This window comes from Rhodopila sp. (assembly GCF_965277825.1).
Classification (GTDB): domain Bacteria; phylum Pseudomonadota; class Alphaproteobacteria; order Acetobacterales; family Acetobacteraceae; genus Rhodopila.
Map to the genome: position 1 here is coordinate 4,516,233 of NZ_OZ255846.1, position 54,555 is coordinate 4,570,787.

Genomic DNA, 54,555 nt, shown 5'->3' on the forward strand with positions numbered 1-54,555 from the left:
ACCGCATCATCGTTGCCGCCAGTGCCGTAGAGCGTGGTGCCGTCCGGCGACCAGACGAGGCCGACATGGGCATTCGGCTGCTTGATCACCTGGGCCAGAACCGGCGAGGTCTTGTTGGCGCCCGCGACGTTGTAGAGGAAGATATACTGGGTCGAGTTTGGCTTATCGACGGTGCCGGTGGTGTCGTACAGCGTATTGTAGCCGGCGCAAATTATTGCCAGCGTGGTGCCATCCGGACTCAGTTGTGATCGCACCGCCGCACCGGCGACGTATTTCGGGTAGGCGGGCAGGCCCGGATTGAGGTCCTGTTGAACCGCATTGGTCAGCGGTGCGACTGGTGTCACGTACTGGCCGGTGGGCAGTGGAAGCGTGCCGTTATTTCCATCGACAAGTGTATCGACCTGGGCGCGCGCAAAATGCGGCGCAGCCAACATGGTCGTAACGAGTAAGCCTGCCCTCAGCATCCGAGCATTCGCCAGCATCATCTCTTTCCCCATGTTGCAACACAATCTTCGCGCTGTGCATGACAGTCGCGGGCCAAGCTGTCCGTGGCGGAAAGAAGTCAGTTTAAAGAAATGTAATCTCGGACCCCGGTATCGCGCCTGAGATGGCGGACTTCCTGAATGTTCTCACAGAGTCTTGATTGTTATGATTACATCGGATGACGTCGGTAAAAGCAGCAGGTCACGACGAAGCGGGTCTTCCGCTGGTCAGCTCAGGTTCGCGCAGCCGGCCGCCGAACCACCGAGAGACGCCGCGGCAACTTTAGCGGCCTTGCAGCGGTCCGCCTGCTGACCCGCGGATTTGATTGTATCACGTCAGGCCCTCGGCCTGGTCGGCGGCGCGCGCGGCGGGGTCGCGCAGTGTTGGGTCGCCCCAGCCGCCGCCGCCGCCGGAGCGGACGTGGATCACGCTGCCTCCAGGCACCGGGACTTTGATCTGCTTGCTTTTCAGCTTTTGCGGCGCGGCGTCGGGCGCCAGCAGGGTGTAGTCGTGCGGGGCGCCGTCATGGCCGCCGCCGATGCCGCGGGCGCCGTGGACCACGCCCTCGCCGGCGGTATTGGCGTGGGTGATGCCCTTGGCCTCGACGCGCAGGCGCATGTCGCCGCCGGTGCCCCCTCGAAAGCGGCCGTCGCCGGCCGATCCGGGGCGGTATTCGTGGGTTTCGAACAGCAGCGGAAAGCGGGTTTCGGCGACCTCGATGCTGCCGAACTTGATGCCGCCGGCGGAGTGCCACTCGCCGATGGTGGAATAGCCGTCCCCAGCCGCCGATCCGCCGCCGCCAGGCCGAGCCTGGAACATGTGCCAGATGAAGCGCCGGCCGGTGCGCGGGTCGGTGCCGTTCAGCGCGATGCGCAGCCGCCGGCCCCAGCCGCCCATGGCTCTGTCTGGGCAAGCCTGCGCCAGGGCGACGATGATCGCCTCGATGATCTCGTTGGAGCAGTGGCTGGTGCACATGGTGACCGGGGCGCCTTCGTTGGCCCAGACGATGGTGCCTTGTTTCAGTATGACGCTGAGCGGGCGGAACGCGCCGGCGTTCTTGGCGATGTCGGGATCGAGCAGGAAGGCGAACGCCATCGCCACGGCGGACTGGGTGTTGGCGTGGGAGGAGTTGACGAAGCCGGTGACCTGCGGATCGGACGCGGTCAGGTCGACGACCACATCGCTGCCGGATTTGCGGACCCGGGCGCGGATGACGATGTCGGTGGCGTCGAAGCCGTCATCGTCCAGCACCGCTTCACCGAGATATTCGCCGTCTTGCCATTGCGCGACGATCTGGCGGGCATGGTGTTCGGCGGCGTCGAGCATGGCATCCACCGAATCGTGCAGGATGTCGGCGCCGAATTCCCCGATCACCTCGGCCAGGCGCCGGGCGCCAAGGCGGCCGGCGCCGATCTGGGCGGCGAGGTCGCCGCGGAAGTCGCGCGGGTGGCGGACGTTGAGCGCCAGCATCTCCAGCAGGTCTTCGCGCAGCACACCGTTTTCGGTGAGCCGCATTGGCGGCAAGCGCAGGCCCTCGTGCCAGATCTCGGTGGCGGCGGGGTTGTAGGCGCCGTGGGTGGCGCCGCCGATGTCGGAGTGATGGGCGCGGACCACCGACCAGAACATCAGCTTGCCGGCGGCGAATATCGGCACGAACACCGTAAGGTCGGGCAGGTGCGAGCCGCCTCGGTAGGGGTCGTTGAGCAGGTAGACGTCGTTCGGGGCAGGGTCGGGGAAGCGCTGCGACACCGCCTTGGCGGCCCAGGGCATGGCGCCGACATGGACCGGGATGTGGTCGGCCTGGGCCACCAGGCGGCACTCAGCGTCGATCAGCGCGATGGAGAAGTCGCGCGACGAGTTCAGGATCTGCGAGTAGGCGGTGCGCAGCATGGCCTCGCCCATCTCCTCGGCGATGGCGGCAAGGCGGTGCTGCAGCACAGCGATGGTGATCGGATCGGTCATGGCGCGATGGTGGCGCATGCTGGGCGGTGGCGCATCCCGGGCGTGCGGGGAAGCCGGTTGTGATGCCGGATTCGTGATCGCGCTTTGCGCGCAAAACGCCCATGATCATGTGTGATGGCCGCGACTTCGTTCGTTTGGCGATCGGTTAAGCGGCGCCCGACGGCGAGCGGCCTGAGAATGAAAATTCGAAGGAGGCGTCGCCATGATCAAGACACCGCCAGGCTGGGGTACGGATGTAGTCAGCCGAGCCTACCAGTCGATGACGAGGGTTGGTCCGGAATGGACCGAGACGGCACCGGGGATGCCCGCGGTGCGGCGGATCCACATCGCCGATCTGCGCTGGGCGCTGGCGCGGGGGCTGGAGGATTTTGGTTCCTCGCGCACCGATCTGATCTTTTTGTGCGTGATCTATCCCCTGCTTGGGCTGCTGCTGGCGCGGGTGGCGTCTGGGTATGGGCTGATGCCGCTGGTGTTTCCACTGGCGTCGGGCTTCGCGCTGATCGGCCCGCTGGCCGCGGTCGGACTGAACGAGATGAGCCGGCGGCGTGAGCAGGGATTGAGCGCCGGGCTGGCGGATGCGTTCAGCGTGTTCCGTTCACCGGCGATCGGCGGCGTGCTGATGCTGGGCGCAGTACTGATCGTGATGTTCCTGTGCTGGCTGGTGGCGTCGAGCGTGATCTACAATCTGACGCTTGGGCCGGAGGTGCCGGCCTCGGTGGGCGGTTTTGTGCATGATGTGGTGTTCACGCGGCCTGGGCGGTTGATGGCGGCGATGGGGATCGGCACCGGCTTCGTGCTGGCGGTGGTGGCGCTGACGATCAGTGTAGTGTCGTTTCCTCTGTTGCTGGACCGCAACGTATCGCTGGAGACGGCGGTGCGCACGTCGATGACGGTGGTCATGCGCAATCCGCTCACGATGGCGGCCTGGGGCGGGATCATCGCCGCCGGCCTGGTGATCGGGTCAATTCCGCTGCTGCTGGGGCTGGTGTTCGTGATGCCGGTGTTGGGACATGCCACATGGCATCTGTATAGACGCGCGGTCGCTCGGTAGCCTAGTTCCTGGCGCCGGCGGGGGCGCCCTACCCGCCGGCGGCCAACAACGCTTGCAGGTCTTGTTCGAGGACGGCGCGTGGCAGGTCGCGGGTGATGAACACCATCCGGCTGGTGCGCGGATCGGCCGCCGGCCAGGCGGGGAGTTCGACCGGCGGATGCATCAGATGCCGAATTGCGTGGACGGCGACCGGGCGGTGGTGAGCTTTCAGGTTCAGGATTGCTTTCAGCCGCAGCAGGTGCTGCCCGCGTGAGGCGATCAGCGTGTCCAGCCAGCTTGTCACGACGGCCCAGTCGAGCGGGTCGTGCAGGGTGACGCAGAAGGCGCTCATCCTGGCGTCATGGCGGTTGGGGTCGTGGTGGGGGTGAGGGTCGGGGGCGAGGTCGAAGGCGGCGGCGGCAACGTTGGCGTCGAACAGGCCGGCGTCTAGGATGAATGCGGCATCGACCCGGCCGTGTGCGGCCTCGGCGATCGGCGCGCCGGGGTTCAGCACCCGCAGTCTGTGGCGCAGTTCGGTGGCATCGGCCAGGTCGGCCTTGCTGATGACGATGCGGTCGGCAATGGCGACCTGGAGGACCGCCTCTTCGTGGCCGTCGAGATGGGTGGTGCCGTTGGCTGCGTCGATGACGGTGACGATGCCGTCCAGCCGATAGGCGGCGGCGGCGACCGGATCGGTCGTCAAGGTGGCCAGGATCGGCGCCGGGTCGGCCAGGCCGGTCGTTTCGATGACGATGCGGCCGATCTCGTCGCGGCGGGCGCGGGGCAGCATCTGGCGCAGCACGCGGGCGAGGTCGCCGCGCAGCGTGCAGCACAGGCAGCCGGCATTCAGCAGCACGATGGTGTCGTCGAGCTTTTCCACCAGCAGGTGGTCGAGGCCGATGTCGCCGAATTCATTCACCATCACGGCGGCGCGGGCCATTTGCGGCTGGCGCAGCAAGTGGTTCAGCAGGGTGGTCTTGCCGGCGCCGAGGAAGCCGGTCAGCACGGTGACCGGCGTGGTCTCAGCCATTTCCGTGGCCGTAGAGCGCAGCGGGGGAGACCGTAGGCGCGGCGATTTCAACCAGGGCGCCATCGCGGGCGGCGCGGAAGAAGCAGTTGCGCCGCCCGGTGTGGCAGGCGACGCCCACCTGGTGCACCAGCAGCAGCACGGTGTCGCCGTCGCAGTCGATGCGCAGTTGCTTCAGGTGCTGGGTCTGGCCCGAGCTTTCGCCCTTGCGCCACAGCCGGCCGCGGCTGCGGCTGAAGTAGCAGACCCGGCCGGTTGCCAGGGTCTCGCGCACCGCGTCGGCGTTCATCCAGGCCAGCATCAGCACTTCACCGCTGTCGTGCTGCTGGGCGATGGCGGGGACCAGGCCGGCGGGATCGAAACGGAGCGCGTCCAGCACGGCGTCGGCGGTGGCTGGTTGGGGAATGGCTTGGGTCATGGGGGTTATCTTGGGGCTGGGTGGGTCCGGCGCCAAGCGTCCTGATTGTGCAGGTGCTGATGGGTGGTTGCGGCGGGGAACGGGGGACATTCATGCTGGCGGGTGCCGGATGCGTCCGGGGAGACTGCGCCGGACATCGACTGTCGCCGCGTCAGCGCGGCTGCGGCGGAGTGAACTGAGCTACATGGGCGATTGCGAGAAGGCGCGTTCTAAGTCATTCTTATATTAAAATGATGGTGGCGATGTCTGGCGTGAGATACAGGCAAACGGAGCGGCTGGCACGGACAAAGCGCGGGCAGCCGAGTCGCGACCTGTCCGGCGATCTGGCCGCGCAGCTACTATCTTGGAATCAGATTTACTGAAACTGTAGCGCGACACCGGCACGGAGTAGGGTCGCATGACGATCGTAATCACAGTGGCCCAGCAGAAAGGCGGCACCGGCAAGACGACCCTGGCGGCAAACCTAGGCGTCGCACTCGTCGCTTCGCGAAAGGTCGCGCTACTGGATATTGACCCCCAGCATACCCTGACCCGCTGGCACGAACTAAGACCGAAAACTGCTCCGAAGCTGACGTTTTCAAACGTTTCGGGCTGGCGGGTAAGCGGTGAGCTGGATCGTCTCAAAGCGAACCACGATTTTGTGGTCATCGATAGCCCGCCGCAGGTTGATACCGATGCCCGCCTGGCGATACGCAGCGCCGACCTCGTGCTCATTCCTATGCAGCCAAGTCCGCCTGATGTTTGGGCGGCCGAGGGTACCTTGAAACTGGTCGCCGCTGAGAAACGCAAAGCCGCAATGGTTCTGAACCGCGTGCCGCCCTCCGGCAAGTTGCGGGAGACGGTGACCACGCTGCTGCAGCGCGGCGGCAAGCCACTACTGACGGCCACGATCGGCAACCGGACAGGTTTCGCCATCGCCTTCGCCAGTGGGCTGGCGGTCAGCGAGACCGCCCCTCGCTCGATCGCGGCAAATGAGCTAGGTGCGCTGCTGAGCGAGTTGCTGGAGATGCTGGAATGACGCTTTTTGCGGGTCTTAAAGTGCTGCATCTTTTGTGTGCAGTGTTTTGGGTGGGTGGACTGTTTTTTGTCCAGGTCGTGCTGCGACCTAATTTTGCAGCGATCGAGCTACCTCAGCGGATGCTCGTGGATACACAGGTGTTCAGAAAATTCTTCCTGATCGTGTGGCACGCCATGCCGGTGATCATTCTCACCGGATTCGCCATGCTCCCCTATGTCGGCGGGATGGCTCATGCGCCCTGGCAGGTCCACGCGATGCTGGCGCTGGGTCTGCTGATGGCTGCTGTCTTTCTGGCCATGTATTTTGGCCCATACCGCACGTTCCGCCGTACCACTGATCGTGCCAGGATGGCTTCCTGCCTGAGTCGCATCCGGACGCTGATCGGGGCCAATTTGATACTGGGCCTGATCGCTGTCGTGGTTGCGGGATTGCTCTAGAAACCCACTGTCAGAGGCCGTCCGACCGGATGCGGTTGCCTCGACGCAGAACGCATGCAGCGCCGGCGTCGTATCCGGCCCGACCATGTCGCGCCGCAGCCCGTCCAGCACCACCACGATGGCACGCCGAATCATTTCGCCCTCGTCTGCAAACTCACGTGCCGAACCATCGCCGTTCGAGCGCCACCCCCTTCTCCTGCCCACCCGAGATCAGGATCGCATCAGGATGCCGGGGATTGACCACCACGTTCGTATCGCGTCCGCCGGTGACCACGGACGGCACCACCAATAAACCCGACCGTCTAGCCTCGTTCCAGCATCGACCGAACGCCTGCGCGATCGAAGTATTGCGGATCGTCCCAACCCGGCAGCAAGGCGGGATCGAACCCACGCCGACCCGCCGCTTCGGCTTGCGGGCGGTACCCTCTGCCGGGCGCATCGGCTACACCCCAACGGCCGCCCTACCTCAGACAATCTCCATCGCGATCTTCGGCGGCGCCTTCAACGTCTGCAGGATAACGCAATACCGCTCCGTGGTCTGGATCATCCGTTCCAGCTTCGCCGCATCCGCGTCGCAGTCCACTTCGAACCGCACGGTGACCTCGCTCAAACCCACCGGCGTCGCACGATCCACGCCCAGCGTGCCCCTGGCATCCCACACCCCCTCGGCAATCACCTTGCCGCTATGGACGGTGACGCCCATCGCCGTCGCCACCGCCCGCAGCGTCACCCCGGCACAGCCCACCAATGCCTCCAGCAACATGTCCGCCGAACAAGCCAACTCCCCCGACCCACCGCCCGCCTTGTGCAGCCCCGCAACCACCGTGCCATGCCAGGCATCGACACTCACCGCGATGTCGTTCGCATCCAGACTGCCCTCCGCCCGCGACACCACCCGACCCGTCTCCGGCCGGTCACGATAAGCTTGCTTCAACGGCGCCTGAATGGCGCGCAGTTCGTCAGCGTTCATGATGGCTCCTTATTGCGCTGGCGGCACGTCCAGCCGGACTACAATGCCGTCAAGCTCGGGTGAGGGCGGCGGGTAACGCCGCATCACCAGCGGATCATGACCCGGAACGATCAACTCCGCCGAAGCGGCATGCGCGCGCAGCGTATCGAACGCCTCCAGCATGTCGCCGACATGCAGCGCCACCGTGAACGGCCGATAGGATTCCATGTTCTCATAGAAATGCGTCACGTCGGACGCCAGCACCACGACCCCGCGCCTCGTATTCACCGTGACGAACTGCAGCCCGGCCGAGTGCCCGCCGGTCGGCACCACGCCGATGCCATCAACAACCTCCGCGGCGCCGTTGTGATACACCACCCGGCCGTCGAAGTTCAGCCGCACCATGCCGCAGACATCGTCCGGCTCGAAGCTCTTCGCCAGTTGCCGATGGCGCATGTAGCGGCCGACCGCGAAGTGCATCTCCGGCTCCTGCAGATGGAACCGAGCCACCGGAAACTTGTCGAAATTACCGACATGGTCATAGTGCATGTGAGTCAGGATGACGTCTTGCACCGTCGCCGGATCCACCCCCAGCAGCGCCAGCGAATCGATCGGACAGCGCTCCAGCCTGCGGCCCCGCTTGCCACCGCTTTCGGCGGTGAAGCCGATATCGATCACCACCGCGCGGTCGGCGTTGCGCGCCACCCACACGAAGTAGTCCATCGGCATCGGCCCGTCATGCGGATCGCCGCCGATGAAGTGCTCGCCCCGACGCGCCTCACGCGTGGCGTAACGCAAGGCGAACAATTCGTATTCCGCCGTCATCGCCTACACCGCCTCCTGGTGCGCGTTGATGTCGGGCATCACCCGCCGGGTGAACAGATCGATCGAGTTCAACGCCTCGTCGCCGGTGATGTCGCCGAACGCGAAGCGGCACAGCAGGTAGTTCAGCCCGGCCTCGTCCACCGTCCGTTGCAGGAAATCGCGCACCTTGTCCGGCGTCCCCGCCACCGCCCGCCCCTGCGCCTCGGCATCCTCGAAACGTTCGGGAAGTATCGCATGCGCCGACGGCATCATGTCGTGCGCGATCCACAGCTTCAGGAAGCTGGCCCGCCACTTGTCATAGCCCCGCCGAGCAATCTCCAATGCCTCCCGCTCGGTCTCGGCCACCACCACATGCCGCCCCACGCCCATCAGCGGCAGGTCGGCCGGATCGTTGCCCAGCGCATCCCATTCGGCTCTGTAACGATCGGTCAGCGCCCGCATCCCCGCCCCCGGCAGGTTGCCGACGATATTGACCTTGTTGGCCGCCGCCCACGGCACCGCCTCGGCTCGGCCCAGCCCATACCACAGCGGCGGATACGGAAGCTGGAACGGCGTCATCTCCATCGGCACGTCACAAAAATTGTAGTACCGGCCTTCGAAATTAAGCACCGGACTGGTCATCCCGCGCAACAGCACATCCAGCGCCTCGGCATACATCGCCGGCGTCTGTTCCGGGTCCAGACCATAATACCGCAGCTCGATCGGAGAGATGCCGCGGCCGACCCCCAGCAGCAGCCGCCCGCCGCTGATCTGATCCAGCATGCAGATCTCTTCCAGCAGCTTGATCGGATGATACAGCGGCAGCAGATACACCAGCGGCCCGAACCGCAGCCGCCTTGTGCGCTGCGCCACCGCCGCCAGCCACACGCCGGGGGCCGGCGCCACGCCCAGCGGCGTGGCATGGTGTTCGGCGACATGATAGCCATGAAACCCGGCGCGATCATACGCCTCGACCAGCTTCAGCCGCTCTTCATAGAATCGGTCCAGCGGCACCTGGCCGCGATCCATGTGGTCGAACACACCCAGCTTCATGACCCCCTCGGTCTTTGTCCCGCCGGCGCGCGCGCCCGAGGCTGACGCTCCGACCCACCGCCACGCACGATCGTCGGCATAACGAGGTTTCTCCCCACAATCGCCGAGTCGTACTCGCCGGTCGGCGGCTTGTCCAGCCGACACGCCAGCCGACACGAGGCATTTGCATTTGCCTCGAACGCGCGATGCCGGAACCCCGGATGCGGAAGGGATATGCAAGGTGTTCGAACCCCAGTTTTCAGCGTAACTCCTATCGGCCTGCATCAGTGTGCATCGGCGGTGGCAAACCGCTTCTCGCGGTCTACGCCGCGTCCGGCGAAGAGCGCCGACAGAAAATCCAAGTGCGATGACCCTGCCAGCCGGCAGGTATGCGCATCCGATCTCAGATCATATCAACCGCAACTGCGCTGAACGTCCTTGAAGCGGACGCGGAGCTTTGACCGCGAGCGCAAACTCATCAAATCAGCGCCAATCCGAGATACCAAAGTGGTAAGGTCACGAATGACAATGCGATTCCTACGCCTACCATCAGGGTCACGACTGGTTGGCTCAACCCATATTGCATCGCAACGATTGCCCCACCGATCATCGGCCCCATCGCCGCTTCGAAGATCGTGACCCGCGGAATTTCGCCGCGCCATGACAGCAAGCCAAAATACAGCAGGGCAAGCAGCATGGGGGCGACAATCAACTTGAAGCCCAGGCCCGTAACGAGCGCGAACCGATATCCCTTCAGTTGATCAAGCCGTAGTTGCAACCCGACCGAAACCAATGCCAATGGGGCAAGCGTATCACCGAGCCGAAGAAATAGCCCATCCAACCATGACGGATACTTTACGGCAGACAGAGCCAATGCCAAGACAAGCGCGATAAATGGCGGGAATGTCACGATCTTCTTGCCCATTACTCGCCACGATGTCACGCCAGTGGAGTAGAACGAGGCCACGGCGATCCCCGCCGTGGCAAGCACCAAATACGAGCCGAGCTGGTCGATCAGAATTCCAGTCGGTAAGTCCTGCTTGCCATAGAAGGTCTCGATCATCGGCAGGCCAACGAATGAAGTGTTGGCCAATCCCGCCGTCATGATCAAAGCACCGACCACGCTATTCGGAAAGATAACCGCGCGCCCCAATAGAGTGAATACCGGCACGCTCAGCCCAAACAGCAGCCAGGGCATCGAGATGGGAAAAAGCAAGTCAGGCGCGAGCGGTAGCCCGTGTATCTGGCGAAGTATCATCGCCGGCAATGCAACGTGTATGATGAAGACGTTGAGCGAAACATGAGCGTCGACCGGCGCCCGGCCGGTAAGGCGCAAGATTAGACCAGCCAACATGCACACTGCGAGAACAGCAATATTGGTCATGAACGTCCCCCCATCGCCAAGCTCACATCCGGGGCGGATGACATGTCCCACCAACCGTGAGCAAAACGTGAAGCTCATGACTAGATTTTTTCGAAGGATATTCCCGCGGTCGGCATCACGCCATGGTGATGCCGGTATCTGCTTAAGCCAATCCTCCTCGTGGCGTGGCGACCGAACGCGCATGGCTAGACATTTCTTGGTCGCGCGATCCCGGCGCTCCCCGCATCGTTCAGGTCGAGGACTTGGTTAAGCGACTCGCGAGGCGCCTGGCGAGAGCCCGTCACAGGCAGTTAGCGGCGGCCTCTCTCCACCTGCCGCTGCGGACCTAGACTTCAGCCGATACCGAAAATCGAACCTCGGAAGGCGCGGTCATCGCCCAATCCGCCGTGTCGAGCGGGCGCGTTATCCGTGGCTTAGCATAGGGTCAACCGGAAACGCCTGCTTCCACGCATCGATCCCGCCCTGAATATGACTGGCCTGCTCCAACCCGGCCTCATGCGCCGCCCGCACCGCCATCGCCGAGCGTTCACCGAACGCACAGTAAAACAACAGCCGCCGCTCGGTCGCCACCGCCAGCTCGTAAAGCATCCCACCCGGCTGGATGTTCTGCTCCAGGTCCGAATAAGCCGCATGCAGCGACCCCGGAATCGAGCCATGCTTCAGCCGCTCGGTTTTCTCCCGCAGATCGATCAGCACAGTCTCCTTGCAACCGACCATCGCCCGCGCCTGAGCCGCGCTGCACGCCCAGCCAAGCCGCGCGATCTCCTCCTGCGCCAGCCCTTGCCGCTGGTTGGCCGGCACCGCCACATCCATCATCTTCGGATTGGACAGCTTCAGCCCGTTCATCAGCGCGGCATATTCATCCACCGACTTCACCTGCAGCCGAGGATTGCAGCGCTTCTCCTCGCCGATCGTGCTGACCGTATCGCCTTTGTAATCATGTGCCGGAAACACCATCGTCTCCTCCGGCAGCCGCAACAGCCGGTCGAAGATCGAATGATACTGCGCCCGCGGACAGCCGTTCTGGAAATCGGTCCGCCCGGTGCCGCGGATCAGCAGCGTATCGCCGGTGAACACCCGGTCCCGCATCTGGAAACTATACGAATCGTCGGTATGGCCCGGCGTATAGATCGCCTCCAACTCCACCCCTTCGATCCGCAACCGATCGCCATCCGCCACCCGCATCGACACCACATCGACGCTGGACTGCTCACCCATCACGGTAATGCACCGCGTGCTGTCACGCAGAGCCCCCAGACCGGTGATGTGATCGGCATGCAGATGCGTATCGACCGCCTTGACCAGCCGCAGGTCCAGTTCCCGGATCAGCGACAAATAGCGGTCCACCTTCTCCAGCACCGGATCGACGATCAACGCCTCCCCACCCCGGCGCGAGGCCAGCAAGTAGGTGTAAGTGCCCGAACCCGCATCGAAAAGCTGACGGAAGATCACTGCAACCTCCGTAATGAAACCAACCCGGTGCCGGCGACAACCGGCAAACCCAGTCAGCCCGCGAGACAAATTCCTCTCGCAACCCTCAACGTAGGAGATAACCATGCCACGGCAAAGCGGTTCCGCGAGATAAACTTCTTGCAATCAACGCCCCTACACCATCGCAACCCCCAATCACGCACCCCACCGCCGCCAAATCTCCGCGCCGCCGCAAGCAGGCCCCGCCGCAACCCGCCGCCGCACCAACGGCGCCCCCACCACGCGCGCCGCCCAGATCCCGTCGATTCAGCTCTCGTTAACCATTCTGGCGGCAACATCGCCGCATGCCCGCGGTCCTCGACGACGCCCCCACCCAACCGCCGATCGCCGCGGCGCCGATCGACCATGACCGCGCGCTCTACGTCCAAGCCCTGCTGGCACTGCGCGACGGCAACGCCGACGACGCCGCCTCGCTGCTGACCCGGGCGCTGCGCCGCCAGCCCCACCACACCGGCATGCGCCGCAACCTGGTGCGCGCCCTGCTGGTCGCCCAGCGCTTCGACCAGGTGGTGATCCACGCCAACGCCGCACTCTCGGCCACACCCGACGACGCCGAACTGCACTTCGCCCGCGCCACCGCGCTCAACGCGCTCGGAGACCACACCCGCGCCTGCGCCGCGTTCACCCGGGCGTTGGCGCTAAAGCCCGACCACGCCGCCTGCTACCTGAACCTGGGCAACGCCTCCGCCGACCTCGACGACCTCACCACGGCCGAGACCCAATACCGAACCGCGATCCGCCTCGACCCGACACTGGCCGAAGCCCACGCCAGCCTAGGCCACATCCTGACCCTGCAGGGCCAACCGGACCACGCGATCGAGGCCTGCCAGACCGCCATCCGCCTGCGTCCCGACTTCGCCCAGGCGCACTGGAACCTGGCGATCGCCGCCCTGCTGGCCGGCGACCTGACCCGCGGCTTCACCGAGTATGAATGGCGCCGACGCCACCCGCGCTATCGAGACCGCCTGCACGACCTTCCCGAACGCCGCTGGGACGGCAAAAACGCCGCCGGAGAGACCATCCTGGTGCGCGCCGAACAAGGCTACGGCGACGTCATCCAGTTCGCCCGCTACCTGCCGCTGATCCGCGACGCCGGCGCCCACCCGGTGCTCGCCTGCGCCCCGTCCCTGATACCCCTGATGCAGTCGATCCCCGGGGTCCAGGCGGTGTCCGCATCGGACCCACTGCCGCCCTACGACGCCTGGATCGACCAGATCAGCCTGCCGCTGCTGTTCGCCACCACCCTGGACACCATCCCAAGCGCCGCCCGCTACCTCCACGCCGACCCGATCCGCACCGCAGCCTGGCAAACCCGCCTGGCCGCCAACCAGGCGGGGTCGGACCACCAGCCGAAAATCGGCCTCGCATTCGCCGGCAATCCCCGCCACCCGGCCGACCGCGCACGCTCGATCCCGCCGCATTTCGCCGCGAAACTGCTCGCCACCCCCGGCCCGAATTTCGTCAACCTCCAGCACGGCCCCAGCGCCGTCACGCTCGGCCTGCCCGACCTCACCCCATGGCTGACCGACTATGCCGAAACCGCCGCGCTGATCGACGCCCTCGACCTCGTCATCACGGCCGACACCTCGGTCGCCCACCTCGCCGGCGCGCTAGGCAAGCCGGTCTGGATCCTGCTGCCGCACGCCCCGGACTGGCGCTGGCTGCAAGCCCGTTCGGACAGCCCCTGGTATCGCTCCGCCCGCCTGTTCCGCCAGCCCAAAGCCGCAGACTGGGCCAGCGTGCTGGACATGGTGCAGCGTGAGCTGCCACGCGATTGTGCCGAACAAACCCGGCTGTCGCGGTCGTCTCGCCACGGCTCCGATGCCGCAAGAGGCTACCCGGATCTGTAGCGTTCCATCACCTGGACCACGACAAGCACAAGAACCGTGCCCTCACGCCACCGTCGTCAGCATCTCCCAAAGCCGATCCGCGCCATAGCCGCAAGCATAAGCCCCCACCCGAGCCGCCCACTCCGGATCCGACCCGAACTCCTCGCGCCAAGACCACAGCCGCCGGGTCGAGAGCTGCAACGCATACTCCTGGGTGAACCCGATCGCGCCGTGCACCTGATGCGCGATCTCGCAGGCCAGCGTCGCCGCCTCCCCCACCCTGGTCTTCGCCACCGCGATCAAGAACGTCTCTCGTTCGGCGTCCGACCCGCCCAGCGCCTCGATCCCCAGATTGGCCGCCGCCACCGCCGCTGCGGTCTGCCCCGCCAGCACCGCAAGGTTCTGCTGCACCGCCTGGAACTTCGAGATCGGCCGCCCGAACTGCACCCGCTCCTGCGCATAACCCACCGCCAGGTCCATCGCCCGCTCCAGCGCCCCCGACATCATCGTCGCCCGAGCCAAGGCTCCACGCCGGTACAGGCCGCCTCGAGACACCCCCTTCCCCAGCGCCCCCACCGCATCCGCCGACAACCGCACGCCGCCGAACGCCAGCGTATCCCTGGCCTCGCCGGCGATATTCTTGCCCGGCGTCAGATCCGCCCCGCCAATACCGTCCAGCACCACCGCCATCTCGCCATCCGGCCCATCCGCGATCAGCACCGTCCTGGCCACCTGCGCCGCATAGGGCAGCCGCGCCGCCCGCCCCGAGAGCCGCCATCCATTGCCGTCGCGCACCACGCTCAGCCGATCCGCACCCCGCACCGGCCCCACCGTCATCGGCCCATCGCGGACCTCCAGCCCGGCGCTGGACGCGACCCAGCCCGCCAGCATCGTCTCCGCCAATGGCAGCGGCACCGAGAACCGCCCCGCCAGCCGCAACACCGCATACAGATCCGACCACACCGCATCCGCCCCACCGGCCGATTCCGGCAGCGCCGCCAGCGGCACCCCAGTCTCCGCCACCACCGACCACAGATCGGCGGCAAAATCACCGCCCTCCGCCCGATCGATCACCGTCTTGGTCGATCTGTCCTCGAACAGCCGTGTCATGCTCTCCAGCAGCATCCTGGTCTCATCGCGAACCGCCATCGCCCCGCCTCCCTTCAGCGCAGTCTCCACCTTAGCGCAGTCCCCTTTCAGCGCAGTCCCCTTTCAGCGCAGTCCCCTTTCAGCGCAGTCCCCTTTCAGCCCAGTCCCTTTCAGCGCGGTCCCCGTTCAGCGCAGTCCCCGTTCAGCGCAGTCTTCTTTTAGCGCAGTCCGCCCTCAGCGCAGTCCCGCTTCAGCGCAACCCAAGCCCGCGAGCGATGATCCCCCGCAAGATCTCCCGAGTGCCGCCCTGGATCGAAAACCGCGGCGCATTCATCGTCGACCTGGCGATCATCGCCACATACGTCTCCACCGCCTCCAGCTCCGGCTCGACCGGAAACAACTGGCGCGCCACCACCGGAATGTCCTGCTCGTAGCGAGTCCCCAGATCCTTCACCACCGCCGACTCGGTATTAGGCTGCATCCCCTCCTGCAGCATCCCCGCGATCGACAGCGACATGCCGCGCAGCGTCACCAGTTGCGCGATCAGCTTGCCCAACGCTGCCGCGGTCGCCTTGTCCGGCGACGGCCCGGCCATGCGCACCATCTCGCGCAGCATCTGGAACAGCACCAGGAAGCGGTCCGGCGCGCTGCGCTCGAATGCCAGCTCGCTGGTCACCTGGTTCCAGCCATTGCCTTCCTGCCCCAAAAGTCGATTCTTCGGAACAACGACATCGGTCAGGAAAATCTCGTTGAAATGGTGCTCGCCCAGCAGGTTGCGCACCGGCCTGATCTCGATCCCCGGCAACTTCAGATCCAGCAGGAACTGCGTCGCCCCAGCGTGCCGGTCCGGCTCCTCCTTCCCGTCCCCCGCCATCTTGCAGAACAGGATCGCATAGTCCGCTCGATGAGCATTCGACGTCCACAGCTTGCTGCCGTTGATCTTGTAGCCGCCATCGACCTTCACCGCCCGCGTCCGCGTCCCCGCCAGGTCGGACCCCGAGTTCGGCTCGCTCATGCCGATACAGAACGTCAGCTCCCCGGCGGCAATCTTCGGACAGAAGAACTGCTTTTGCTCATCGGTACCGAAACGAATAATGTTCGGCCCGCTCTGCCGGTCGCCGGTATAATGCGCCCCCAGCGGAGCCCCCGCCGCCAGCATCTCCTCGATCAGCACATAGCGCTCGAACGCGCTGCGCTCACCCCCGCCATATCGTTTCGGCCAAGTCATGCCGATCCAGCCCTTGCGACCCATCGCTCGGCTGAACTCGCGGTTGAAGTCACCGCGCGGAAACTTCATCAGCTCCTGATGCTGCCCCAGGAATTCCCGCACCTCCGCGCGCATCGCCAACGCCTCCGGCGGCAATTCCACGGGATCGAAACGAAACATTGGAGCCGCCATCACCCCTCCCCTACCAGTCCGTGTTGAAGCCGGCGAAGGTGTGCGGAATGCGCTGGATATCGCGCACCAGTTCCGCCGCCAGTCCCGGCGCGATCCCCGCCGGAAAACGAATATCGATCGAATCCGCCACCCCGCCAAACCGCCGCTCGATCACCGCCGCAAGCTCATCATAAGTGCCGCACGCAGCGAAAATCCGCACCGCGTCGTCCGGCACCTCGGCGGCCATCCGGTCCCACTGCCCCGCCACCGACATGCGGTGCAGCCGAGCCCCCAATTCCTCCAGCCCATGCATCGCCAGGATCGGCAGATAGGTCCGCGTCGACCCATAAAACCCGATACGCCGCCTGGCCTTTTCCATCTCCGCCGCAACCGTCGCCTGATCCGGCCCGGTGCACACGAAACCGCCGCCATGCACATCGAAATTCAACCGAGACCGACCGCTGCGCCGCATCCCCTCCACCATCTGCGGCAGGCACACCTGCTCCAGATACGCCCGCGAGCAAAGCGGATGCAGCCGCACCCCATCACCCACCTGCCCGGCGACCCGCAACATCGCCTCCCCCACCGCCGCCACCGTCACCGGCACCATCGCCAGCCCGGTCGGTTCGGGCGAAAAATCCGGAGTCATCAGTGAAAGCCGATAATGCGGGCTGTCGAAATCCAGCCGCCCCCGCGTCTCCCACGCCCGCCACACCGCCCGCAGCGCGCCGACATAATCCCGCATCCGCGGCGCCGGCGCGGTCCAGCCAATGCCGAACCGCCGCTCGTTGTGCCCCTTCACCTGGCTGCCCAGCCCCAGCACCAAACGGCCGCCGGAATTGGCGTGGATATCCCACGCCTGCTGCGCCAGCACCGTCGGACTGCGCGGAAACGCCACCACCACCGAGGGCGTCAGTTCCGCCCGCCGCGTCGCCAGCGCCGCCACAGCCAGCGGAGCCAGCGGGTCATGCCCCAGCTCAACCGTCATCAGCGCATCGAACCCAGCCGCCTCGGCCGCCACCGCCGCCGGAGCCACCTCATGCCAATGACGCTGCGGCATGGCAGTAAAAACCCGCATCAGCCCCGAACCAGCCGGCGCTCGACAAACCCCAGCCGGTCCTGCCCCCAGAAAATCTCCTCCCCGATCACATAGCTCGGAGCCCCAAACACGCCCCGCTTCAGCGCCGCCTCGGTATCGGCAATCCGCCGTTCCGCCCAGCGCGGGTCCCGGCCTAGTTTCAGCACCTGGTCCGCGTCCAGCCCCACATCGCCGATCAAACCCGCCAGAGTGGCACCATCGCCGGCGTCCTTATCCTCTTGCCAGACCGCCTTCAGCACCCGGTGCGCCAGCTTGATCGCCGGCGCATCCCCCATCGTCTCGCGCACCCCGATCACGCAAGGCGCGGAAAGCTGCTCGCTACAGGGAAAGAACTTCGGCTCGACCTGGATCGGCATCCCCAGCCGATCCCGCCACCGCGCCAGTTCCACCAGCCGATAGGCCTGCCGCTGCGCCGATCGCTTCGGCAGCGGCAACCCACCCGACGCCGCGAAGATCGCCCCGAAATCCACCGGATAGACCCGCATCGTCGCATCGGCGGCCATCGCCATCGCCTCGATCCGCGCCGCCCCCAGATGCGTCCAAGGCGAATTCAGCGAAACATAGTAATCGATGTGCAACGCCATCCGCTTCCTCCAACCATTTGCCGCCAATCCTGATCGCCGCCGCCGATCCGCACAAGCCAACCCAATCACCACGCAGCAGAACCGCAAAGCAGAACCGCCCAGCGGAACCGCTCGACGGAACCGCCAGCGGAACCGTTCAACGGAACCGCCCTGCAGAACCGCTCAACGGAACCGCCAGGGGAATCGCCCTGCAAAACCGCCCAGCGGAAGCCCGGCAGCGGTACCGCAAAGCAGAAACCTCTTATCGCCATGTCCGCCGCGCCGCCGATGATCAGCCCCATCCGCGTTCATCCGCGTTCACCCACGTGCTTCTGTGTTAAAACCCTTCTCACCGCCAGCGCTCGAACCGCTCTCAGAACTTTCCCACCCCCCGCCGACGCGCCACAACCAACCACGGATGCACGCGGATAAACGTAGATCGGCGAACCACGAACCCAGTCGCTTGACCGCCCAACCCGGAGCACACCGCATGAAGTGGACCATAGGCGAAGTCACCGTCACGAAAATCGTCGAACTGGAAATGACCGGCGGCTCCCGCTTCCTGCTGCCCCAGGCGACGCCCGAGGCAGTACTGCCGATCACCTGGCTACAACCCCATTTCGCCGACGCCACCGGCCGGCTGCGTCTCAGCATCCACAGCTTCGTGGTCGAAACCCCCACCCGCCGCATCATCGTCGACACCTGCCTCGGCAACGACAAGCAGGGCCGCCGCATCCCGCACTGGAACGACCGCGACGGCCCGTTCCTCGCCGACCTGACCGCCGCCGGCTTCCCGCCGGACTCGATCGACACCGTGCTCTGCACCCATCTGCACGTCGATCACGTCGGCTGGAACACCAGACAAGTGGACGGCAAGTGGGTGCCCACCTTCCCGCGCGCCCAATACCTGATGGGCCGCGCCGAATACGAGCACTGGCAAAGCGTGCAAGACCGTCCCGACATGGCCACCATCTTCGCCGATTCCGTCACCCCGATCATCGACGCCGGCCTCGCCACTATGGTCGAGACCAACGCCCGCATCTGCAATGAGATCACCCTGGTCCCGACCCTCGGCCACACCCCCGGCCACGTCAGCGTCATGATCCAGTCGAACGGCGAGCAAGCCCTGATCACCGGCGACTTCATGCACCACCCCTGCCAGATCGCCCGCCCGGAATGGAGCACGCTGGCCGACAGCGACCCCGAACAAGGCATCGAGACCCGCCATCGCATGTTCCGCCGCCTCGCCGGCACCCCGGTGCTGATCATCGGCACCCATTTCGCCGGCGTCACAGCCGGCCGCCTGGTCGCCGACGGCAGCAGCTACCGGCTGGATGTGTGACGGCCGCGCGAGGCGTCGAACCTGGCGTCAGACCGAACTCAACCCGGCGGAGGGTCGACGACGGGATCCCGACAAGCAATTCCCATCGGCCGAAAATCGGCCAGATTGAACGTCAGCACCTCCAGCCCATGCACCTTGCCGGTCGCGCCGATCCAGGCATCCGCGATGTCGGGCTCGATCCCCCCGGCCCGAGCCGTCGCCAGCAGCAGTCCCGCCTCAAGCGCAACGGCGGAATCGACCGGCAGGATGCGCCCGGCGTGATGCCGGATAATCTGATCCAGCCATCCGACAAGACGCGCCGCCCGCGCCGTCGCCCTTTTGTGCCGCAGCCACGCCACACCATAGGCGACCTCGGTCAGCGTCACCGTGCTCAGATAGCACTCGTCGCCCTTGCGCCGAAACCACTCCACCAGTCCCCTATTCGGGCCGGCCTTGTCGGGGTTCAAGTCGGAAACAACATTGGTATCGAGCAGGTACACCGGCTTATTCAAACACCGCCCGGCGACGCGCGGACGCCTGCTTGCGCGGCGGACGATCCACGCTGGTCAACGGCGATTCCGCCAGCAGCGCCCCAAACGACGCAACCTCACCCGCACGCCGATTCCATTCTATCTCCGAAACTACAATCACCGCGTCCTTGCCATGACGCGTAATCCGCTGCGGACCGCCCTGGATCGCACCATCGACAACATCCCGAAGATGACTACGGGCCTCCTGCAGCGGCCATGTGCGCATCGGATCCACCATTCCTGTAAGGTTCGTACAGACTTTACCAATCTATCGCGCGCGGCGCAATGTCGAACCACCCGCGACATCGCAAGCAACCGACCCAACCCAACCCCCGTCGCCGCCACGCGTTGAACCCAAAGCCAAACCCGCTCACACTGCCTCCCGAAACGCACTTCCGGAACCACCCCATGACCCACCTCAACAGCGGCATCTTCCTAGCCCCCTTCCACGACCTGGCCGAAAACCCCGTCCTCGCCCTGGAACGCGACTTCGAACTGCTGCAGCACCTCGACGCACTGAACTACACCGAGGCCTGGATCGGCGAGCACCATTCCGGCGGCTTCGAGATCGTCGCCAGCCCCGAGGTCTTCATCGCCGCCGCCGCCGAACGCACCAAACACATCCGCCTCGGCACCGGCGTGGTCTCGCTGCCCTACCACAACCCGTTCATCGTCGCCGACCGTATGGTCCAGCTCGACTACCAGACCCGCGGCCGCGCCATGCTGGGCGTCGGCCCCGGATCGCTGGTGCACGACGCAGTCAAGATCGGCATCGATCCCGCCGACCAGCGCCGCATGATGAACGAATCGCTCGACGTCATCGTCGACCTGCTGCGCGGCGAAAGCGTCACCCGCAAGACCGACTGGTTCGACCTGCACGACGCCCGCCTGCAACTGCCGCCCTACACCCGCCCGCGCATGGAGATGGCGGTCGCCGCCGCCCGCTCCCCCGCCGGTGCCCTCGCCGCCGGCCGCCACGGCATCGGCATGCTGTCGATCGGCGGCACCAGCGACGACGCCCTGAAGCACCACGCCAGCAACTGGGACCTCTACGCCAAGACCGCCCGCGAAAACGGCCACCAGCCTGATCGCCGCAACTGGCGCCTGGTCACCCTGATGCACATCGCCGAAACCCGCGAACAGGCGAGGGCAAACGTCAAGCACGGCCTGGATCGGTTCTGCGACTACTTCCGCGACGTCGCCACCTTCCCGATCGTTCCAAATGAAATCACCGACCGCTACCAATTCATGGTCGAAAGCGGATCGGCCTGCATCGGCACCCCCGACGACGCCATCGCCTTCATCGAGCGCCTGCTGCAAGGCTCCGGCGGCTTCGGCGTGATCATGGAACTGGCGCAGAACTGGGCCGACTGGGCGCAAACCAAGCGCCACTACGAACTGATGGCGCGCTACGTCCACCCGCACTTCCAATCCTCCCGCGAGTGGCGCACCGACAGCTACAGCTTCGCCCGCGACCACCACGACGACTTCATCGGCCAATCCAGCGCCGCGGTGCAGGCCGAAATCGACCGCCAAGCCAAGAAACCCCGCGCCGCGGAGTAATCCATTTACGGCACGACCGCGCGGCCCTGCCGGTCGTGTCGATCGGCCGCAGCGACCCCTCGATCCGGATCGGGCCAAAGACAATCCTATACTGATCTTCGTGTCTTCGTGTCTTCGTGTTGATGGCATTCGCCGCCACGACCGGACCCAGAACAGAGCGCACTTTATCCGGCACTTGGCATCCGTGCCGCTCGTAGGTCCGCACCAACACAAAGACACTAAGACACGAAGTTCACGGCGCCTCTGCAATTCGGCGGGCGGCCACCTGCTCCTGCGTAGCCTCCTCAACCCGGCAGGCCCTACCGCACGTAAACGCGAACCTGGTCAGCCGCCAGCGCCGGATCGGTGCGCAGCGCCAAATGGATCCGGCTCGACGGCACCTGGTCGCGCATGATCTGGCGCATCACCCCAAGCGCCCGCTGCTGCCCAGCCGGCAACTCACCCGTGTCCTTCATCACCGACACCACGTCATACTGCACGTCGGCATCGCGCATCTCCGCCGCGCGCACCGCGTAACTCAGCAGCTCGGCATAGTTCGGCGACGCCGCGGTATAGTCGATCGTCACTAGCGGCGCCCGCGCGTCCAGCACCACCGGCGCCGGCGCCGGAGCCGGCTGCGCCTGAGCCTCCGGCGACGGCGCAAACGTCCGCTGGTCGATCAGCGTGCAGCCGGTGAAGCTCAGCAGCGCCACGGCAACCGACATCAGCCGCATCACTGGCGATACTCCGGCGCGTCGCGATCCAGTTGCCGCTTGATACTGGCCAGATGCAGCGCAGCCGAATCCCGTCCCCCCTCATGGCGCATCTGTTCGGCGGTCGCCTCGACGATATGGCGCGGCACCGGAACCACCTTCCGTCCGGTCGATTGCGCCAGAACCTGCACCTCGCAAGCCCGCTCCAGGTAGTACAGATCGTCCCAAGCCTTGGCGATGCTCGGCCCCAGCACCAGCACACCGTGGTGCTTCATGAACACGATGTCGGCGTCCCCGACACTGGCGGCGATCCGGTCGCCCTCCGACTCGTCCAGCGCCAGCCCGTTGTAATCCGCATCCAGCACCGTCCGGCCATAGAACTTCAGCGCGCTCTGCCCGGCCCAGATCAGCGGCTCGCCCTCCGTCATGCACAGCGCCGTCGCGTTCGGCATATGCGTATGGAACGCCGCCCGAGCGCGCGGCAGCCGCGCGTGCAACCGAGCATGGATGAAGAACGCGGTGTCCTCCGGCACCCCGTCGCCGGCCACCACGTGGCGATGGAAATCGCAGATCAGCAGCCGTGACGCGGTCATCTCGGAGAACGCCCAGCCGTCCGGATTGACCAGGAACAGATCGTCCCGCCCCGGCACCATGAACGACAAATGGTTGCAGATGCCCTCGTGCAGCCCGCGCGCCGCCGCCGCCCGAAAACACGCCGCCAGATCGACACGCGCCTGCCACACCTCGGCGCCGTCAAGCGCGCTGTTGCGCATAATCGAAGCACTGGGGATCGATGCACTGTTCATGACCCGCAGGCTTGCAGGAAGCCGCCCGCTGGGCAAGATGCCGCCGCATGGAACAGCCCCGCACCAACCAACCGATCGACGCCAAGCGCCTGTGGGACAGCCTGATGGGCTTCGCCGAGATCGGCGCCACCGCCAAGGGCGGCGTCCGCCGCCTGACCCTGACCGACACCGACAAGCGCGGCCGCGACCGCTTCCGCGCCGAGTGCGAACAGCTCGGCCTCACCGTCCGGATCGACGCCATCGGCAACATGTTCGCCCGCCGCCCCGGCCGCGATCCCAGCCGCGCCCCGGTGCTGTTCGGCAGCCACCTCGACAGCCAGCCCAGCGGCGGCAAGTTCGACGGCGCGCTCGGCGTGCTGGCCGGCCTCGAGGTCATGCGCAGCCTCAACGACCTGGGCATCGTCACCGAAGCCCCGCTGGAACTGATCAACTGGACCGACGAGGAAGGCAGCCGGTTCGGCCACAGCCTGATGGGCTCCGGCGTCTGGGCCGGCGTGTTCGGCCTCGACAAAGCCTACGCCCTGACCGACACCGAGGGCACCTCGGTCGCCACCGCGCTCGACGCCATCGGCTACCGCGGCGACCAGCCCGCAACGCCGTTCAACGCCGACGCCTACTTCGAACTGCACATCGAACAAGGCCCGATCCTGGAACGCGAGGACCGCCGCATCGGCATCGTCACCGGCGCCCAGTCACAAGTCTGGTACGATATCATTACGACAGGCCAGGACAGTCACGCCGGCACCACGCCCCCCTCCACCCGCAAGGACGCACTGGTCTGCGCCGCCCGTATCATCGACCTGGTGGACCGCATGATGCGCGCCCGCGGCGACGACGGCCGCGGCACCGTCGGCCAACTCCTGGTCTCGCCCAACAGCCGCAACGTGGTCCCCGGCGAGGTCCGCTTCTCCGCCGAATTCCGCCACCCCTCGGATGCCGAAGTCGATGCCCTCGACCGCGAATTCCGCCCCGCCGCGCAAGCCATCGCAGATGCCAGCGGGATCACGCTGGACCTCACCACCCTGTTCCGCATCCCGGCCCAGCCGTTCGATGCCGGCTGCGTCGACCTGGTCCGCCAGGCCGCCGCCCGCCTCGCCTACAGCAGCCGCGAGATCGTCTCCGGCGCCGGCCACGACGCGGTCTATGTCGCCCGCCACGTCCCCACCGCGATGATCTTCACCCCGTGCAAGGACGGCCTGTCGCACAACGAGGCCGAAAGCATCGAACCCGAACAAGCCCAAGCCGGCTGCCAGGTGCTGTTCGAGGCGGTGCTGGCACGCGCCAATCGGACGTTGTGAAGTCTCCAAAGCGGACCGCAAAGGAAGTAATTGTCCCGCATGATACGATTGACCAAACATGCGACCGAGGCGATGCGGGTCAGGACCATCCCGATCGAATGGGTCGAGCAAACGCTGACACAACCGGATTGGACAACTGCCGATCCACGCCATTCGGACAAAACGCGGGCCTTTAAATAAGGCCATCGCGGCATTCGGTGGCCGCGTTTTGCGTGTTGTTTTTCGTCGTGATGGGGCAGATATGGTTGTAATCACAATTCACCCGGACAGGGATGCCAGGCGATGATGCGCACAAGCTATGATCCGGAAGCGGATGCGATGTTTGTCTGGTTCGCCCCCGAAGGCACCAAATCCGTCAGCACGATCGAGGCCGCTCCGGGCATCATGCTGGACCATGACGCCGAGGGAAACGTCATCGGCATCGAAGTACTCGGTGTGCGAGAGCGGGTCAGCGAACACCGAGGCAAAGCCGCCTGAACGGATTTCCCAAGGCATTCAAACCGGCAACGGAAGCCGCTCCAGATAGCGTCGCCAGCACCCGCACCACCGCATTGTAGAACCCGATCGCCAGCGTCGGATCCACGATCCGTTCATCATCAAGTCGCGTTGTCTTACATCCCCCGCCACTTGGCGTGCGCCTTGCTTGGCATGTCCCCTGATCGGTTTGGACTGAGGGAGACAGTGCAGTGGCAGCGGCGGCGGAAATCACCCACCGGGCCTCGCGCGTCAGCAAACCCGTCTCGCCGGCCCGGATATCCGCTTGACCCAACCCCCGACCAACCCATCCAGCACCCGTCCCGCTCCGTTGCTGCAACTCAAAGCCATCCACAAAAGCTTCGGCGGAACCCAAGCGCTGTGCGACGTGTCGCTCTCGCTGCAACCCGGCGAAGTGCTCGCCCTGCTCGGCGAGAACGGCGCCGGCAAGTCCACCGTGATCAAGATCCTGGCCGGCGTGCATACCCTCGACCACGGCGAGATCCGGTTCGACGGACACAACGTTCGCGCCACCATGGCCGATTTGCCGATCGCCTTCGTCCATCAGGACCTCGGCCTGATCGAATGGATGACGGTGCTGGAGAATGTCTGCCTGACCCGCGGTTTCGCCCGCTCCGCCGGGCTGATCTCATGGCGCGCCTCCCGCGCCGCCACCGTCGCCGCGCTGGCCGTGCTGGGCGTCGAGATCGACCCCGACACCCGGGTCCGCGACCTCGGCCGCACCGAACGCTCCCTGGTCGCCATTGCCCGGGCTTTGAGCACCGATGCACGCATCGTGGTCATGGACGAGCCGACCGCCTCGCTGCCCGCCGATGAGGTCGCCCGCCTGTTCGCCGCCGTGCGCCTGCTACGGGCAAGCGGTGTCAGCGTGATCTACGTCTCGCATCGCCTGGAAGAGATCTTCCAGATCGCCGATCGCGTCGTCGTGCTGCGCGACGGCCGCGTCGTCGGCGACGGCGCCGTCACCGGCCTCACCCCCGAGTCACTGATCCACATGATCGTCGGCCGCAGCACCGGCGCCACCGCCCGCATCCAGGGCCAGCCCAACGCGCCCGAGGCACTGGCAATGCAGCAGGCCATGATCGGCGAGGTCGGCCCGCTGAGCTTCAGCCTGAGGGCCGGCGAAATTCTGGCCCTGACAGGATTGCGCGGCGCCGGCCAGGAAGCGGTCGGCCGCGCCCTGTTCGGCCTGCTGCCGCTGGACGCCGGCGCAATCCGCCTCGGCGGCCGCGAAACCCAAATCCCCGAACCGGCAGCGGCAATCCGCCAGGGCCTGCGCTACGTCAGCGCTGACCGCGACGGCGAGTCGGTGGTGCAAGGCTTCTCGGTAGCGGAAAACCTGTTCCTCAATCCGCGCGCCGCCGGCCGAACCCTGCTGGGCCGCATCCGCCACCGCAACGAAAACGCCGAGGCCAGGCGCATCGGCAGCTTCCTCAGACTCAGCCCCAACGATCCCGCCGCCCAGATCGAGGCGCTCTCAGGCGGCAACAAACAAAAAGTCGTGCTCGGTCGCTGGCTGCACCTGCGCGGCCAGATACTGATCCTGGAAGACCCCACCGCCGGCGTCGATGTCGGCGCCAAGGAAGGCATCTACCGCCTGCTGCACGACGCCGTCGCCGACGGCCTCGCCGTTCTCCTGATCGCCACCGACTTCGCCGAGGTCGCCGCATTGTGCCGCCGCGCCCTGGTGTTCAGCCGCGGCCGCATCGTGCGTGAACTGGCCGACGAAGCGCTGACCGCCGGATCGGTCCTGGCCGCCGCCTCGATGACCGGCGTCGCATGACCACCGGCACCGCATGACAATGGCATCGCATGACCACCGGCACCGCATGACAATGGCACCGCATGACCACCGGCATCGCATGACGATCCCGCGCCACGCCCAACGCCCCCAGCCCCAACCAGCGCAAGGAGAGCCATGCAGTCGCTGAAATCCAACGCGCTGGAACCCACCGCCGCCGAGCTAGCGCTGCTGCCGATCGGCCAGCGCGTCGCCAAGCTGCTTCCGGTCTACGGCCTGCCGGTACTCGCGGTCGCACTGATCGTACTGTTCTCGCTGCTGTTTCCCGACACCTTCCCGACGGCGGCCAACTTCAGCGCCATCATCGACAACAAGGCGGTGATCGCGCTGCTGTCGCTGGCGGTGCTGTGTCCGATGATCACCGGCAAGATCGACCTCACGATCGGCTACGGCATCGTGCTCTGGCACATCATGGCGATCAGCCTGCAGGTCCGCTTCGGCGTCCCCTGGGCAGCCGCGGTGGCGATCGTGCTGCTGGCAGGGATCGGCCTCGGGCTGCTCAACGGGCTGCTAGTCGAGATCGCGATGATCGACTCGTTCATCGCCACCCTCGGCGTCGGCACCGTGCTCTATGCCATCGCGCTCTGGCACACCGGCGGACAGCAGATCGTCGGTGACCTGTCACCTTCGTTCACCGCCATCGACACCCAATTCGTCGGCCCCCTGCCGATCACCGCGCTCTATATCGTCGGCCTCGGCCTGGTCCAATGGCTGGTGTTCGAACACACTCCGTTCGGCCGAGCGCTGTACGCCATCGGTGCCAATCCGCGCGCCGCGCTGCTCAACGGGATTCCGGTTCGCCGCTACGTCATCCTCGGTTTCGTGGCCTCCGGCCTGCTCACCGCGGCGGCCGGCGTGGTGCTGGCGGCCAAGCTGCAGATCGGCCAGGCCAGCGTCGGGCTGGACTATCTGCTGCCGGCCCTGGTGGGGGTCTTCCTCGGCTCGACCACCATCAAACCCGGACGCGTCAATGTCTGGGGCACCCTGGTTGCGGTCGTCGTCCTGGCGGTGGGGATTTCCGGCATCCAGGAGTTCGGCGCCGACTTCTACGTGGAACCGCTGTTCAACGGCGCGACCCTGCTGGTCTCCATCGCGATCGCCGGCTACGCGCAACGCCGATCCAAATCGGCAACCGGGAAACCGGCCGGTCCCAGGCGACCGACGGTGGACATGGTTGCAACCGTAACTGTAAATGGAGATGAAACTTGACCGCTAGTATGCGATCGCAGAGAAGCGTAGCGACCACGCTTCGGCGCATGAATCGGATAATCAAACAAAAAGCGACGTATCGCGCTTCACTGCTGCGCGATACTAGACAGACCCTGATCGCGGCAGGCGCCGCCCTGTTGTGCTGCGTCGCGCCGGCGATCGCGGCCGACAAACTGGATGTAGCGACAGCCCAGGCCATCGTCGCCAAGGCCGGCGCCCCATCGCTGCCGTGGGACGGCCCGACCACCGGTCCCAAGGCGCCCGCCGGCAAGAAAGTCATCCTGGTGTCCGGCGATCAGCGCAACGGCGGCTCGCTCGGTGTCAGCCAAGGCGTGACCGAGGCCGCCAAGGTCGTCGGCTGGGACCTGCGCATCCTCGACGGCGCCGGTTCGATCGCCAGCCGCACCGCCGCCTTCGCGCAGGCGATGGCGCTGAAGCCCGACGTCATCATCGCCGACAACGACGATGCCGCCGAACAGAAATCCAGCCTGGCGAAGGCCAAGGCCGCCGGCATCCCAGTGATCGGCTGGCACTCCACCGTCAAGCCCGGCACCGACCCCGACGTGGCGCTGTTCACCAACATCTCGACCGATCCGCTGAACGTCGCCCGGGTCTCCGCCGCGCTCGCGGTGGCGCTGTCGGACGGCAAGGCGAACGTGGTGATCTTCACCGATTCCAGCGGCAAGATCTCCATCCTGAAGTCCGACGCCATGGCCGCCAACATCCGCGCCTGCCCCGGCTGTTCCGTGCTGACCACCATCGACACGCCGCTGGCTGATGTCTCCAACCGCATCCCGCAAATGACCGCCTCGCTGCTGCAGCGCTATGGCGCGAAATGGACCTATTCGCTGGCGATCAACGATGGCTTCTACGACTTCATGGCGCCGTCACTGAAAGCGGCCCGCAAGGCCCCAGGCGACGCGCCGCACAACATCGCCGGCGGCGACGGCAGCATCGCCGCGTTCGAGCGTATCCGCAACGGCAATTACCAGGTCGCAACGGTCGCCGAACCCCTGCACCTGCACGGCTGGCAGGCGATTGACGAGGCCAACCGAGCGCTCGCCGGACAGCCGCCCAGCAACTACGTGGCGCCGACCCATCTGGTGACCAAGGCCGACATCGCATCCGACGGCGGACCCGACAACGTCTATGACCCGTCGAACGGCTATCGCGACGCCTACCGCAAGATCTGGGGCAGGTAAATCGGCAGCGTCCGCGGTTGAATGCTCGACCAGACGGGCCACGATCACGGAGCAGCCCTTAGCCGAAGCCCGCATCAGCCAGACGATCGACGATACAACCCTTGCGCCAGCTCGGACGCCTGAACCGATTCCGCGGGCGAGCATGATGATCGTCCGCGCAAACATCGATAGCTCACGCCACGGAACCTTCACTCCGGCAACGGAAACCGCTCCAGATACGGCATATATTCCGGCTCCACATCGATTTCCAGCGTCGCCAGCACCCGCACCACCGCATTGTAGAACCCGATCGCCAGCGTCAGATCCAGCACCCCCTCATCGCCCAGCTCGGCACGCAACGCAGCGAACGTCGGCGCGTCCATCGCGCCCTCCGCCGTCATCTGGCGTGCCGCCTTCAGCACCAGCTTCGCCACCGGATCAAGCTCGCTCGGCCGCCCCGCGGTATCATCGATCAGCCCCCGGACGTCCTGCTCGCTGACCCCGAAATCGATCCCCAGCTTGACATGATGCGACCACTCGTATGGCGATCGCGCCAACCAGCCGACCTGCAGGATGGCAAGCTCGCGCAACCTGGGATCAAGCTTGCTGCCATGACGGATATAGCCGCCCAAGCCCAGGAACGCCCGCGCCGCCTTCGGCGAATTGACCAGCGCCTTGGCCAGCGCGATCGGACGGGCCAGCAGATCACGGTCCGCCGGCGCAAGGTCGGTTACGTCAAGATAAGGCAAACGAGCCATCGGTTTCCTCCGCTAAACCGCTTCAGGCTATTACCGCTTCGCCCGGCATGAAATCCCGCCGCCGCTACCCAGGGACCATCCGACCATGCTCGCAGTCGCCACCGCCGACGGACATCTTACCATCGGCGCCGAAACGTTCCGCGCGGCGCTGGGGCGCGGCGGCGTGCGCGCCGCCAAGCAGGAAGGCGACGGCGCCACCCCGCTGGCCGCGCTGCCGCTGCGCCAGGTGCTGTATCGCCCCGACCGCGACGCCGCCCCGCTGTCAGCGCTCCCGGTCGAGCCGCTATCGCCGCACGACGGCTGGTGCGACGACCCAACCAACGCCGCCTACAACCGCCGCGTCCGCCTGCCGATCCAGGCCAGCGCCGAACGGCTGTGGCGCGACGACCCACTCTACGACATCATCGGCGTGCTCGGCTGGAACGACGCGCCGGTGCGGCGCGGCCGCGGGTCAGCCATCTTCCTCCACGTCGCTCGCCTGGACTTTGCCCCGACCGAGGGCTGCATCGCCCTCGCGCCGGCTGACCTGCGCCGCGTCCTGGCGCTGGGACTGACCGAGATCCTGGTCAGGACATGACTGGCAAGAAACGATGTGCCGCGGCCTGGCAGCGCAGCGCCAGCCGGCAAGCGGAGAACAACCGCCCATCCTCCGCCATCCGCCCACCGCGGTCGCGCACATCATCCAGGAAGTCGCGGTAATAGGTCAGCGGCCACGCGGCGCAGTCCTGGTAGCGAGTCCGTTGCTTGTCAGTTACGAACATGTGGTCGCCGCCGGGCCGGCCCTCGAGGTCCAGGTTCTTGCGCAGCTCCAGCGTGCCCTCGGTGCCGACCACGAACAGCCGTCCATCGCCCCAGTCCGCCAGCCCCTCGGGGGTGAACCAGTCCAGCCGCAGCGTGCCGGTCATCGCAGCACTGCGCAGGGTGATCTCGGCAAAATCCTCGAACCCGGCCGGAGCGGTACCGAAACAGCCGATGGTGGCCGCCGCGATCGTTGCATCGGAAACTTCGGCGAACGCCAGGAACTGATCGATCGAGTGCAGGCCGATATCGTTGATGATGCCGCCATACGCCTCACGCTCGAAGAACCAGGCTGGGCGCAACGCTCGGTTCAGCCGATGCGGCGCCAGGCTGGTCAGGCTGACCAGCCGCCCCAGCTCCCCCGACCGCGCCACCGCCAGCGCCGCCTGCACCGAGGCCGAGGTCAGCCGCCCCAACGCGATCGAGAAGATCCGTCCGGTCTGCGCCACCGCCGCCTCGACCGCAACAAGCTGATCCGGCGTGGTCACGCCAGGCTTGTCCACCATCACATCCTTGCCGCACCGCATCGCCCGAACCGCCATCCCGGCACGGTCGCGCGGCACCGAACACAGCACGATGAAGTCGATCGAGGGGTCATCCAGCAGCCGATCCCGACCCACCGCCGGAACCTCGGGAAAACGTTTGCGGAACCCCGCCAGCACCCTGGAATCCGAGCTCTCGGGATCATGCCCGACACAGACCGCGCCGGCCGCCAGCAACCCCGCGGTCAGATCGTAAACGTGACGATGATCCAGTCCGACGGCGGCAAAGCGCGGCATCATCAATCCCCGACCCCCGCGGCGAACCTCGCACCATCTTCCCCACCGGGCAACCACGGTCCACACTACTTCCGGGTCCACACAACGGGGGAGCACTACCCATGGCTGATCGTGTCGCCATCATCACCGGCGCCGGCAGCGGCATCGGCCGAGCCACCGCGCTCAACCTGCTGGCGGATGGCTGGTCGGTGGCGCTGGCCGGGCGGCGCCCCGAAGCGCTGCAGGAAACCGCCAGCATGGCGAAAGCCGGCAAGTCGCTGGTGGTGCCGACCGACGTCACCGATCCCGGCCAGGTTGACGCCTTGTTCGCCAAAGTGAAGGCGGCGCACGGAAGGCTGGATACGCTGTTCAACAACGCCGGCGGCAACGTGCCGACCACCAACTTCGGCGACTTCACCTTCGAGATGTGGCGCCATGTCTGCGCCATCAACCTGGACGCCATGTTCCTGTGCGCCAACGCCGCGTTCCGCATGATGCGCGACCAGCAGCCGCAGGGCGGCCGCATCATCAACAACGGCTCGATCTCGGCGCACAACCCAAGGCCCGGGTCGGTCGCCTACACCTCGACCAAGCACGCCATCACCGGGCTGACCAAGTCGATCGCGCTGGACGGACGGCAATACGACATCTGCGCCAGCCAGGTGGACATCGGCAACGCCGCCACGCCGATGACCGCGCGCTCCGCCAACGGCCAGATGCAGCCGCACGGTCAGATGGCGGTCGAGCCGCGCATGGAGGCCGACCACGTCGGCAAGCAGGTGGCGTTCATGGCCGCCCTGCCGCTGGAATCGAACATCCAGTTCGTCACCATCATGGCGACCAAGATGCCCTGGATCGGCCGCGGCTGAGCGCGCGCGGACCCAAGGTCTGGGCGGCGACGAACGGCCGCCTCGCCGATCGCGGATCAAAACCCGGACTGCGGCCACCGGCAGCCGCGCCGATCGCGGATCCAGACCCCGACAGCGGCCATCGGCAGCCGCGCCGATCGCGGATCAAGGACCGGACGGTGGCCATCGGCAGCTTTGGGACAGCCCGCGCTCAGTACGGCCGATCGCCCTTGATGGTGACCCGATAGCCGGAGCGAAGCTGCGGATAGTAGTCCCACATCGCGATGTGCTGCACCGCGCGATTGTCCCAGAACGCGATCGAGTGCGGCTGCCAACTGAACCGCACCTGATAGGCCGGCTTGGTGCAGTGCGCATACAGGAAGTCCAGCACCGCGCGGCTTTCATCCTCCGCCAGTTCGTTGATCTGGGTGGTGAAGTTCTCGTTGACGAACAGCGCGCGGCGCTTGCTCACCGGATGCGTCCGCACCACCGGATGCACGGCTTGAGGAAACACCCGGTGGCGGTCGTCCACCCCGTTCAGGCGGTTGGTCCGGCGATACGAACGCTCCCCCGAATGGGTCGCCGTCAGACCGTCGAGGAAGGCTCGGAACGGCGGTGTCAGATCGTCGTACGCCGCCGACTGGCTGGCGAAGATGGTATCGCCGCCGGTCTCCGGCACGGTGTGCAGCGCCAGGATGCTGCCCAGCGGCGGTTCCGCGTCGCACGACACGTCGGAGTGCCAGCGCTCGCCGTTGGCCCGCTTGGAGTTGGCATCGGTGTGGATCGGCAGGATCTCGGGGTGGCCGTCGGGGCCCGGGGTGTTGGGATGGATGTGCAGTTCGCCGAAGTGGCGGCCCAGCGTCTTCTGCTGCTCCAGGCTGATCTTCTGGTCGCGGAAGAACAGCACCTGATGGTCGGCCAGCGCCGCGTGCAGGTCCTCGACCTGGCGGTTGCTGAGCGCGGCGGTCAGGTCGAGGTCGGAGACCTCGGCGCCCAGCCTGGGCGTCACCGGTCGTACCCGGATCGAAGCGTAGGTCATCGCGTGGTTCCTCCGTTTCGGAGCGTCGGTTGCTGGACGCTCGCTGATGCTGAATTGTTGATCGGAACCCGGACTTTCAGCAAGCCGCCGACCACGCCCAAGAGGTGAGCGCATGACCCAGACCAGCGATCCCGACCTCGCCGCCGCCGCGGCGCTTCGCCTGATCGGCCCCGATCCGGCGAACTGGGTTCCCGACCGCGCGGGCATCGACCACAACGTCGTGCTGGTCGGGGCTGGACAGACCGGATCGGCGCTGGCGTTCGCGCTGCGTCGCGCCGGCATCGGCAAGGTGGCGGTGATCGATGCCGCCGCCGACGCGGCGCACGCCGGCGGGTGGCTGACCGCGGCTCGGATGAACCTGCTGCGCACGCCGAAGAACCTGCCGGGGCCGGAGCTGGGCATTCCGGCGCTGGGGTTCCAGGCCTGGTATGAAGCGCGGCATGGGCAGGACGCCTATGCCGCGATGGAGCGGATCCCGCGCCTGGCATGGGCCGAGTACCTTGGCTGGTATCGGCGGTTCCTCGACATTCGGGTGCGCTATGGCTGCCGTCTGCTGCGCATCGAGCCGGCCGGGGACTGCTTTCGCCTGCATCTGGCGATCGACGCAGGCGAAACGGTCGAGACCGCGCGCAAGGTCGTGCTGGCGACCGGGTTCACCGGCAATGGCGGGGCGTATATCCCTCCGGTGCTGGCCGGGCTGCCGGCCTCGGTGCTGTCGCACACCGAACGGGCGATCGATTTCGCGGGCTTGCGCGGCAAGACGGTGGCGGTGGTCGGGGCCGCGGCGGCCGCGTTCGATGCCGCCGGCGTGGCGCTGGAGCACGGCGCTGCCTCGGTACACCTGTTCGCTCGGCGGCCGTCGATCGCCTCGGTCCCGGTCACCCGGGTGCGCGGCTATCCGGGCGCCTACGACAACTACCGCCATTTGCCGGACGCGGTTCGCTGGGATCAGGCCATCCGCTTCCGCCGCGCCGGCTCGACCCCGACGATCGATGCGATCGAGCGCGCTGTCGGTTTCGCCAGCTTTCACCTCCATCTTGGCGCGGTCTGGCAGCAGGCGGCGGTGGAGCACGGTCGGGTGGTGGCGGAGGTCTCCGACGGAGGCTACCGGTTCGATCATGTGATTGCCGGCACCGGCTATTTCGTCGATCCGTCGGCGCGTCCGGAACTCGGCGGATTTGCTGACCAGATCCTGCTGTGGCGCGACCGGTATCAGCCGCCGGAGGATCAGCAGGACGCGTTTTTGGGCGCCCATCCCTATCTGGGGGACGGGCATGAGTATCTGCCGAGGACCCCGGGGCGGGCGCCCTACCTGCGCGACATCCATGTCCACAACCCGGCCGGATTCGTCAGCTTCGGGCTGCCGATCGGCGACGTGCCCAGCATGCGGCGCGACATTCCGCTGGTGGCGGCGCGGATCAGCCGGGATCTGTTCCTGGCCGATCTAGACAGCCACCAGGCGCGCATGGCGGGAACCGTCGCAGCGGACTTTCCGGAGCAGGCTTACGCGTCGACGGTGTGGCGGCGTCAAGAGCGGCAATCGGGTTGAGCCTGGCGCGCTTGGGCGCAGCGGGCTGCGGCGCGGCGGGCTGGGGCGCGGCGGGCTGGGGCGCAGCGGGCTGCGGCGCGGCGGGCTGGGGCGCGGCGGGCTGGGGCGCGGCGGGCTGGGGTGTCGGTCAGGCCACGACGTCGAGCGGGATCGCCTCGGTCGCCTGGCGTTCGGAGGCCAGAGCCAGCCGCACCACGATGGGCCGATGGTCGGAGGCCTCGCGCAGCAGGGCGCGGGCTTCCAGGCAGGCGACGCCGCGGATCAGGCAGCGGTCGACACGCAACGGCACCATATCGCCGGCGACATGGGTGGGTTCGCGCGGTCCAACGTCGCGAAATCCCGGCAGCAAGGGCGGCCCGATCAGGTTGTAGTCGCCGACCACCGCCGATCGGTACGGCAGCACCTTGGCGATGCGGCGGAGCTGGCGGCGGTTGAGGATCTGACCGTGCGAAAGATGCACGTTGGCGACGGTGATCGAGCCGAACTGGATGATCTGGCAGATGCGGTGGAACATCGCCCCCGCCTGCAGCGGCATCACCACCGGGCGGCTGAGCAGCGGCATCGGGGTCCACACCGCCAGGCCATGCACCCGGCCGGGCAACTGGTTGCGCTGATACTGGCCGCCTACTTTGCGGGTCAGTCCGTCGATGTCCTGTGTTGCCTCCTGCATCAGCAGGATGTCGGGGTCTTCGCGGCGGATCAGCCGGACAATGTCGTCGAGCGAGGCGCCGGTCAGGCGCAGCAGGTTCCAACTGATCAGTTTTGTCATTGCGATACTTAAATGGGCCTGTGCGGTGAATGAGACAATGATGCTGTCTGCATGGCTGTCCTCTCGGTAGCAAGCAGAAAGTGCGCCGCAGCGCCAGTCCCGGGCCGATTCGGGCTGGTCCGGGGCGCCGCGATGGCGGCCGCGCGGGCGGTGGCGGTGGGTCCGGTCACAAGTATGGCAGCATCAGCCGAGCGGCGGCGTCGCGCAGGGCCTTGGGGAGTGAGCGGGCTTCGAGGTCGGCCTGGGTAAGTTCGGGGCCGCGGGCGTGCTGCATCAGTTCGGTCAGCCGGGAGGCGAGGTCGGGGTCGTAGACTTCCACGCACAGCTCGAAGTTTAATCGAAACGAGCGGATATCCCAGTTGCAACTGCCGATCAGGCACCAGTCGTGGTCTACCACCATGAGTTTAGAGTGATGGAACGGCGGCGGACTTTGCCAGATCCGGACGCCGTCGGTGAGCAATGGCCCGATGTTGGCCTTGGTGGCCCAGTCGACCAGCCTGTGGTTGCTGTTTTGCGGCACCAGCAGCTCGACCGCGACGCCGCGCATGGCGGCCAGGGCCAGGGCGGTGATCAGGCGCTGGTCGGGCAGAAAATAGGGTGTCATCACCGCGATGCTGGTGCGGGCGCAGGCGACGGCCTGGAGCACGGCGAACTCGATCTTTTCCAGATCCTCGTCCGGGCCGGAGTCGATCACCCGAGCCAGCGGGCCGTCGCGTTGGGGGATCGGCGGCAGCCAAATGTCGCCTTCGAGGTCCTCGTCGGTGACGAAGGACCAGTCCTCGGCGAAGGTTTCGGCGAGTTGGGCGACGACTGGGCCGTCGAGGCGGAAATGCAGGTCCTGCACCGGGTGGCGGGTGCGGGCGGCCATGACGTTGTCGTCGGCGATGTTCATGCCGCCGGTGAAGCCGATGGTGCCGTCCAGCAGCAGGACCTTCTTGTGCGAGCGCAGGTTGATGAACGGCATGCGCCAGGGCAGCGACGAGTGCATGAAGCGGGCGGCGGCGACATCGTGGCGTCGCAGGCGGTGATAGGCGGGGGAGCGCAGCCAGCCGCCGCCGACGCCGTCGATCAGCACGCGGACGGTGACGCCGCGCGCCCGGGCTGCGGCCAGCGCGGCGATGAAGCGGCCGCCCCACTGGTCGTCCTGGAAGATGTAGGACGACAGGCCGATGCTGACTTTGGCCTCGGCGATCGCTTGCAGCATGGCGGGATAGGCCTGGTCGCCGTTCTGGAAGGCTTGCACCGTGGTGCCGGGCAGCAGATTGCGGCCGGCGATGCGGCCGTTGCCGCGTTTCAGCGCATCGAGGTCGGCCTCGAGGTCGGGGGCGGGCCAGGCCGATCGGGCGGCGGATTCGCTGTCCTGCGGGCGCAGCTGGCGGGCGCGGCGCCTGACCCGGTTGACGCCGAACATCAGGTAACTGATGGCGCCGAGGATCGGGGCGAACCAGACCAGGCCGATCCAGCCGACGGCGGAGGCGACCTCGCGCTTGTGCAGCAGGATGTGGATGGTGGCGGCGATGGCGAGCACCAGGCCGATCGTCAGGGTGACGTCGGCGCGCAGGTGCAGCAGGCTTTGCCAGAGTTCGTTCATGGCGGCTTTGGTGGGATTGGATGCATGGGCGGGTGAGTAGCTTATTTTCCGGCGGACGGCGCGCCCGGAAATTGCCTTTTGCGGAGCGTGGCGACAGTGGGTCGGTTGCGGAACCGATGCGGGGCGGCGCACGTTCGGGTAAGGGCTGAACAGGCGGGAGGGCATCGTGGACCGGATCAAGATTCTTGACCAATCGTTATGGCATCAGGTGCCTCGGGAGGTGATCGCGGAGGCCGAGCATGCGGCGAAGGAAGCGCCGGTGTGGATTGCTCGCCAGGGCAACGGCCATATCGTGGCGATGGACGGTCCGGGTGATCCCGAAGTAGCGACCGGTGACGTGATGTTCATTGCCGAGGTCGCGCCCAGTCGGGGTTGATGCTGCCCGGCGGCCGTTGTCTCGTCCGGTGGGCTATTTTGGTTGCGTTGGGGTGGTCGGCGTTGGTTTCGGGGGTTGGTCCCGTGCGACGAGGCGTGGCCGGGTCACGGACGGGTTTGATGAGCGTCTGAGGGGTCTTTTCGGCGTCTGGGCTTGGTGCGATGCGGACGGCGGCGGTGTTGCGGCGGTTCAGCGGGTCGGCGGGGTGGCGGAGCCGAGGTCGCCGGCCCGGAGGCGGGGCGGGACGTTGCCGGAATAGAGGTCGCCGGCGGCGCGGTTCAGCACGGCGGCGCGGGCTCGGGCGGCGTCGCGTTCGGCTGGCGGCAGGTCGGCCAGGCTGGCTTCGTATTCGTTGGCGACCACGGTCATCGCGGCGCCCCAGAGTTGCTGGAAGTCTTGCGCGCTGAGGTCGGCCTCGGTGCGGGCCGGGACTGGCGGTCGGTGCGAGGTTGCCGCGGCCCGGGTGGCTGCCGCCTGGGTCGTACGGTGCTGGGGCGCGACGGACAGGGTCGCGACGGGCTGGGTCGCGGCGGTCGGGGTCGGGACGGCTTGGCGCGCGACGGGCTGGGTCGCGGCGGTCGGGGTTGCGGCTACAGGGGTTTGGGCGGGCTGGGTCGCGGTGGTCGGGATTGCGATGACCGGGGTCTGGGCGGCCTGGGTCTGGGCGACCTGGGTCTCGGCGGCCTGGGTCTGGGCGGCCTGGGTCTGGGCGGCCTGGGTCGGGACGGCGGAAGTGGTCACCGCGGCACGGACTGGCGCTGGGTCGCGAATGGCGGCCGGCGCGGTCGCCGCCGGCGGGGCGGCGGGGTGATCGGCGGCGGCGCGGGCCTGCAGCGCTGCATCCTGCTGGCGGACGGCGGCGCGGCGGGCGATTTCCTCGGCGTGCTTGCGGTCGGCCTCGGGATCGGGGGTCGGGCCGGGTTCGGGTTCGGGGGCGAATATCGGATCAGCGGGGAACACCGGGTCGGGGACTGGGGCGGCGCGGTTCTTCTCCAGCGCTCGGCGGTTGCGATCGCAGGCTCGGTCCGAGGCATTGGCGCTGGCGCGCAGCCGCAGGGTCATGGACAGCGAGATCTCGTCCGACATCGACAGGCAGGCCGAGCTGACCGAGGCCAGGCCGTGGGCGACGATCTGGGCCACCGCGATCAGGTCGACATGGCTGCGGGCGCGGTAGGCGTTGACGGTCTCCAGCGCCGCCATGCGGGCGAAATCGAGGTTGCCGCAGCAGACGCCCAGGAACATCGGGGCGAGCAGGGTGACGATCAGGTGCAGCAGGATGTCGCCGGGCTGCAGGTCGAGGTTGGAGGCCGGAGGTGGTTCGGCGGTGGTTGCGGACATGAGCGGCTGACTGTTGTTGGGTGGCTGGGGTTGTAGCTGGGGTTGCGGGCGGTTGTCAAGGAATTATTCCTACGGTGTGCTTTTAGTCCGTGATTTGAGGCGCGCGATTGGGTTGATTTTTCCGGGCATTTGGGCGGAGGGAGCGGCCCCGGCATTAGTTACGGCGTGTGGTCAAGCCGAATGGCGTCGCGGGATTGTCGCGGCCGCGGGTCGATGGCGGTTTGATGTGGCCGGCGGGTTTCGGACGGATTTTCGGGCGTTGTCAATTTGCTGGTTGCAGTATTGCACGTCGTAAGTGGCCCGGCCGCGCTCGGCCATGACACAGGCGGGAGGCTGGGACATGGCGGGGCGCGACGGGGCTGAGGGACACGGCGCGATTTGCGGCTGGCGCGACTGGCGCGGCGGCCCGGGACAGCGTGGGCTGGTCGGGATACGGTTCAGGGACCGGCGCGGCGGACCGGGACAGCGTGGGCTGGTCCGGACACCGTGGGCGGACCGGCGCGGCGGACCGGGACAGCGTGGGCTGGTTGGGGACACCGTGGGCGGACCGGCGCGACGGGCCGGGACAGCGTGGGCTGGTCGGGATACCGTGGGCGGACCGGCGCGACGGCCCGGAACAGCGTGGGCTGGTCGGGACACCGTGGGGGACCCGGCGCGGTAGTCCGGGACAGCTTGGGCTGGCCGGGCGCCGTTGGGCGCGACGCGAGGGGACGCGGCAGAGCGGGACGGGCGATCAGGCCCAGGGGTCGACGATGACCTTGGCGTGCTTTTCCGGATTGGCCAGTTCGGCGAAGGCGGCGCTGACACCTTCGAGGCCGACGGCGCCGGTTATCATCGGGGTGACGTCGATCTTGCCTTCGGCGATGTGGCGCAGGCTGTCGGCGAACTCCTGGGCGGTGTAGGCGAGCACGAACTGCAGGTTGAGTTGCTTGACGATGCCGAAGAACGGCTCGAACCGGTCGGTCTGCATGCAGACGCCGACGACGACGATGCGGGCGGCGGCGGGGGCGCCCTCGATCACCTGCTGGATGACGCCGGGCACGCCGACGCATTCGAAGATCACCGCCGGGCGCTGTTTGGGGCCGATGCCGAACAGTTGGGCGTAGCGGCTGGGGTCGTGGCCGGGCGGGGTGGCGGCTTGTTGCCAGCTTTGGTAGGGCGAGGCCTCGGCTGGGTCGACCACGACATCGGCGCCCATTTTCAGCGCCAGCTGGCGCCGGGCGGGGGAGAAGTCGGCGGCGATGATCGGGTGCAGGTCGCGGATCGCCAGGCCGGCGATCACCGCCAGTCCGACCGGGCCGCAGCCGATGACGAGGGGCACGTCCTCGGGCGCCAGGCGGGCCTGCTGGACCGCGTGCCAGCCGACCGCCATGGGTTCGGTCAACGCCGCGGCGGCGGCGGAGAGGCCGTTCGGCACCGCCAGCAGCATGCGGTCGGCCAGCGGCATGTATTGGGCGAAGCCGCCGGCGATGTCGTTGGAGTAGCCGATGCCGTGCACGGTCTCGCCGGCCAGGGTCATCGGCATCGAGCAGACCAGCGTGCCGGGGGCCAGGCGGGTGGGGCTGCGCGGGCCGTAGTCGACCACCTCGGCACAGAATTCGTGGCCGAACACCACATCGCGGTCGGCGTCCATCGCCCAGCGGTTGCCGGCGCGGCGTGCCAGGTCGACGAATTGGTGGGTGTGGCTGGCGGCGTGCAGGTCAGAGCCGCAGATGCCGCAGGTTCGGGTGCGCACCAGCACCTGGCCCTCGACGGGGGTGGGGTCGGGCAGGGTGTCGACGACGATGGAGCCTTGGCGAAAGACCGCGGCGCGCATGGTGGTTTCCTCCTTTTTGTGATTCCGGTGGAGTGGTGATTTCGGTGGGCTGGTGATTCCGGCGGGCTGGTGGTTCCGGCGGGCTGGTGGTTCCGGCGGGCTGGTGGTTCCGGCGGGCTGGTGGTTCCGGCGGGCTGGTGGCTCTGGCGGGCTGGTGGCTCTGGCGGGCTGGTGGCTCTGGCGGGCTGGTGGCTCTGGCGGGCTGGTGGTTCTGCGGGCTGGTGGTTCTGCGGGCTGGTGGTTCTGCGGGCTGGTGGTTCTGGCGTGCTGGTTCTGGCGGCCTGGTGGTTCTGGCGGGCTGGTGATTGGGGTGGGGCGTGGGTCGGTTGTGGGGATTCCAGGTTATCGCAGGGTGATCTGGCAGAGCCTGGCTTCCAGGGCGTCGAGCACGGTATCGGCGGCCAGTCGGGGCAGCCGCAGCGCCAGGCGGGAGCGTTTCGGGGCGATGCGGCGTGGCCGGGCGCGGTCGCCGCCGAGCTCGCGCACCAGTTCGTCTACGGTGGCCAGGCCGTCGATCAGGCCGGCGGCGAGGGCCTGCTCGCCCAGCATGTAGCCGCCGTCGAACAGGGCGTCGTCGGGGGCCCTCAGGCGCGGCCCGCGGCGGGACTTGACCCACTGTTTGAAGCGGACGTGGAGTTTTTCCATCAGGTCCTTGGCGAAGGCGACGTCGTCGGGGTTCTCGGGGCTGAACGGGTCGAGCCGAGCCTTGTGGGTGCCGGCGGTGTAGAGGCGGCGTTCGACGCCGAGGCGGTGGAGCAGGTCGGGGAAGCCGAAGCCGCCGCCGACCACGCCGATCGAGCCGACCACGCTCATGGGGTTGGCGTGGATCTCGTCGGCGGCGCAGGCCAGCCAGTAGCCGCCGGAGGCGCCGACCTCACGGATCACGGCGTGGACGCGCACCCCGGCGCGGTCGGCGTGGCTGCGGATCATGCCGGCAATCAGGTCCGATTGCACCGGCGAGCCGCCGGGGCTTTCGATGTCGAGGATGACCGGGCGGCGGCCGGTGGAGGCGAAGGCTTTCTCGATCAGCGGGCGGGCCGAATCGGCGTTCAGGGTGCCGGCTCTTGTGGCGATGATGCCGTGCAGCACGATCACGTTGAGGCGAGGGCGACGCCAGGGCAGTAGGCTGGTGCCGCTCATGCCTGGCGATCCTGCATTGGGCGGTCCTGTGTTGGGCGGTCCTGTGTTGGGCGGTCCTGTGTTGGGCGGTCCCATTCTGGGCCGGCCCGCAGTTCGGCGAGGCCGTGCCGGGCGGTGCCGTCGGCGGTGAAGTTGGATGGGTCGAGCCAGGCCAGCAAGGCGTCGCGGCGGGACGGCCACTCGTCGCCGACGATGCTGTACCAATCGGTGTCGCGCTGGCGGCCCTTGCTGATCCTGTGCATGCGGTGGCGGCCTTCGTGGGTGAAACCGAGGCGGGTGGCGGCGCGGCGGGAGGCGGCGTTGAGTGCGTCGCACTTCCACACCAGGCGGCGATAGCCGAGGTCGTCGGCGGCGAGCTTCAGCAGCAGGAAGATCGCCTCGGTGGCGGCGCGGGTGCGCTGCATGCGGGGGGCGAACCAGATGCCGCCAAGCTCGATGGCGGCGTTGCGGGGCTGGATGTCGATCAGCGCCAGCCAGCCGGAGACGACGCCGGTGATGACCGGGCGGACTGCCCAGACCATCGGGTCGTGGTCGGCGGCGGCGTCCATCACGTGGCGCTCCATCGCCTCGGCCGAGGCGAACGGGCCGTAGCCGAGATAGGTCCAGCTGGCGTCGGCGCCCTGGGCGGCGTGCCACAGCTCGTTGACGTGGCGGCGGTGCAACGGCTCCAGCGTGGCATACTGGCCGCGGATCGGGATGCGGGCCGGTAATGGCCGTGGGGTGGTATCGACGAGCGGGCCGATCGGCGGGGGATCGTTGTCGGCGGCCTGGCGATCGGCGGCTTTCGGATTGGCGGCTTGATTGGCGGCTTGGGGATCGGCGAGCGGAGGATCGTCGGTTTGGCGCGCGATCCTTGGGGGCGCGATCTGGCAGGGCATGGCGGCATCCTTGGTTTCGTGGAATACGGTGGCCCCAGTGGCGGCCGACGACAAGCCGCTGCCGCGCCTTGGCCGGTTGTCAGGGTGGCCACTTTCTGTTGGGGAATCATGAATGTTTCGTAGAGTACTTCTTGTCACCGCGTTGTCCGTGGTGCTGGCTTCGGCCGCCTCGGCGGCGACGGTAAGCTATACGGCTCGGTTGTCCGGCCGGGCCGAGGTGCCGAAGACCGACTCGAAGGGCAAGGGCAGGCTGAAAGCCGAATTCGATACGACATCGAAGGTGCTGAATTACACACTGAGCTTCGAGGGGCTGAGCGGTCCGGCCACGGCGGCGCATATCCACGGGCCGGCGACGCGGGCGCAGAGCGCGGGCGTGGTGGTGCCGCTGGGCGAAAAGAACCCGACCAGCCCGATCACCGGTTCGGCGACGTTGACCGAGGATCAGGTGAAGTATCTGCAGTCGTCCAAGCTGTATGTGAACGTGCATACCGCGGCCAATCCCGGCGGCGAGATCCGGGGCCAGATGATCGGGGTGCATGCCCGGCGCAAGGGCCGCCCGGCGGCGACGGAGAGCGGGACGGAAGCGCCGTCAGCCTCTGCACCGGCCGAGTCCACGCCGCCCGCCGCGGCGCCGAAGTGATCGGCTGACGTTGGACCGCCCCGGCCGTCGCCGGGGCGGTGGCTGCCACGGGCGGGGGGCGATCCGGCTTGGCGCCCCCGGTTTGGCCCGACCCGGGCTCAGGCGTCGGTTGGCGTGATCAGGCTGGCAAATCGCGCGGCTTCAGAACGGCAGCAGGATATCCATCATCTGCTGACCCCAGCGGGCGCGCTGCAGGTCGGTCAGTTGTCCCTTGCCGCCGTAGGCGATGCGGGCTTCCGCCATACGGTCGTGCTGCACCGTGTTGTCGGAGGCGATGTCCTGCGGACGGATGACGCCGGTGACCTTGAGTTCGCGCAGTTCGCTGTTGACCAGGAATTCCTGTGAAGCGGCGACCACCAGGTTGCCGTTGGGCAGCACCTGGGTGACGATCCCGGCCAGCCGCAGGGTGACCGCCTCGTTGCGCTGGATCTGGCCGGTGCCGACATTGCTGTTGCCGCTGCTGGCCGATAGCAGCTTCGACGGGTTGACCGCCGCCGGCACGATGGCCTCGAGCCCGAACAGATTGGGCAGGCCGGCGGATTCGGAGCTGGCGCGGGTCGCCGAAGTGACGTTCTTCAGGTTGGCGGCGTCGTTCATGTTGACCAGGACGGTGACGATGTCGCCGACCTGAGCGGCGCGCTGGTCCTTGAAGAAGGCGCGCGAGCCGGAGCGCCAGAGCGCGTTGGCCTCATTCGGCGATGGCCGCGCGGTCGGCATCGGCATGGTCAGCGGGCGCCATTTGGGGTCCTTGGTGGGGTCCTCGGTCGGCGTCATGGCGGGGTCGCGGCCGACGTCGGACAGCCGGCTGAGCGTGCCGCAGGCGTTCAGCGATACCACCATCATTGCGAGCAGAAGGATGCCGCGCAGGGTCGCGAACGGGATCATTGGGCATCCACGCGCTGTTCATAACGCGGCGGCTGGCGGGGCAACGCGGGCGGGGCATCGGGGGTGACCCGCACCTGGCCGGGGCCGATCACCTGGGCGAACAGGTAGGCGTGCGAGGTCATGTTCTGCACCCGGATGCGCTCGCCGTCGGCGCCGGCATCGAGGGCGATGGCCTGGCCGGTGACCGACAGGCCAGAGGAGGCAAGCTGGATCAGGACGGTGGCGCCGCGCTGCACCAGCGGCGGGCGGACCAGATCGGCCAGGCGCAGCGGCTGACCGGCGGCGAGCGGACGGCGCAGTTGCATGCCGACGACCTGGTCGGGGGATCGCGCGACCTCATCCGCGAGCGAGGCGTGGATGCGGGCGAGGCGGATGTCGTCGGGGCGCAGTATGGTCTCGGGCAGCAACCGGGTCACTGCCACGGGTGCATCGACGACGGCGTCGGCTCGGCCGCTGATCCTGCTGTCGATCGGGTCCATGCCGTCGGCGGTGACGGTCAGGGCGGCGGTGAAGCGGCCGCTGTTGGGGTCGTATTCCAGTTGCGAGACGGTGGCGCTGGTTTTCGCCTCGACCGGAACGATCGGGGCGATGAAGCCGGGCAGGTCGATGTCTAGGTCGTCGGCGGCGCCCCCGGCGGTGATGGCGAGGCGCACCGCCTCGACCGCGATTTCCTTGCGCAGCGGGCGGCCGGGCCATTCCAGCACGGCGCGGTCGGCGCGCGAAACCGAACGCCAGGCGACGTCGAACTGGCGGGCGATGGCGTTGAGCTGGGCGGCTTCGACGATGATGCGCCCGCCGGGGGTGGGGCCTGGGCCGAGCACTCGGTCGGCGTTGACGCCGGCATCTTCGAACAGGTCGCGGAGATAGACGTTGGGGCCGTGCAACGTGGTCATGTTGCGCAGCGCGGCGGCCTGGGCCTGGGCGCAGACCAGCAGGCCGAGGACGACAACCAGGGTGCGCATGGGATCAGCGCAGGTTGGTCAGGGTGGACATCATCTCGTCGCTTGAGGTGATGACCTTGCTGTTCATTTCGTAGGCGCGTTGGGCGGTGATCAGGTTGGTGATCTCGGTGACCACGTTGACGTTGGAGGTTTCGATGAAGCCTTGCTCGACCGAACCGAAGCCGGCGGTGCCGGGGTTGCCGGTGACCGGGGCGCCGGAGGCGGCGGTCTGCATCAGCAGGTTGGCGCCCTGGGCGTCGAGGCCGGCCTCGTTGGGGAAGGCGGCGAGTTGCAACTGGCCGATGGTTTGCGGCGCGGTCTGGCCCTGCAGGGTGACCTGGACCTGGCCCGAGGTGTTGATGGTGACGCCGGTGGCGGCCTGCGGGATCTGCAGGCCCGGTTGTATGGTGTAGCCGTCGGCGGTGACCATGGTGCCGTCGGCGGCGAGCGAGAAGGTGCCGTCGCGGGTGTAGGCAGTCTCACCGTCGGGCAGGGTGACCTGGAAGTAGCCGTTGCCCTGGATCGCCATGTCCAGCGTGTTGGAGGTCTGCTGCAGGTTGCCCTGTTCGTTGATGCGGTAGATCGCCGCGGTCTTGACGCCGAGGCCGACCTGGGCGCCGGAGGGCACCACAGTGCCGCTGTCGGAGCTGTTGGCGCCGACCCGGCGCAGGTTCTGGTAGATCAGGTCCTGGAACTCGGCGCGCCGGCGCTTGAAGCCGGTGGTGGTCATGTTGGCCATGTTGTTGGAGATGACTTCGACGTTGGTCTGCTGGGCCTGCATGCCGGTGCCGGCGATATCAAGCGAGCGCATTGGGTGGTCTCCTGTGGCATTTTGTCACGATCCGGGTTCGGTTCGCACCGGGCCCGGTGGTTAGTCACGATCCGGGTCGGTTCGGACCGGACCCGGTGGTTGGTCACGAAGCCGGGTTCGGTTCACACCGGACCCGGTGGTTGGTCACGATCCGGGTTCGGTTGGGACCAGGCCCGGTGGTTAGTCACGATCCGGGTTCGGTTCGGGTCAGGAACCGGAGCCGGAGGGCAGCAGCTTGTCGATGGTGTTCTGCTGGCGGTCGCCCTCGGCCTGCAGCAGTTGGGTCACGAACTGGAACTGGCGCACGTCGTCCATCATGCGGGTCACCTCCATGACCGGCTGGACGTTGGAGTCCTCGATCGCGCCTTGCACGATGGAGGGCGCGGCGACCGGGGCGGTGGGTGAATCGGAGACGAAGTTGGTGCCGCCCTCGGCGCGCATCTTCATCTGGTCGGCCGGCTGGACGATGCCGATCTTGCCGAGCTGGCCGTTCTCGGTGGTGATCGAGCCGTCGCCGGCGATGCTGATCTGGGTGTCGGTCGGGGCGAACTGGATCGGCTTGCCGTTGGTGTCGAGCACGGCGTTGCCGCTGCTGTCGGCCAGGGTGCCGTTGGGCAGCAGGCCGAAGCGGCCGTCGCGGGTCAGCCGGGGGCCGGTCTTGGTGTTGACGGTGAAGTATCCGTCGCCGGTGAGCGCCAGATCGAGTGGGTTTGCGGTATGGGTCAGGGTGCCGGGCTGGGATTCGCGATAGGTCGCGCGGTCCTGTGCGTAGGTGATGCCTTTGCTGCCAGGGGTGCGGGCGGTTCCGGTCTGCGGGTCGATCCAGTCGCTGAACTGCACCCGTTCGGAGCGAAACCCTGGGGTGTTGGCGTTGGCGATGTTGTTGGCGGTGACGTCCATCAAGCGCTGCTGGGCGACCAGACGCGAGGCGGCGAGGGATGTGGTGATGTCCATACGGCGTTGTCCGAGCGGTCCGGGCTGGACCCGGGCTAGATAACAGCAAGCGCCATGCCATGGGCGGACGGGCGCTGATAGTGGCGGTGGCCGCTGGATGCGGCGGCCGCGTTGGGCGCTGGTGGGGCGGCAGAATCTGCCGCTGCGGCAATGATTGCCGGATGGTTTTTGGGTCGGTTGCGGTGACACGGCGGCGGGCGCGGCGATCGGGCTGTCGGCTTTGTGCGCCTCGAAGCGGATCGCCTGCATCGGAGCTGCGACGGTTTGTCGCCGAACTGCCGCTGCGTTGCCTGAGCGATGGCTTCTCGCCCCCGCAAGCACCTCAAGCTTGCGCGTCTACCATTCCGCCACGACCGCACGGTGGTCGGCAGGCGCGGCACATGCTGGACCATCCGGGGCTGGTGGCCGGCAAGCGGGAGCCCCTCGGACGAGCTGATGCCGCCGCGCCGGCGGATCTGACCGTCAGATCAAGTCCATATTTTTACATCCGACCCGACAGCGGGCTGCCCGACAGGGAGCCCTGGGCGAGGGCCGGAAAGTCGGATACCGTTTGGCGTCGTGGCAGCACCGAATCACGCTGAACAGATAGCGGCGGCGGGTCGGGGTCATCGCATCTGGATTTTCTGTCGGCGTTATTCGCCGGACGCGGCGGGACCGTGAGAAGCGGTTTGGAACCGCGGACGCACGCCGATGCACGCCGATAGATGCATTGGGGATAGGAGTGACGCTGAAAACTGGGTTCAAACAGCTTGCAAACGTTTCCGAATCCGTGGTTTCAGCATCCTGCGTTTGAGGGAGGTGCAATTGGCCGGGCGGCCGGTCGGGGTCATCGTATTGGGATTTTCTGTCGGTGCTATTCGCCGGACGCGGGTGACCAAAAGATGCGGTTTGGGACCTTAGTTGCACGCCGATGCACGCCGATCGGGGTTACGCTGAAAACTGGGTTCCTGGCATATCATGTCGTTTCCGCATCCGTGCTTCAGCATCGTGGGTTTGAGGCAAGTGCAATTGCCCTGGCGGCCGGTGGTCAGCACTTGATACGCGTGGCGATCGCCGGCATCGTTGGCGTTCTCGAACATCACGCCAAATCGGCAGACCGACGGGTCGAACGAGCGGTCGGGAAATCGTTGCGCGGTGGCCTGGGCTTGGTGACGGGCCACTTCCTGGCCGGCGCCGAATTTGGTTCGAGCCACCGCCAGCATGTCCGGGTCAAGTCCGGTCGGGGTCATTGGGGCGTTGGAGGCAAGGCTATCGCGCAGCGCGCGGGTTACGATACCGGCGGCGGCCGCCGTTTCCCGGACCCGCGACGCCGCGGCGCCCGATGCCGTTCGGCGGCCGGGGACTGCCGGTTGCCCGGCCCCGGCTGCCGGCTCGGCAGGCAAGCAGCGCCGCGCCGATGCGAACCCGTAGCCAAACGCGGCCATGCGAACCCGTAGTCATGCGAACCCGTAGTCTGGTCCAAAATACGTTCTGGCTGCTGCTGATGGCGGTCGCGCTGTTTGCCTCCGCGGGCGACTGGCGCTGGCCGCAGGCTTGGGTGTTCCTGGCGGAAAGCGCGGTTTCCGCGGTTGCGGTCAGCACCTGGCTGGCGCGCCATGACCCGGCGCTGCTGAGGTCCAGGCTGTCCGGATTCCATGCCGACCAGAGCTTCTGGGATCGCTTGTTCATGGTTGGCGCCTTCGTGGCATTCATGCCCTGGCTGGTGCTGGCGGGACTGGACGCACGCCGCTTCGGCTGGTCGGCGATGCCGCTGGCGTTGCAGGGCCTCGGCCTGGTGCTGATCGCTGGGTGCATGGTCCTGGTGTGGCTGGTGTTCCGCAGCAACAGCTTCGCCGCGCCGCAGGTCCGCCTGCAGGCCGAGCGCGGGCAGACCGTGATCAGCGGGGGGCCGTACCGGTTTGTGCGGCACCCGATGTACAGCGGCGCGCTATGCTACTTTCTGGGCGTTCCGCTGCTGCTGGGTTCGTGGTGGGCGCTGCTGCCGGTGCCGCTGTTCGTCGCCGCCCTGGCGGCTCGGGCGGTGGCCGAGGAGCGCATGCTGCGCCGCGACCTGGCCGGCTACGACGCCTACGCAAGCCAGGTCAGCTACCGCTTGCTGCCTTGGGTGTGGTGATCATTCCTCGTTCATCTTGCGCTCGATTTCCTCGATCTCGGCCTCGACGCGCTTGCGATCCGCCACCGACTCGGCGCCGCCATAGATCGATCCGTCCTCGGTCGCCGTCTTGAGCGCCCGGCGGATCAATTCGCGCTCGCGGAAGGTTAGCCTGCGCATGCAATCCGCCCCCTTATCGCAGGGTCATCGGCCAGGGTGATCGGCCGGGGTCATCGGTAGATCGGCGCGTAATAGGTAGGCGGAGGATAGTATACCGGCGGCGGCGCGTAGTAGACCGGCGGGGGCGGGTAGGCGAACGGGTAGTATCCGAAGCGATAGCCATAGCCGCCATAGCCGCGGCCGTAATAGCCGCCATAGCCGTAGCCGCGACCGTAGCCGTAGCCGCGCGCATATCCGCCGCCGTAGCCGTAGCCGCGACCATAGCCGCCGCCATATCCGCCGCCATAGCCATGGCCATATCCGCCGCCATAGCCGTGGCCATATCCCCCGCTGTAGCCGTGGCCGCCGCTGTAGCCTTGGCCGCCGCCGTAGCCGTGGCCCCCGCCGGTACCGCCGCGTGCGTCCGCCGGCGTGGCAACGCCTAGCGTCACGACCAGACCAAGGATCAGTCCGAGCGCGTTCGCAGCGCCGCGCCCACTGCGTGCTGCCAGCCTACGCCCCGGCTGCCCACGTGCCGCCGCGCTGCATCGACGCATCGCCATTTGGACCATCCTGCTGCCATTGTTGCAGGATAAACGAAGCGGCGGCGGCGGGCGAGAGGCTTGTCGGCAAGCCTCGGATATGTGTTTCACACCGCATGACCGATCCGATCCACGTCATTGGCGCCTCAGGGCGATCGGGACTGGCGCTGTGCCGATCCCTGCTGGCCGCGGCGATGCCGCTGGTCCCGGTGGTCCGGACCCCAGCGAAATGGCGCCAATCCGAGCTTCCGGGCAACCCCCGCCAGGCTGATCTGGGCGCGCCGGATGCGCTGCGGGCGGCGTTGGGCGATGCCAGCCGCATCGTGTGCTGCGCGCACGCCCGCCACGCCCCGGCGATCATCGCCGCGGCACCGGCCTCGGCGATGCTGGTGCTGCTGGGCAGCACCCGCAAGTTCACCCGCTGGCCGGACGCGCACGGCAACGGGGTGGCGGCGGGCGAGGCGGCGCTGCTGGCCTCCGGCCGGAACGGGGTCATGCTGCATCCGACGATGATCTACGGCGCCCAGGGCGAGAACAACGTGCAGCGGCTGGCCGCCCTGCTGCGCCGGCTGCCGGTGCTGCCGCTGCCGGGCGGCGGGCGGTTCCTGCTGCAGCCGATCCACCAGGACGACGTCACCCGCTGCATCCGCGCTGCCCTGGCGCGCCGCTGGGACGGCCCCAGCAGCCTGGTGATCGCCGGCCCGGAAGCAGTCCGCTACGCCGACTTCGTGCGCGCGGTCGCCGCCGCGGCCGGGCTGCGTCAACCGCTGATCCTGCGGTTTCCCGCCGCGCCGCTGATCCTGGCGGCCAGGATCACCCGCCACCTGCCGACGCTGCCCACGGTGCAGCCGGAAGAAATCCGCCGCCTGCTGGAGGACAAGGCGTTCCGCATCGACGCGATGCGCGATTTGCTGGGTGTCGAACCGGTTCCGCTGGCAAAAGGTCTTGCGCTCACCTTCGCCCCACCGCAACAATCAAGCTGACCGCGGAGCCCACCATGCCGATCAGCAACAGCATCGCCGCACTGCACCCTGAGATGACCGCCTGGCGGCGCCACCTGCACGCCGATCCGGAGCTGTCGATGCAGGAAATCCGCACTTCCGCGATGGTGCGCGCCAAGCTGGCGGAATTTGGCGTCGATGAGATCATCTCCGGCATGGCGACCCACGGCGTGGTCGGGGTGATCCGGGCCGGAGCATCGGATCGCGCCATCGGCCTGCGCGCCGACATGGACGCGCTGCCGATCCATGAGGAAAGCGGCCTGCCGCACGCCAGCCGCAACCCCGGGGTGATGCATGCGTGCGGCCATGACGGGCACACCTCGATGCTGCTGGGGGCGGCGAAATACCTGACCCAGACGCGCAACTTCGACGGCACGGTGTATCTGATCTTCCAGCCGGCCGAGGAATTCGAGGGCGGCGCCAACGTCATGGTCAAGGACGGCCTGTTCGAGCGCTGTCCGATGCAGAAGGTGTTCGGCCTGCACAACTGGCCGGAAATGACCGCCGGCACCTTCCTGTGGCGAACCGGCCCGGTGATGGCGGCGGTCGGCTTCTTCGAGATCACTGTTACCGGCAAGGGCAGCCATGGTGCCTCGCCGCATCAAGGCATCGACCCGATCATGGTCTCGGCACAGATCATCGGCGCGCTGCAGACCATCGTATCGCGCTCGATCGAGCCGATCGAGGGCGGGGTCGTCTCGGTGGGCAGCATCGCCGGCGGCGACGCTTACAACATCCTGCCCGAACGCGTGGTGATGAAGGGCACCGCACGGTGGTACCAGCCGAAGGTCGGCGACCAGATCGAGGCCGGCATGACCCGGCTGGTTCGCGGCATTGCCGACAGCTTCGGCGCCAGCGCCGAGCTGCGGTTTTTCCGCCACGCCCCGGCGACGGTCAACGACGCGGAGGCGACGGCGCTGGCGCTGGACGCGGCCAAGGCTGTCGCCGGCGCCGATCGGGTGTGCGAGATGCGCGCCCCCACCATGGGCGGCGAGGACTTCGCCTACATGCTGAACGCCAAGCAGGGCGCCTACCTGATGCTGGGCGGCGGCCGCGGGATCGACGATGCGCTGCTGCACCACCCGAGATACGACTTCAACGACGAGATCCTGCCGGTCGGCGCGGCGTGGTGGGCCACCCTGGTCGAGCAGCAACTGGCCAAGCCGGGCTGAGCGTTTCGCTACGGTAGCGGCTGCAACACAATCTTCACGCCGACCTCGCTATCGCGCTATCTGGCCGCTGGATTAGCTGCCGTTTGCCCGCGGCCGTTGCCAATCGGGCTGCGGCGCGGTCCGTACCGGGCGCCGATCCGCGTTGCGCCTGCCGCCAGCCGCGCTACACTCCGGCGTTCTTTGTTTGCAGCGAGCACGCCTTCGATGATTGATCCCAGACTGCGCCAGATTACCGAACTGCTGACCCTCAAGGCTGACGGCATGTATGGCCTCAGTGCGGTCAACCAGCGCCAGCACGCGTTGCAGGCGTCGCAACTTGCGCAGGACAGCGGTTGCCCGGACTCGCTGGTCGCCGCCAGCCTGCTGCACGATATCGGGCATCTGGTACACGAGCTTGGCGACAACCCGGCCGAGGCCGGCATCGACGACCAGCACGAAGAGCGCGGCCACCAGTTCCTGACCGCCTGGTTCGGCCCCGAGGTCACCGAACCGGTGCGCCTGCATGTCGCCGCCAAGCGATATCTGTGCGCCACCGAAGCGGATTATTTCGCCAAGCTGTCGAAGGATTCGGTGGTCAGCCTGTCGCTTCAGGGTGGCCCGATGTCGGCCGAGGAAGTGGCCGCGTTCGATGCCCTGGCGCAGTCCGCCGATGCGGTTCAGCTTCGCCGCTTCGACGAACAGGCGAAGGTGAAGAACCGCGAAACGCAGCCGGTTCAACACTTCCTGCCGGCGGTGGCGCGCTGTCTGCGGCCGCTGAACTGATCGGCCCGACGCTACGAGCCGCGACTTGCTGAACCGCGGGTGACGTCCCGGTTCGAAACCTGCCGTGGTCGCCCTGCGGAGCGCCACTAAACATTGATACAGCGGCGGCCGCCCGGCCTAAATCGATAGCGCGCTCCGGTGCGCTTTGTGCTCCGGCTTTTCCAGGAAACGCGCGACCCCGGGCAGCGCTTTCAAGTCGGTCACCTCCTGCTCGGTGGGCAATTGCGGCCGGTCGCGCGCCACATTGACCATGCAGAGGAAGCCGAGCGGTTCATGTTCGGAGGCGCGGAATTGGTGCCAGGTCCAGGACGGGATGCTTACCAGATCGAGCGGCTTGACCGACCGGATTTCCGCCCCGACCAGACACTCGCCATGTCCGCGGAGCACCATCACCGCGTGGGCGTGCTGATGGCGTTCCAAGGTCGAGTAGCCGCCGGTCCCAACCTCGAAATAGCGCAGTTCGCAGCCCAGGCCGTCCGCGTGGAACAGCACTTGCCGTGAGACGTCCTTGAACGGAGCGCTGCCATCCTGCTTGTATGGCTGATACGCCACCCCGTCCCAGCGAAAGCCTTCGAGAGCCGGGCGGAAATTCGGTTGCTGTTCATTATCCATCGCTAAACCATGGTCGCGCCGGACCGGACGTTCAAGGCCAGTGAGCCCCCCTGGCAGGGCAAGGAAAAGTCCCGCTACTCGCGCTCTGGGGGGCCTATGGCGTTCCCGCTGCGGTCTGTTCCTTGCGCCCCCGGCACGGTCTGTTCCTCGCGCGCCCGGCGCGGCCTGTTCCTTCCGCTTCCACACGCATCAAAACCCAGCCGACACCAGCAGCGTCAGCATCGCAAGCTCGCGGCGCTAGCCGGCGTCACGCAAACACATGCGCGGCTACCGCGTCAGTGAAGCGCTCGGTCTCGGCAGTGATACGCTCGCGCGCCAGCAACAGATTGCCGCCGATCAGCAGCATCGTATCCGGGCCGTAGAAATCGAGGATTTCGCGGGTCCGATCCAAGGTCGTGCCGCCCGCCGGCACCGGCAGCGCGGCACGCATCGCATCGCCGCGGCGCGCATTGTCGGCCAACCGCCGGCAGGTCTGGCGGGAATATCCGAAGCGGCCACCGAAGCTTGGGAAAATCACCGCGTCGGCGCCGAGCAGCGGGAACAGCTTGCCGATCAGCAGTTCGGGGGCGATGCGCGCTGCCCCGCCCATACTGGGATGGGCGAGCCAGGCGAGTTCGGGGAACTCGCGCACCAGCGCCTGCAGCGTCGCGAAGCCGCAGATCATCGGCGCCACCAGCGCGCAATCCAGCCCCTGATCGAGAGCCAGCGTGGCCTGCGTGCGCAACTGGTCCAGATTGCCGCTCAGGCTGGGGACATAGCGGGTCGGGTGGCCGCTCGCCCGAGCACCCGCCGCCACCCCGGCGGCGCAGGCCCGCAGCCGTTCGGCGAAGCGCGCGTAGGACTGATCCGCAAGGCCGTGATCGTCCTTGACGAAGTCCAGCCCGCCGCGCGCCATCTGTTCGGCCAGCCCCGCCAGCGCGTGGGACGGCAGCCCTTGCGGCTTCAACGCCGACGCCGTCAGCGCGCGCCGTGGCAGCCCGAGCCGAGACCGCAGGCCGGCGATCCCGTGGCGCGGGGCGCCGAATGCCTGGATCAGCGAGTGCGGGATGGCGATGTCGGATAACACCACGTCGTCATGCAAGGAGGTGTTGCCGAACACCATGTTCAGCAATTGCCCAGCATCGTCGCCGACCGTGGCGGTCGCCAGGCCGACGCGGACCGCGAAAGCGCCATCGCCCAGGTCCTCGATCCGCTCGACCCGGCCGACGATCTCGGACAGCACGGTTTGGTCGCGGATCGCGGCGATCGGCATCTCGACGCTTTGCTCGACGGCGATAGCCTGGGCGCGGGCCTCGATGTCGGCGGGGGCGCCACGCACGTGGTAGGTGACGCTGAACCGCTCGGTCATGCGGCCGGCAGCACCAGCGCATCGACCGCGATGGCGCCGGCCGCGCCGAGCATGACGGGGTTGACGTCGATCGCCTGCAATGCGTCGCC

The 54,555-nt window shown here is 67.2% G+C and carries 58 protein-coding genes (2 of these 58 running past the window's edge); 20 read left to right on the forward strand and 38 right to left on the reverse strand.

Going from position 1 to position 54,555, the window contains the following annotated elements; translation table 11 throughout:
* Positions 1–497: the 5' end (the start) of a bifunctional YncE family protein/alkaline phosphatase family protein gene (locus ACQY4T_RS21765; RefSeq protein WP_428534947.1), read on the reverse strand. 2,446 nt of this gene lie to the left of the window's left edge; the window shows 497 of its 2,943 coding nt (coding positions 1–497); the start codon lies at positions 495–497; its stop codon lies beyond the left edge, outside the window.
* 316 nt (positions 498–813) lie between these two features.
* Positions 814–2,445, reverse strand: coding sequence for a hydantoinase B/oxoprolinase family protein (locus ACQY4T_RS21770; RefSeq protein ID WP_428534949.1), 1,632 nt, complete (start codon positions 2,443–2,445; stop codon positions 814–816).
* Between the two features lie 202 nt (positions 2,446–2,647).
* Between ACQY4T_RS21770 and ACQY4T_RS21775 the strand changes: the two genes are divergently transcribed.
* Positions 2,648–3,496 (forward strand): DUF2189 domain-containing protein, encoded by an 849-nt coding sequence (locus tag ACQY4T_RS21775; RefSeq protein WP_428534951.1) that lies wholly within the window; start codon positions 2,648–2,650, stop codon positions 3,494–3,496.
* Positions 3,497–3,524: 28 nt separating this feature from the next.
* Here the strand turns inward: ACQY4T_RS21775 and ACQY4T_RS21780 are convergent, their stop codons facing one another.
* Together ACQY4T_RS21780 and hisI are read right to left on the reverse strand one after the other, a co-directional pair.
* Positions 3,525–4,505 carry a CobW family GTP-binding protein gene (locus tag ACQY4T_RS21780; RefSeq protein WP_428534953.1) on the reverse strand — a complete coding sequence of 327 codons (981 nt, stop codon included), beginning with the start codon at positions 4,503–4,505 and terminating at the stop codon, positions 3,525–3,527.
* A complete protein-coding gene (gene hisI, locus ACQY4T_RS21785) occupies positions 4,498–4,920 on the reverse strand; it encodes a phosphoribosyl-AMP cyclohydrolase (protein WP_428534955.1) in 423 nt (140 codons plus the stop codon). Before hisI ends, ACQY4T_RS21780 begins: the two co-directional genes overlap by 8 nt.
* A gap of 415 nt (positions 4,921–5,335) precedes the next feature.
* Between hisI and parA the strand changes: the two genes are divergently transcribed.
* Both parA and ACQY4T_RS21795 read left to right on the forward strand, forming a co-directional pair.
* A complete protein-coding gene (parA, locus tag ACQY4T_RS21790; protein ID WP_428534957.1) occupies positions 5,336–5,938 on the forward strand; it encodes a ParA family partition ATPase in 603 nt (200 codons plus the stop codon).
* Positions 5,935–6,375: a CopD family protein gene (locus ACQY4T_RS21795; RefSeq protein ID WP_428534959.1), complete on the forward strand. Its 441-nt coding sequence runs from the start codon at positions 5,935–5,937 to the stop codon at positions 6,373–6,375. The genes parA and ACQY4T_RS21795 overlap by 4 nt, the downstream gene beginning before the upstream one ends.
* A gap of 154 nt (positions 6,376–6,529) precedes the next feature.
* Here ACQY4T_RS21795 and ACQY4T_RS21800 read toward each other — a convergent pair whose 3' ends face one another.
* The 6 genes from ACQY4T_RS21800 to ACQY4T_RS21825 form a co-directional block, all read right to left on the reverse strand.
* Entirely contained in the window at positions 6,530–6,814 is a 285-nt protein-coding gene (locus ACQY4T_RS21800) for an RES domain-containing protein (protein ID WP_428534961.1), read from the reverse strand.
* Between the two features lie 27 nt (positions 6,815–6,841).
* Positions 6,842–7,345 carry an OsmC family protein gene (locus ACQY4T_RS21805; RefSeq protein ID WP_428534963.1) on the reverse strand — a complete coding sequence of 168 codons (504 nt, stop codon included), beginning with the start codon at positions 7,343–7,345 and terminating at the stop codon, positions 6,842–6,844.
* A 9-nt stretch (positions 7,346–7,354) separates the two neighbouring features.
* Complete coding sequence (locus tag ACQY4T_RS21810) at positions 7,355–8,149, reverse strand: N-acyl homoserine lactonase family protein (protein ID WP_428534965.1); 795 nt, start codon at positions 8,147–8,149, stop codon at positions 7,355–7,357.
* Between the two features lie 3 nt (positions 8,150–8,152).
* Entirely contained in the window at positions 8,153–9,181 is a 1,029-nt protein-coding gene (locus tag ACQY4T_RS21815; RefSeq protein WP_428534967.1) for an LLM class flavin-dependent oxidoreductase, read from the reverse strand.
* A gap of 457 nt (positions 9,182–9,638) precedes the next feature.
* Positions 9,639–10,544 carry an AEC family transporter gene (locus ACQY4T_RS21820; protein WP_428534969.1) on the reverse strand — a complete coding sequence of 302 codons (906 nt, stop codon included), beginning with the start codon at positions 10,542–10,544 and terminating at the stop codon, positions 9,639–9,641.
* A 402-nt stretch (positions 10,545–10,946) separates the two neighbouring features.
* Complete coding sequence (locus ACQY4T_RS21825; protein WP_428534971.1) at positions 10,947–11,996, reverse strand: MBL fold metallo-hydrolase; 1,050 nt, start codon at positions 11,994–11,996, stop codon at positions 10,947–10,949.
* Positions 11,997–12,319: 323 nt separating this feature from the next.
* Between ACQY4T_RS21825 and ACQY4T_RS21830 the strand changes: the two genes are divergently transcribed.
* On the forward strand, positions 12,320–13,885 hold the full coding sequence (locus tag ACQY4T_RS21830; protein ID WP_428534973.1) for a tetratricopeptide repeat protein: 1,566 nt from the start codon (positions 12,320–12,322) through the stop codon (positions 13,883–13,885).
* 42 nt (positions 13,886–13,927) lie between these two features.
* Here ACQY4T_RS21830 and ACQY4T_RS21835 read toward each other — a convergent pair whose 3' ends face one another.
* The 5 genes from ACQY4T_RS21835 to ACQY4T_RS21855 all read right to left on the reverse strand — a co-directional run bounded on the left by ACQY4T_RS21835 (position 13,928) and on the right by ACQY4T_RS21855 (position 18,295).
* Complete coding sequence (locus tag ACQY4T_RS21835; protein WP_428534975.1) at positions 13,928–15,013, reverse strand: acyl-CoA dehydrogenase family protein; 1,086 nt, start codon at positions 15,011–15,013, stop codon at positions 13,928–13,930.
* Between the two features lie 190 nt (positions 15,014–15,203).
* Positions 15,204–16,352: an acyl-CoA dehydrogenase family protein gene (locus ACQY4T_RS21840; protein WP_428534977.1), complete on the reverse strand. Its 1,149-nt coding sequence runs from the start codon at positions 16,350–16,352 to the stop codon at positions 15,204–15,206.
* A 10-nt stretch (positions 16,353–16,362) separates the two neighbouring features.
* Positions 16,363–17,409, reverse strand: coding sequence for a TIGR03617 family F420-dependent LLM class oxidoreductase (locus ACQY4T_RS21845; RefSeq protein WP_428534979.1), 1,047 nt, complete (start codon positions 17,407–17,409; stop codon positions 16,363–16,365).
* Positions 17,409–18,014 carry a 2-hydroxychromene-2-carboxylate isomerase gene (locus ACQY4T_RS21850; RefSeq protein WP_428534981.1) on the reverse strand — a complete coding sequence of 202 codons (606 nt, stop codon included), beginning with the start codon at positions 18,012–18,014 and terminating at the stop codon, positions 17,409–17,411. Before ACQY4T_RS21850 ends, ACQY4T_RS21845 begins: the two co-directional genes overlap by 1 nt.
* A 65-nt stretch (positions 18,015–18,079) precedes the next feature.
* Positions 18,080–18,295: a hypothetical protein gene (locus tag ACQY4T_RS21855; RefSeq protein ID WP_428534983.1), complete on the reverse strand. Its 216-nt coding sequence runs from the start codon at positions 18,293–18,295 to the stop codon at positions 18,080–18,082.
* Between the two features lie 188 nt (positions 18,296–18,483).
* On the opposite strand from ACQY4T_RS21855, the gene ACQY4T_RS21860 reads away from it, so the two are divergent.
* Positions 18,484–19,335, forward strand: a complete 852-nt coding sequence (locus tag ACQY4T_RS21860; RefSeq protein WP_428534985.1) for an MBL fold metallo-hydrolase — start codon at positions 18,484–18,486, stop codon at positions 19,333–19,335.
* Positions 19,336–19,373: 38 nt separating this feature from the next.
* Here ACQY4T_RS21860 and ACQY4T_RS21865 read toward each other — a convergent pair whose 3' ends face one another.
* Positions 19,374–19,814, reverse strand: a complete 441-nt coding sequence (locus ACQY4T_RS21865; RefSeq protein WP_428534987.1) for a type II toxin-antitoxin system VapC family toxin — start codon at positions 19,812–19,814, stop codon at positions 19,374–19,376.
* Between the two features lie 4 nt (positions 19,815–19,818).
* On the reverse strand, positions 19,819–20,082 hold the full coding sequence (locus ACQY4T_RS21870; protein ID WP_428534989.1) for a type II toxin-antitoxin system Phd/YefM family antitoxin: 264 nt from the start codon (positions 20,080–20,082) through the stop codon (positions 19,819–19,821).
* 170 nt (positions 20,083–20,252) lie between these two features.
* On the opposite strand from ACQY4T_RS21870, the gene ACQY4T_RS21875 reads away from it, so the two are divergent.
* A complete protein-coding gene (locus ACQY4T_RS21875; RefSeq protein ID WP_428534991.1) occupies positions 20,253–21,407 on the forward strand; it encodes an LLM class flavin-dependent oxidoreductase in 1,155 nt (384 codons plus the stop codon).
* A gap of 299 nt (positions 21,408–21,706) precedes the next feature.
* On the opposite strand, the gene ACQY4T_RS21880 is transcribed toward ACQY4T_RS21875, so the two are convergent.
* On the reverse strand, positions 21,707–22,120 hold the full coding sequence (locus tag ACQY4T_RS21880; protein WP_428534993.1) for a hypothetical protein: 414 nt from the start codon (positions 22,118–22,120) through the stop codon (positions 21,707–21,709).
* A complete protein-coding gene (locus ACQY4T_RS21885) occupies positions 22,120–22,905 on the reverse strand; it encodes an aldolase (RefSeq protein ID WP_428534995.1) in 786 nt (261 codons plus the stop codon). The genes ACQY4T_RS21880 and ACQY4T_RS21885 overlap by 1 nt, the downstream gene beginning before the upstream one ends.
* Before the next feature lie 47 nt (positions 22,906–22,952).
* Between ACQY4T_RS21885 and ACQY4T_RS21890 the strand changes: the two genes are divergently transcribed.
* From ACQY4T_RS21890 to ACQY4T_RS21910, 5 genes are all read left to right on the forward strand, one after another.
* A complete protein-coding gene (locus ACQY4T_RS21890; protein WP_428534997.1) occupies positions 22,953–24,203 on the forward strand; it encodes a Zn-dependent hydrolase in 1,251 nt (416 codons plus the stop codon).
* A gap of 282 nt (positions 24,204–24,485) precedes the next feature.
* Positions 24,486–24,680, forward strand: coding sequence for a DUF2283 domain-containing protein (locus tag ACQY4T_RS21895; RefSeq protein ID WP_428534999.1), 195 nt, complete (start codon positions 24,486–24,488; stop codon positions 24,678–24,680).
* 283 nt (positions 24,681–24,963) lie between these two features.
* The gene (locus tag ACQY4T_RS21900; protein ID WP_428535001.1) at positions 24,964–26,481 is read left to right on the forward strand and encodes a sugar ABC transporter ATP-binding protein; all 1,518 of its coding nucleotides are present in this window, start codon (positions 24,964–24,966) and stop codon (positions 26,479–26,481) included.
* Positions 26,482–26,616: 135 nt separating this feature from the next.
* Positions 26,617–27,708: an ABC transporter permease gene (locus tag ACQY4T_RS21905; protein ID WP_428535003.1), complete on the forward strand. Its 1,092-nt coding sequence runs from the start codon at positions 26,617–26,619 to the stop codon at positions 27,706–27,708.
* 47 nt (positions 27,709–27,755) lie between these two features.
* Positions 27,756–28,910, forward strand: a complete 1,155-nt coding sequence (locus ACQY4T_RS21910) for a substrate-binding domain-containing protein (RefSeq protein WP_428535005.1) — start codon at positions 27,756–27,758, stop codon at positions 28,908–28,910.
* 188 nt (positions 28,911–29,098) lie between these two features.
* Here the strand turns inward: ACQY4T_RS21910 and ACQY4T_RS21915 are convergent, their stop codons facing one another.
* The gene (locus tag ACQY4T_RS21915; RefSeq protein ID WP_428535007.1) at positions 29,099–29,647 is read right to left on the reverse strand and encodes a carboxymuconolactone decarboxylase family protein; all 549 of its coding nucleotides are present in this window, start codon (positions 29,645–29,647) and stop codon (positions 29,099–29,101) included.
* Between the two features lie 85 nt (positions 29,648–29,732).
* On the opposite strand from ACQY4T_RS21915, the gene ACQY4T_RS21920 reads away from it, so the two are divergent.
* Positions 29,733–30,224, forward strand: coding sequence for a L,D-transpeptidase family protein (locus tag ACQY4T_RS21920; RefSeq protein ID WP_428535009.1), 492 nt, complete (start codon positions 29,733–29,735; stop codon positions 30,222–30,224).
* Here ACQY4T_RS21920 and ACQY4T_RS21925 read toward each other — a convergent pair.
* Entirely contained in the window at positions 30,214–31,224 is a 1,011-nt protein-coding gene (locus tag ACQY4T_RS21925; protein ID WP_428535011.1) for a Gfo/Idh/MocA family protein, read from the reverse strand. The genes ACQY4T_RS21920 and ACQY4T_RS21925 overlap by 11 nt on opposite strands.
* Before the next feature lie 101 nt (positions 31,225–31,325).
* Here ACQY4T_RS21925 and ACQY4T_RS21930 point away from each other — a divergent pair, with 101 nt between their 5' ends.
* The gene (locus tag ACQY4T_RS21930) at positions 31,326–32,072 is read left to right on the forward strand and encodes an SDR family oxidoreductase (protein WP_428535013.1); all 747 of its coding nucleotides are present in this window, start codon (positions 31,326–31,328) and stop codon (positions 32,070–32,072) included.
* Positions 32,073–32,262: 190 nt separating this feature from the next.
* Here the strand turns inward: ACQY4T_RS21930 and ACQY4T_RS21935 are convergent, their stop codons facing one another.
* Positions 32,263–33,090, reverse strand: a complete 828-nt coding sequence (locus ACQY4T_RS21935; RefSeq protein ID WP_428535015.1) for a TauD/TfdA dioxygenase family protein — start codon at positions 33,088–33,090, stop codon at positions 32,263–32,265.
* Between the two features lie 112 nt (positions 33,091–33,202).
* Here ACQY4T_RS21935 and ACQY4T_RS21940 point away from each other — a divergent pair, with 112 nt between their 5' ends.
* A complete protein-coding gene (locus ACQY4T_RS21940; protein ID WP_428535017.1) occupies positions 33,203–34,639 on the forward strand; it encodes an NAD(P)-binding domain-containing protein in 1,437 nt (478 codons plus the stop codon).
* A gap of 127 nt (positions 34,640–34,766) precedes the next feature.
* Here ACQY4T_RS21940 and ACQY4T_RS21945 read toward each other — a convergent pair whose 3' ends face one another.
* Both ACQY4T_RS21945 and ACQY4T_RS21950 read right to left on the reverse strand, forming a co-directional pair.
* Complete coding sequence (locus ACQY4T_RS21945) at positions 34,767–35,408, reverse strand: endonuclease/exonuclease/phosphatase family protein (RefSeq protein ID WP_428535019.1); 642 nt, start codon at positions 35,406–35,408, stop codon at positions 34,767–34,769.
* Between the two features lie 166 nt (positions 35,409–35,574).
* Positions 35,575–36,999, reverse strand: coding sequence for a phospholipase D-like domain-containing protein (locus ACQY4T_RS21950; RefSeq protein ID WP_428535021.1), 1,425 nt, complete (start codon positions 36,997–36,999; stop codon positions 35,575–35,577).
* Between the two features lie 166 nt (positions 37,000–37,165).
* Between ACQY4T_RS21950 and ACQY4T_RS21955 the strand changes: the two genes are divergently transcribed.
* The gene (locus ACQY4T_RS21955; RefSeq protein ID WP_428535023.1) at positions 37,166–37,375 is read left to right on the forward strand and encodes a hypothetical protein; all 210 of its coding nucleotides are present in this window, start codon (positions 37,166–37,168) and stop codon (positions 37,373–37,375) included.
* Between the two features lie 189 nt (positions 37,376–37,564).
* Here ACQY4T_RS21955 and ACQY4T_RS21960 read toward each other — a convergent pair whose 3' ends face one another.
* From ACQY4T_RS21960 to ACQY4T_RS21975, 4 genes are all read right to left on the reverse strand, one after another.
* Positions 37,565–38,713 (reverse strand): hypothetical protein, encoded by a 1,149-nt coding sequence (locus tag ACQY4T_RS21960; RefSeq protein ID WP_428535025.1) that lies wholly within the window; start codon positions 38,711–38,713, stop codon positions 37,565–37,567.
* 733 nt (positions 38,714–39,446) lie between these two features.
* Positions 39,447–40,529 carry a zinc-binding dehydrogenase gene (locus tag ACQY4T_RS21965; RefSeq protein ID WP_428535027.1) on the reverse strand — a complete coding sequence of 361 codons (1,083 nt, stop codon included), beginning with the start codon at positions 40,527–40,529 and terminating at the stop codon, positions 39,447–39,449.
* A 342-nt stretch (positions 40,530–40,871) separates the two neighbouring features.
* Positions 40,872–41,669 carry a S49 family peptidase gene (locus ACQY4T_RS21970; protein ID WP_428535029.1) on the reverse strand — a complete coding sequence of 266 codons (798 nt, stop codon included), beginning with the start codon at positions 41,667–41,669 and terminating at the stop codon, positions 40,872–40,874.
* On the reverse strand, positions 41,666–42,547 hold the full coding sequence (locus tag ACQY4T_RS21975) for a GNAT family N-acetyltransferase (protein ID WP_428535031.1): 882 nt from the start codon (positions 42,545–42,547) through the stop codon (positions 41,666–41,668). The genes ACQY4T_RS21970 and ACQY4T_RS21975 overlap by 4 nt, the downstream gene beginning before the upstream one ends.
* A gap of 112 nt (positions 42,548–42,659) precedes the next feature.
* On the opposite strand from ACQY4T_RS21975, the gene ACQY4T_RS21980 reads away from it, so the two are divergent.
* Positions 42,660–43,187, forward strand: a complete 528-nt coding sequence (locus ACQY4T_RS21980) for a CHRD domain-containing protein (protein WP_428535033.1) — start codon at positions 42,660–42,662, stop codon at positions 43,185–43,187.
* A gap of 141 nt (positions 43,188–43,328) precedes the next feature.
* On the opposite strand, the gene flgH is transcribed toward ACQY4T_RS21980, so the two are convergent.
* From flgH to ACQY4T_RS22005, 5 genes are all read right to left on the reverse strand, one after another.
* Complete coding sequence (gene flgH / locus ACQY4T_RS21985; RefSeq protein ID WP_428535035.1) at positions 43,329–44,072, reverse strand: flagellar basal body L-ring protein FlgH; 744 nt, start codon at positions 44,070–44,072, stop codon at positions 43,329–43,331.
* Positions 44,069–45,034 (reverse strand): flagellar basal body P-ring formation chaperone FlgA, encoded by a 966-nt coding sequence (gene flgA, locus ACQY4T_RS21990; RefSeq protein ID WP_428535037.1) that lies wholly within the window; start codon positions 45,032–45,034, stop codon positions 44,069–44,071. Before flgA ends, flgH begins: the two co-directional genes overlap by 4 nt.
* 4 nt (positions 45,035–45,038) lie before the next feature.
* Positions 45,039–45,824, reverse strand: a complete 786-nt coding sequence (flgG, locus tag ACQY4T_RS21995; protein ID WP_428530701.1) for a flagellar basal-body rod protein FlgG — start codon at positions 45,822–45,824, stop codon at positions 45,039–45,041.
* Positions 45,825–46,031: 207 nt separating this feature from the next.
* Positions 46,032–46,778, reverse strand: a complete 747-nt coding sequence (locus ACQY4T_RS22000; protein WP_428535039.1) for a flagellar hook-basal body complex protein — start codon at positions 46,776–46,778, stop codon at positions 46,032–46,034.
* An 896-nt stretch (positions 46,779–47,674) separates the two neighbouring features.
* Positions 47,675–48,202: a class I SAM-dependent methyltransferase gene (locus ACQY4T_RS22005; protein ID WP_428535041.1), complete on the reverse strand. Its 528-nt coding sequence runs from the start codon at positions 48,200–48,202 to the stop codon at positions 47,675–47,677.
* A gap of 14 nt (positions 48,203–48,216) precedes the next feature.
* Between ACQY4T_RS22005 and ACQY4T_RS22010 the strand changes: the two genes are divergently transcribed.
* Complete coding sequence (locus ACQY4T_RS22010; protein ID WP_428535043.1) at positions 48,217–48,891, forward strand: methyltransferase family protein; 675 nt, start codon at positions 48,217–48,219, stop codon at positions 48,889–48,891.
* Here ACQY4T_RS22010 and ACQY4T_RS22015 read toward each other — a convergent pair whose 3' ends face one another.
* Positions 48,892–49,050 (reverse strand): hypothetical protein, encoded by a 159-nt coding sequence (locus ACQY4T_RS22015; protein WP_428535045.1) that lies wholly within the window; start codon positions 49,048–49,050, stop codon positions 48,892–48,894.
* 50 nt (positions 49,051–49,100) lie between these two features.
* A complete protein-coding gene (locus ACQY4T_RS22020) occupies positions 49,101–49,592 on the reverse strand; it encodes a hypothetical protein (protein ID WP_428535047.1) in 492 nt (163 codons plus the stop codon).
* Positions 49,593–49,687: 95 nt separating this feature from the next.
* Here ACQY4T_RS22020 and ACQY4T_RS22025 point away from each other — a divergent pair, with 95 nt between their 5' ends.
* From ACQY4T_RS22025 to ACQY4T_RS22035, 3 genes are all read left to right on the forward strand, one after another.
* The gene (locus ACQY4T_RS22025; protein WP_428535049.1) at positions 49,688–50,554 is read left to right on the forward strand and encodes an SDR family oxidoreductase; all 867 of its coding nucleotides are present in this window, start codon (positions 49,688–49,690) and stop codon (positions 50,552–50,554) included.
* 14 nt (positions 50,555–50,568) lie between these two features.
* A complete protein-coding gene (locus tag ACQY4T_RS22030; protein ID WP_428535051.1) occupies positions 50,569–51,744 on the forward strand; it encodes a M20 aminoacylase family protein in 1,176 nt (391 codons plus the stop codon).
* Positions 51,745–51,948: 204 nt separating this feature from the next.
* Positions 51,949–52,506, forward strand: coding sequence for an HD domain-containing protein (locus ACQY4T_RS22035; protein WP_428535053.1), 558 nt, complete (start codon positions 51,949–51,951; stop codon positions 52,504–52,506).
* 117 nt (positions 52,507–52,623) lie between these two features.
* Here the strand turns inward: ACQY4T_RS22035 and ACQY4T_RS22040 are convergent, their stop codons facing one another.
* The 3 genes from ACQY4T_RS22040 to ACQY4T_RS22050 form a co-directional block, all read right to left on the reverse strand.
* Positions 52,624–53,118 carry a cupin domain-containing protein gene (locus tag ACQY4T_RS22040; RefSeq protein ID WP_428535055.1) on the reverse strand — a complete coding sequence of 165 codons (495 nt, stop codon included), beginning with the start codon at positions 53,116–53,118 and terminating at the stop codon, positions 52,624–52,626.
* Between the two features lie 247 nt (positions 53,119–53,365).
* Positions 53,366–54,466: a RuBisCO large subunit C-terminal-like domain-containing protein gene (locus tag ACQY4T_RS22045; RefSeq protein ID WP_428535057.1), complete on the reverse strand. Its 1,101-nt coding sequence runs from the start codon at positions 54,464–54,466 to the stop codon at positions 53,366–53,368.
* Positions 54,463–54,555, reverse strand: the 3' end of a protein-coding gene (locus tag ACQY4T_RS22050; protein ID WP_428535059.1) for an acetate--CoA ligase family protein. The gene runs 1,953 nt beyond the window's last position; 93 of the gene's 2,046 nt are visible here — the last part of the coding sequence; its start codon lies off the right edge, out of view; it ends in the stop codon at positions 54,463–54,465. Before ACQY4T_RS22050 ends, ACQY4T_RS22045 begins: the two co-directional genes overlap by 4 nt.

Bases quoted from the DNA above. Each gene is read 5' to 3' on its own strand.
- ACQY4T_RS21770 (WP_428534949.1), bottom strand. From the start codon at position 2,445: ATGACCGATCCGATCACCATCGCTGTGCTGCAGCACCGCCTTGCCGCC.
- ACQY4T_RS21775 (WP_428534951.1), top strand. From the start codon at position 2,648: ATGATCAAGACACCGCCAGGCTGGGGTACGGATGTAGTCAGCCGAGCC.
- ACQY4T_RS21780 (WP_428534953.1), bottom strand. From the start codon at position 4,505: ATGGCTGAGACCACGCCGGTCACCGTGCTGACCGGCTTCCTCGGCGCC.
- hisI (WP_428534955.1), bottom strand. From the start codon at position 4,920: ATGACCCAAGCCATTCCCCAACCAGCCACCGCCGACGCCGTGCTGGAC.
- ACQY4T_RS21795 (WP_428534959.1), top strand. From the start codon at position 5,935: ATGACGCTTTTTGCGGGTCTTAAAGTGCTGCATCTTTTGTGTGCAGTG.
- ACQY4T_RS21800 (WP_428534961.1), bottom strand. From the start codon at position 6,814: ATGCGCCCGGCAGAGGGTACCGCCCGCAAGCCGAAGCGGCGGGTCGGC.
- ACQY4T_RS21805 (WP_428534963.1), bottom strand. From the start codon at position 7,345: ATGAACGCTGACGAACTGCGCGCCATTCAGGCGCCGTTGAAGCAAGCT.
- ACQY4T_RS21810 (WP_428534965.1), bottom strand. From the start codon at position 8,149: ATGACGGCGGAATACGAATTGTTCGCCTTGCGTTACGCCACGCGTGAG.
- ACQY4T_RS21815 (WP_428534967.1), bottom strand. From the start codon at position 9,181: ATGAAGCTGGGTGTGTTCGACCACATGGATCGCGGCCAGGTGCCGCTG.
- ACQY4T_RS21820 (WP_428534969.1), bottom strand. From the start codon at position 10,544: ATGACCAATATTGCTGTTCTCGCAGTGTGCATGTTGGCTGGTCTAATC.
- ACQY4T_RS21830 (WP_428534973.1), top strand. From the start codon at position 12,320: ATGCCCGCGGTCCTCGACGACGCCCCCACCCAACCGCCGATCGCCGCG.
- ACQY4T_RS21835 (WP_428534975.1), bottom strand. From the start codon at position 15,013: ATGGCGGTTCGCGATGAGACCAGGATGCTGCTGGAGAGCATGACACGG.
- ACQY4T_RS21840 (WP_428534977.1), bottom strand. From the start codon at position 16,352: ATGGCGGCTCCAATGTTTCGTTTCGATCCCGTGGAATTGCCGCCGGAG.
- ACQY4T_RS21845 (WP_428534979.1), bottom strand. From the start codon at position 17,409: ATGCGGGTTTTTACTGCCATGCCGCAGCGTCATTGGCATGAGGTGGCT.
- ACQY4T_RS21850 (WP_428534981.1), bottom strand. From the start codon at position 18,014: ATGGCGTTGCACATCGATTACTATGTTTCGCTGAATTCGCCTTGGACG.
- ACQY4T_RS21855 (WP_428534983.1), bottom strand. From the start codon at position 18,295: ATGGGGCTGATCATCGGCGGCGCGGCGGACATGGCGATAAGAGGTTTC.
- ACQY4T_RS21860 (WP_428534985.1), top strand. From the start codon at position 18,484: ATGAAGTGGACCATAGGCGAAGTCACCGTCACGAAAATCGTCGAACTG.
- ACQY4T_RS21870 (WP_428534989.1), bottom strand. From the start codon at position 20,082: ATGGTGGATCCGATGCGCACATGGCCGCTGCAGGAGGCCCGTAGTCAT.
- ACQY4T_RS21875 (WP_428534991.1), top strand. From the start codon at position 20,253: ATGACCCACCTCAACAGCGGCATCTTCCTAGCCCCCTTCCACGACCTG.
- ACQY4T_RS21880 (WP_428534993.1), bottom strand. From the start codon at position 22,120: ATGCGGCTGATGTCGGTTGCCGTGGCGCTGCTGAGCTTCACCGGCTGC.
- ACQY4T_RS21885 (WP_428534995.1), bottom strand. From the start codon at position 22,905: ATGAACAGTGCATCGATCCCCAGTGCTTCGATTATGCGCAACAGCGCG.
- ACQY4T_RS21890 (WP_428534997.1), top strand. From the start codon at position 22,953: ATGGAACAGCCCCGCACCAACCAACCGATCGACGCCAAGCGCCTGTGG.
- ACQY4T_RS21895 (WP_428534999.1), top strand. From the start codon at position 24,486: ATGATGCGCACAAGCTATGATCCGGAAGCGGATGCGATGTTTGTCTGG.
- ACQY4T_RS21905 (WP_428535003.1), top strand. From the start codon at position 26,617: ATGCAGTCGCTGAAATCCAACGCGCTGGAACCCACCGCCGCCGAGCTA.
- ACQY4T_RS21910 (WP_428535005.1), top strand. From the start codon at position 27,756: ATGAATCGGATAATCAAACAAAAAGCGACGTATCGCGCTTCACTGCTG.
- ACQY4T_RS21915 (WP_428535007.1), bottom strand. From the start codon at position 29,647: ATGGCTCGTTTGCCTTATCTTGACGTAACCGACCTTGCGCCGGCGGAC.
- ACQY4T_RS21920 (WP_428535009.1), top strand. From the start codon at position 29,733: ATGCTCGCAGTCGCCACCGCCGACGGACATCTTACCATCGGCGCCGAA.
- ACQY4T_RS21925 (WP_428535011.1), bottom strand. From the start codon at position 31,224: ATGCCGCGCTTTGCCGCCGTCGGACTGGATCATCGTCACGTTTACGAT.
- ACQY4T_RS21930 (WP_428535013.1), top strand. From the start codon at position 31,326: ATGGCTGATCGTGTCGCCATCATCACCGGCGCCGGCAGCGGCATCGGC.
- ACQY4T_RS21935 (WP_428535015.1), bottom strand. From the start codon at position 33,090: ATGACCTACGCTTCGATCCGGGTACGACCGGTGACGCCCAGGCTGGGC.
- ACQY4T_RS21940 (WP_428535017.1), top strand. From the start codon at position 33,203: ATGACCCAGACCAGCGATCCCGACCTCGCCGCCGCCGCGGCGCTTCGC.
- ACQY4T_RS21945 (WP_428535019.1), bottom strand. From the start codon at position 35,408: ATGACAAAACTGATCAGTTGGAACCTGCTGCGCCTGACCGGCGCCTCG.
- ACQY4T_RS21950 (WP_428535021.1), bottom strand. From the start codon at position 36,999: ATGAACGAACTCTGGCAAAGCCTGCTGCACCTGCGCGCCGACGTCACC.
- ACQY4T_RS21960 (WP_428535025.1), bottom strand. From the start codon at position 38,713: ATGTCCGCAACCACCGCCGAACCACCTCCGGCCTCCAACCTCGACCTG.
- ACQY4T_RS21965 (WP_428535027.1), bottom strand. From the start codon at position 40,529: ATGCGCGCCGCGGTCTTTCGCCAAGGCTCCATCGTCGTCGACACCCTG.
- ACQY4T_RS21970 (WP_428535029.1), bottom strand. From the start codon at position 41,669: ATGAGCGGCACCAGCCTACTGCCCTGGCGTCGCCCTCGCCTCAACGTG.
- ACQY4T_RS21975 (WP_428535031.1), bottom strand. From the start codon at position 42,547: ATGCCCTGCCAGATCGCGCCCCCAAGGATCGCGCGCCAAACCGACGAT.
- ACQY4T_RS21980 (WP_428535033.1), top strand. From the start codon at position 42,660: ATGTTTCGTAGAGTACTTCTTGTCACCGCGTTGTCCGTGGTGCTGGCT.
- flgH (WP_428535035.1), bottom strand. From the start codon at position 44,072: ATGATCCCGTTCGCGACCCTGCGCGGCATCCTTCTGCTCGCAATGATG.
- flgA (WP_428535037.1), bottom strand. From the start codon at position 45,034: ATGCGCACCCTGGTTGTCGTCCTCGGCCTGCTGGTCTGCGCCCAGGCC.
- flgG (WP_428530701.1), bottom strand. From the start codon at position 45,824: ATGCGCTCGCTTGATATCGCCGGCACCGGCATGCAGGCCCAGCAGACC.
- ACQY4T_RS22000 (WP_428535039.1), bottom strand. From the start codon at position 46,778: ATGGACATCACCACATCCCTCGCCGCCTCGCGTCTGGTCGCCCAGCAG.
- ACQY4T_RS22005 (WP_428535041.1), bottom strand. From the start codon at position 48,202: ATGGCCGCGTTTGGCTACGGGTTCGCATCGGCGCGGCGCTGCTTGCCT.
- ACQY4T_RS22010 (WP_428535043.1), top strand. From the start codon at position 48,217: ATGCGAACCCGTAGTCTGGTCCAAAATACGTTCTGGCTGCTGCTGATG.
- ACQY4T_RS22015 (WP_428535045.1), bottom strand. From the start codon at position 49,050: ATGCGCAGGCTAACCTTCCGCGAGCGCGAATTGATCCGCCGGGCGCTC.
- ACQY4T_RS22020 (WP_428535047.1), bottom strand. From the start codon at position 49,592: ATGGCGATGCGTCGATGCAGCGCGGCGGCACGTGGGCAGCCGGGGCGT.
- ACQY4T_RS22025 (WP_428535049.1), top strand. From the start codon at position 49,688: ATGACCGATCCGATCCACGTCATTGGCGCCTCAGGGCGATCGGGACTG.
- ACQY4T_RS22030 (WP_428535051.1), top strand. From the start codon at position 50,569: ATGCCGATCAGCAACAGCATCGCCGCACTGCACCCTGAGATGACCGCC.
- ACQY4T_RS22035 (WP_428535053.1), top strand. From the start codon at position 51,949: ATGATTGATCCCAGACTGCGCCAGATTACCGAACTGCTGACCCTCAAG.
- ACQY4T_RS22040 (WP_428535055.1), bottom strand. From the start codon at position 53,118: ATGGATAATGAACAGCAACCGAATTTCCGCCCGGCTCTCGAAGGCTTT.
- ACQY4T_RS22045 (WP_428535057.1), bottom strand. From the start codon at position 54,466: ATGACCGAGCGGTTCAGCGTCACCTACCACGTGCGTGGCGCCCCCGCC.